This is a genomic window from Epilithonimonas caeni DSM 17710, assembly GCF_000426465.1.
GTDB lineage: Bacteria > Bacteroidota > Bacteroidia > Flavobacteriales > Weeksellaceae > Epilithonimonas > Epilithonimonas caeni.
Genome location: NZ_AUFK01000019.1, coordinates 1 through 57,671 on the forward strand (window position 1 = coordinate 1; position 57,671 = coordinate 57,671).

46 protein-coding genes (1 of these 46 running past the window's edge) are annotated in these 57,671 nt (G+C 37.7%); 20 read left to right on the plus strand and 26 right to left on the minus strand.

Annotated features, from left to right (window positions below; all coding sequences use genetic code 11):
* Positions 1–131 precede the first annotated feature (131 nt).
* The 3 genes from K319_RS0113180 to K319_RS0113195 form a co-directional block, all read right to left on the minus strand.
* Positions 132–5,333, minus strand: a complete 5,202-nt coding sequence (locus K319_RS0113180; protein WP_084403451.1) for a YDG domain-containing protein — start codon at positions 5,331–5,333, stop codon at positions 132–134.
* 371 nt (positions 5,334–5,704) lie between these two features.
* Positions 5,705–11,548 carry an InlB B-repeat-containing protein gene (locus K319_RS0113190; RefSeq protein ID WP_027384019.1) on the minus strand — a complete coding sequence of 1,948 codons (5,844 nt, stop codon included), beginning with the start codon at positions 11,546–11,548 and terminating at the stop codon, positions 5,705–5,707.
* Between the two features lie 302 nt (positions 11,549–11,850).
* Positions 11,851–12,630, minus strand: a complete 780-nt coding sequence (locus K319_RS0113195) for a hypothetical protein (protein ID WP_027384020.1) — start codon at positions 12,628–12,630, stop codon at positions 11,851–11,853.
* Positions 12,631–12,902: 272 nt separating this feature from the next.
* On the opposite strand from K319_RS0113195, the gene glgP reads away from it, so the two are divergent.
* The gene (gene glgP / locus K319_RS0113200; protein ID WP_027384021.1) at positions 12,903–14,555 is read left to right on the plus strand and encodes an alpha-glucan family phosphorylase; all 1,653 of its coding nucleotides are present in this window, start codon (positions 12,903–12,905) and stop codon (positions 14,553–14,555) included.
* A 194-nt stretch (positions 14,556–14,749) separates the two neighbouring features.
* On the opposite strand, the gene aceA is transcribed toward glgP, so the two are convergent.
* The gene (aceA, locus tag K319_RS0113210; protein WP_027384022.1) at positions 14,750–16,030 is read right to left on the minus strand and encodes an isocitrate lyase; all 1,281 of its coding nucleotides are present in this window, start codon (positions 16,028–16,030) and stop codon (positions 14,750–14,752) included.
* Positions 16,031–16,112: 82 nt separating this feature from the next.
* Positions 16,113–17,687, minus strand: coding sequence for a malate synthase A (aceB, locus tag K319_RS0113215; RefSeq protein WP_027384023.1), 1,575 nt, complete (start codon positions 17,685–17,687; stop codon positions 16,113–16,115).
* Between the two features lie 90 nt (positions 17,688–17,777).
* Between aceB and K319_RS0113220 the strand changes: the two genes are divergently transcribed.
* Together K319_RS0113220 and K319_RS0113225 are read left to right on the plus strand one after the other, a co-directional pair.
* Entirely contained in the window at positions 17,778–19,289 is a 1,512-nt protein-coding gene (locus K319_RS0113220; RefSeq protein WP_034671809.1) for a helix-turn-helix domain-containing protein, read from the plus strand.
* Positions 19,290–19,293: 4 nt separating this feature from the next.
* Positions 19,294–19,950: a ComF family protein gene (locus K319_RS0113225; protein ID WP_027384025.1), complete on the plus strand. Its 657-nt coding sequence runs from the start codon at positions 19,294–19,296 to the stop codon at positions 19,948–19,950.
* A gap of 71 nt (positions 19,951–20,021) precedes the next feature.
* Here the strand turns inward: K319_RS0113225 and upp are convergent, their stop codons facing one another.
* Positions 20,022–20,672: a uracil phosphoribosyltransferase gene (gene upp / locus K319_RS0113230; RefSeq protein ID WP_027384026.1), complete on the minus strand. Its 651-nt coding sequence runs from the start codon at positions 20,670–20,672 to the stop codon at positions 20,022–20,024.
* 99 nt (positions 20,673–20,771) lie between these two features.
* A complete protein-coding gene (gene der, locus K319_RS0113235; RefSeq protein WP_027384027.1) occupies positions 20,772–22,079 on the minus strand; it encodes a ribosome biogenesis GTPase Der in 1,308 nt (435 codons plus the stop codon).
* A gap of 316 nt (positions 22,080–22,395) precedes the next feature.
* Between der and K319_RS0113240 the strand changes: the two genes are divergently transcribed.
* From K319_RS0113240 to K319_RS20465, 6 genes are all read left to right on the plus strand, one after another.
* Entirely contained in the window at positions 22,396–22,857 is a 462-nt protein-coding gene (locus K319_RS0113240) for a heme-binding domain-containing protein (protein WP_027384028.1), read from the plus strand.
* Complete coding sequence (locus tag K319_RS0113245; RefSeq protein WP_027384029.1) at positions 22,854–23,273, plus strand: thiol-disulfide oxidoreductase DCC family protein; 420 nt, start codon at positions 22,854–22,856, stop codon at positions 23,271–23,273. The genes K319_RS0113240 and K319_RS0113245 overlap by 4 nt, the downstream gene beginning before the upstream one ends.
* A 121-nt stretch (positions 23,274–23,394) precedes the next feature.
* Complete coding sequence (locus K319_RS0113250; RefSeq protein WP_027384030.1) at positions 23,395–24,045, plus strand: DUF4290 domain-containing protein; 651 nt, start codon at positions 23,395–23,397, stop codon at positions 24,043–24,045.
* Entirely contained in the window at positions 24,045–25,352 is a 1,308-nt protein-coding gene (gene murA, locus K319_RS0113255; protein ID WP_027384031.1) for a UDP-N-acetylglucosamine 1-carboxyvinyltransferase, read from the plus strand. Before K319_RS0113250 ends, murA begins: the two co-directional genes overlap by 1 nt.
* Before the next feature lie 21 nt (positions 25,353–25,373).
* Positions 25,374–25,646 carry a hypothetical protein gene (locus tag K319_RS0113260; RefSeq protein ID WP_027384032.1) on the plus strand — a complete coding sequence of 91 codons (273 nt, stop codon included), beginning with the start codon at positions 25,374–25,376 and terminating at the stop codon, positions 25,644–25,646.
* Positions 25,647–25,667: 21 nt separating this feature from the next.
* Positions 25,668–26,186: a helix-turn-helix domain-containing protein gene (locus tag K319_RS20465; RefSeq protein ID WP_027384033.1), complete on the plus strand. Its 519-nt coding sequence runs from the start codon at positions 25,668–25,670 to the stop codon at positions 26,184–26,186.
* On the opposite strand, the gene K319_RS20470 is transcribed toward K319_RS20465, so the two are convergent.
* The 4 genes from K319_RS20470 to K319_RS0113285 form a co-directional block, all read right to left on the minus strand.
* A complete protein-coding gene (locus tag K319_RS20470) occupies positions 26,183–26,488 on the minus strand; it encodes an NIL domain-containing protein (protein ID WP_051230685.1) in 306 nt (101 codons plus the stop codon). The two genes, K319_RS20465 and K319_RS20470, sit on opposite strands and share 4 nt — an antisense overlap.
* A 24-nt stretch (positions 26,489–26,512) precedes the next feature.
* Positions 26,513–26,944: a DUF4395 domain-containing protein gene (locus tag K319_RS0113275; RefSeq protein ID WP_027384034.1), complete on the minus strand. Its 432-nt coding sequence runs from the start codon at positions 26,942–26,944 to the stop codon at positions 26,513–26,515.
* A gap of 259 nt (positions 26,945–27,203) precedes the next feature.
* Positions 27,204–27,848 (minus strand): YiiX/YebB-like N1pC/P60 family cysteine hydrolase, encoded by a 645-nt coding sequence (locus K319_RS0113280; RefSeq protein WP_235696109.1) that lies wholly within the window; start codon positions 27,846–27,848, stop codon positions 27,204–27,206.
* Entirely contained in the window at positions 27,826–28,281 is a 456-nt protein-coding gene (locus tag K319_RS0113285; protein WP_027384036.1) for a DUF1801 domain-containing protein, read from the minus strand. Before K319_RS0113285 ends, K319_RS0113280 begins: the two co-directional genes overlap by 23 nt.
* Before the next feature lie 82 nt (positions 28,282–28,363).
* Between K319_RS0113285 and K319_RS0113290 the strand changes: the two genes are divergently transcribed.
* From K319_RS0113290 to K319_RS0113325, 8 genes are all read left to right on the plus strand, one after another.
* Complete coding sequence (locus K319_RS0113290) at positions 28,364–29,572, plus strand: pyridoxal phosphate-dependent aminotransferase (RefSeq protein ID WP_027384037.1); 1,209 nt, start codon at positions 28,364–28,366, stop codon at positions 29,570–29,572.
* Positions 29,573–29,686: 114 nt separating this feature from the next.
* The gene (locus K319_RS0113295) at positions 29,687–30,130 is read left to right on the plus strand and encodes a hypothetical protein (RefSeq protein ID WP_027384038.1); all 444 of its coding nucleotides are present in this window, start codon (positions 29,687–29,689) and stop codon (positions 30,128–30,130) included.
* On the plus strand, positions 30,127–31,164 hold the full coding sequence (gene murB, locus K319_RS0113300; RefSeq protein WP_027384039.1) for a UDP-N-acetylmuramate dehydrogenase: 1,038 nt from the start codon (positions 30,127–30,129) through the stop codon (positions 31,162–31,164). The genes K319_RS0113295 and murB overlap by 4 nt, the downstream gene beginning before the upstream one ends.
* Positions 31,165–31,214: 50 nt before the next feature.
* Positions 31,215–31,766 (plus strand): hypothetical protein, encoded by a 552-nt coding sequence (locus tag K319_RS0113305; RefSeq protein ID WP_027384040.1) that lies wholly within the window; start codon positions 31,215–31,217, stop codon positions 31,764–31,766.
* 4 nt (positions 31,767–31,770) lie between these two features.
* A complete protein-coding gene (locus tag K319_RS0113310; RefSeq protein ID WP_027384041.1) occupies positions 31,771–32,475 on the plus strand; it encodes a DsbA family oxidoreductase in 705 nt (234 codons plus the stop codon).
* A gap of 192 nt (positions 32,476–32,667) precedes the next feature.
* Positions 32,668–33,471: a pyrroline-5-carboxylate reductase gene (gene proC, locus K319_RS0113315; RefSeq protein ID WP_027384042.1), complete on the plus strand. Its 804-nt coding sequence runs from the start codon at positions 32,668–32,670 to the stop codon at positions 33,469–33,471.
* A 9-nt stretch (positions 33,472–33,480) separates the two neighbouring features.
* Positions 33,481–34,236, plus strand: coding sequence for a DUF6882 domain-containing protein (locus tag K319_RS0113320; RefSeq protein WP_034671814.1), 756 nt, complete (start codon positions 33,481–33,483; stop codon positions 34,234–34,236).
* Between the two features lie 4 nt (positions 34,237–34,240).
* On the plus strand, positions 34,241–34,672 hold the full coding sequence (locus K319_RS0113325; protein ID WP_034671817.1) for a GNAT family N-acetyltransferase: 432 nt from the start codon (positions 34,241–34,243) through the stop codon (positions 34,670–34,672).
* A gap of 77 nt (positions 34,673–34,749) precedes the next feature.
* Here K319_RS0113325 and K319_RS0113330 read toward each other — a convergent pair whose 3' ends face one another.
* Genes K319_RS0113330 through K319_RS0113345 form a run of 4 tightly spaced genes read right to left on the minus strand, consistent with a single transcriptional unit; the run spans position 34,750 to position 38,624 of the window.
* Positions 34,750–35,181, minus strand: coding sequence for a VanZ family protein (locus tag K319_RS0113330; protein ID WP_034671819.1), 432 nt, complete (start codon positions 35,179–35,181; stop codon positions 34,750–34,752).
* Positions 35,182–35,209: 28 nt separating this feature from the next.
* Positions 35,210–36,193: a transglutaminase family protein gene (locus K319_RS0113335; RefSeq protein WP_027384046.1), complete on the minus strand. Its 984-nt coding sequence runs from the start codon at positions 36,191–36,193 to the stop codon at positions 35,210–35,212.
* Between the two features lie 27 nt (positions 36,194–36,220).
* On the minus strand, positions 36,221–37,141 hold the full coding sequence (locus tag K319_RS0113340; RefSeq protein WP_084403452.1) for an alpha-E domain-containing protein: 921 nt from the start codon (positions 37,139–37,141) through the stop codon (positions 36,221–36,223).
* 40 nt (positions 37,142–37,181) lie between these two features.
* Positions 37,182–38,624 carry a circularly permuted type 2 ATP-grasp protein gene (locus K319_RS0113345; protein ID WP_027384048.1) on the minus strand — a complete coding sequence of 481 codons (1,443 nt, stop codon included), beginning with the start codon at positions 38,622–38,624 and terminating at the stop codon, positions 37,182–37,184.
* A gap of 227 nt (positions 38,625–38,851) precedes the next feature.
* Here K319_RS0113345 and K319_RS0113350 point away from each other — a divergent pair, with 227 nt between their 5' ends.
* Positions 38,852–41,053: a RelA/SpoT family protein gene (locus K319_RS0113350; RefSeq protein ID WP_027384049.1), complete on the plus strand. Its 2,202-nt coding sequence runs from the start codon at positions 38,852–38,854 to the stop codon at positions 41,051–41,053.
* Positions 41,054–41,431: 378 nt separating this feature from the next.
* Here K319_RS0113350 and K319_RS0113365 read toward each other — a convergent pair whose 3' ends face one another.
* Complete coding sequence (locus tag K319_RS0113365) at positions 41,432–42,361, minus strand: YihY/virulence factor BrkB family protein (RefSeq protein ID WP_027384050.1); 930 nt, start codon at positions 42,359–42,361, stop codon at positions 41,432–41,434.
* A gap of 30 nt (positions 42,362–42,391) precedes the next feature.
* On the opposite strand from K319_RS0113365, the gene rlmH reads away from it, so the two are divergent.
* The gene (gene rlmH / locus K319_RS0113370) at positions 42,392–42,865 is read left to right on the plus strand and encodes a 23S rRNA (pseudouridine(1915)-N(3))-methyltransferase RlmH (protein ID WP_027384051.1); all 474 of its coding nucleotides are present in this window, start codon (positions 42,392–42,394) and stop codon (positions 42,863–42,865) included.
* 47 nt (positions 42,866–42,912) lie between these two features.
* On the opposite strand, the gene K319_RS0113375 is transcribed toward rlmH, so the two are convergent.
* From K319_RS0113375 to secD, 4 genes are all read right to left on the minus strand, one after another.
* Positions 42,913–43,467 carry a phosphatase PAP2 family protein gene (locus K319_RS0113375; protein ID WP_027384052.1) on the minus strand — a complete coding sequence of 185 codons (555 nt, stop codon included), beginning with the start codon at positions 43,465–43,467 and terminating at the stop codon, positions 42,913–42,915.
* Positions 43,468–43,470: 3 nt separating this feature from the next.
* Complete coding sequence (locus tag K319_RS0113380; protein ID WP_027384053.1) at positions 43,471–43,794, minus strand: Sec-independent protein translocase subunit TatA/TatB; 324 nt, start codon at positions 43,792–43,794, stop codon at positions 43,471–43,473.
* 80 nt (positions 43,795–43,874) lie between these two features.
* Complete coding sequence (locus K319_RS0113385; RefSeq protein ID WP_027384054.1) at positions 43,875–45,089, minus strand: TCR/Tet family MFS transporter; 1,215 nt, start codon at positions 45,087–45,089, stop codon at positions 43,875–43,877.
* 202 nt (positions 45,090–45,291) lie between these two features.
* Entirely contained in the window at positions 45,292–48,201 is a 2,910-nt protein-coding gene (gene secD, locus K319_RS0113390; RefSeq protein ID WP_027384055.1) for a protein translocase subunit SecD, read from the minus strand.
* A 224-nt stretch (positions 48,202–48,425) separates the two neighbouring features.
* Here secD and K319_RS0113400 point away from each other — a divergent pair, with 224 nt between their 5' ends.
* Entirely contained in the window at positions 48,426–49,784 is a 1,359-nt protein-coding gene (locus tag K319_RS0113400) for a PQQ-dependent sugar dehydrogenase (RefSeq protein WP_027384056.1), read from the plus strand.
* Between the two features lie 173 nt (positions 49,785–49,957).
* On the opposite strand, the gene bglX is transcribed toward K319_RS0113400, so the two are convergent.
* The 6 genes from bglX to K319_RS0113435 all read right to left on the minus strand — a co-directional run.
* The gene (bglX, locus tag K319_RS0113405) at positions 49,958–52,285 is read right to left on the minus strand and encodes a beta-glucosidase BglX (protein WP_027384057.1); all 2,328 of its coding nucleotides are present in this window, start codon (positions 52,283–52,285) and stop codon (positions 49,958–49,960) included.
* Between the two features lie 104 nt (positions 52,286–52,389).
* Positions 52,390–53,097, minus strand: coding sequence for a carboxylesterase family protein (locus tag K319_RS0113410; RefSeq protein ID WP_027384058.1), 708 nt, complete (start codon positions 53,095–53,097; stop codon positions 52,390–52,392).
* A gap of 327 nt (positions 53,098–53,424) precedes the next feature.
* Positions 53,425–54,810, minus strand: a complete 1,386-nt coding sequence (locus K319_RS0113420; protein WP_027384059.1) for a glucoamylase family protein — start codon at positions 54,808–54,810, stop codon at positions 53,425–53,427.
* A 22-nt stretch (positions 54,811–54,832) separates the two neighbouring features.
* A complete protein-coding gene (locus K319_RS0113425; protein ID WP_027384060.1) occupies positions 54,833–56,224 on the minus strand; it encodes a glucoamylase family protein in 1,392 nt (463 codons plus the stop codon).
* 89 nt (positions 56,225–56,313) lie between these two features.
* Positions 56,314–57,378, minus strand: a complete 1,065-nt coding sequence (locus K319_RS0113430; protein WP_027384061.1) for a LamG-like jellyroll fold domain-containing protein — start codon at positions 57,376–57,378, stop codon at positions 56,314–56,316.
* A gap of 18 nt (positions 57,379–57,396) precedes the next feature.
* Positions 57,397–57,671: the end of a RagB/SusD family nutrient uptake outer membrane protein gene (locus K319_RS0113435; protein ID WP_027384062.1), read on the minus strand. Its footprint extends 1,273 nt past the window's final position; 275 of the gene's 1,548 nt are visible here — the last part of the coding sequence; its start codon lies beyond the right edge, outside the window; the stop codon is at positions 57,397–57,399.

Sequence of the window (57,671 nt, forward strand, 5' to 3'; positions counted from 1 at the left end):
AAGTTAATTATTTGATTATCAGGTAATTGTAAAATTATTTTTTGCGCATATAAAAACAAAAAAGTCGGAAGAAAATCTTCCGACCATGACTACCATAAATGACGTCTTTTGCTGATTATTTAAAAATAATATTATTTTATTATTTTCTTAGTTTTTACATCTCCTGAATTCTCAGCTTTCAAAATATAAACTCCGTTAGAGAATGTAGAAACATCAATTCTTATCGTTGTTTCATTCGTACTCAATGTTTTCATTAATCTTCCAGCCGTATCATACAACTCTACTTTGCCTAACTTCTTAGAAGAAGTGATCACATAGCTGTTCCCATCTTTGTAAACATTGAAGCTGGATTTAGAAATAGCATCTGTAGCCAGAACAGCATCCTCTTTGTAAACAATCTCGAAACGTGTTTCATCTGTACCCTTCACTCCTTGGAAGATATAATCTCCTTGTGACAAATTCACTACTTTGTTAAGAAGTTTGTCTTTCAAATATATATTTTGAGAACCATCGAAGACACCTTCCCTATTTTTGATGGAAATCTTGTACTCTCCATCTTTAGAATAAACATTTCCTAGAGTCACTTTATCCTCTGCATTGAACTCTGCCTTACCTTGAATAGCCAGTTTTCTGCTTCCTAATGTAGAGTAGAACGCATCAGAACCGATCACAAACAATTCTCCATCATAGTCGATCTCAAATCCATTTGTTGCCTCCGGAACATAAGCCACCAATATTGTGTTACTAATATTAGCTGGCGAAGTAAAAGTCAACCAGAAACGATTCTTGTCTGCTTTTTTGCTGTTATAGAAAACAGCATTCGAATCATAACCTAACCTCATATCATTATTGAATTCTAAGGATTGGTCTTTACCTGCAACTTTTGATTTCACTATGAAACCTTGTCCAAGTTTTATGATTCCGTTCGGCACCTCAAAACCATTCCCTTGAGTAGGATCCGGATCTACAGCCGGTGTACCACCACTCAAATTATATATCGCATAATTATTTCCACTATAACCATTACCCGCCTGTTGAGTCACGGTAATATCATTATTGGTCCAGAAGTATGCTGTACCATAAATTTTAGAAGAGTTAGCAGCATACAACGCTTCAAAATCTATACTTGACGGATAAGGATTCCCAACAAGGTTATAACCTTTCTCGCATCCAGCTTCTACAGTACAAGAATTTTTAAGCTGCTGGGAGAATAGTTGCCCATTGTTAAGTTTACCCCCAAACAAAAATTCATTGGTAGCAGGATTCTCATTTCCAAATTTGTTCATACCCCGGATAGCATAACCACGTCCTGTTACAAAAGTAGAAGCGCTATTGAGCTCAATCTCGTTAGTGATTTTCGTTACAAAATAATCATTCGCCTCATTATAGACATAAAATCTGTTCCAAGGTGTACCAGTACCCGATTCACCACCTGCGTTATTGTATCCATCAGAGAAGTTATATAGGTTCTGTCCAGAAACTGGCGAACTCCAAAAAGTGTAACCTACCGTCGGCAATGTGGAGTTTCTCTTGGCAATCACAGAATAGTTAGTTGGGTTTGTATCTATACCATCGGCAGTCTGAATCAGGTTACCATCATTTTCTATAGTGATTTTATCATCCGCAGGAAGTACAATGCTTCCATGAACTATAATATCCTGCTGTGGCTGAATAGTGAGTGAACCCGTACTGGTAATGGTCAGATTATTAGTTTCAAAATTAGTGCTACCTGTGTAAGCTCCGACAATCTCCGCATCAAGTGTTTCGTCTGGACCGACATTGGCATTGCTCCAACTGGCACCATCCCAAACTATGGCATTTGTGGTTTTAACAGCTATCTCATTCGAATCTTCTGTCTCATTACCATTGTTAACTGCACGTACTATATAATAATATTGAGTATCTCGATCCAAATCATTAAAGTTTCGAGAGTAAGTCGCAGGCTGAGGGTCCTGAGCAGGTATCGTAAATAACGAACCGGATATTGGTGATTTGACTTGTTGCCTTCCTGTTAAAACCATATTAGACAACCTTGCACCTACACCAGAAGTACCATTAGGTGTAGTTCCAGTTGCAGATAAGGTTCTCATTCTGATCTTAACCTGCGAATTACCAGCATAACTTGACAAATCAATCGCAGGATCCATGATACTGGTCGTAGAGGTACCTTGTCTTGTTATAGGAGAAGACCACGTAGCACCATCATCAGTAGAAAAATCAAACGTTACAGCATTACCAGCACCGGCTCCACCAAAAGTACCGAGCGTCATATTTAATTCAGCGGTAGCATAATTTGATAAATCGATAGTAGGTGTAATTAAAACGGAAGTATTCATTATCATTTTCAGATAGGTTCCCGGTTGCCCTACATTTGTAGCTGACCATTCTGATGGTACAGAGGCACCAGCGTTATCGAACAATTCGGTATCTGTTGCAGCTGCGGTTTTCGTATAAACATCCAACTTGTAGCTATCTGCATTCGCAACCGCGTTCCAGTTAGCATTAAATCCTGTCCCCAAAATATTAGTTGCCGCTGTGGCAGTAGGAATAGTTGCCGTATTGAAATTGACTATAAGGTTGATACTTGCATCGTATGCATTATAGTTTGCAGTTGGATCCGCATGTGCAGTGATTCCAGTGGTTCCAACACCCGTTATAGTAACTGTGTTCCCTGAGATGGTTGCAACATCTGCATCGGGCGTATTGGTAACTGCGTACGTCACAGGTTGAGTACCCGTAGTGGTAACAGCGGTTGGTAGGTCGAACGGCGCATCGGTAGAAAGCTTAACGATATCACTTCCGAATCCAGTGAGTGCCTGATCAGCTTTGGCTATAGTAAATGCAAACGCTGTAGAGCTAGCCGTATTGTAGTTGGAACTTTCAGCTACTGTAGCTATAGCAGAATACGAACCAGCGTTGGTTGGCCTGGTTGCAGATGGACCGTACGTATCGCCTCCGTCTTCTGTACCAGAATAGGAATAAGTCGCGGTCCCAGCAGCAGAAGGTGTCACTGTAGAAGTTGCCGGCCCCTGAGCTAGACCGTTATATGTATAAGCATCGCTTCCTGTGACCACTACAGCAGGCGTCGCCTTTGTAATATCCGCAGTCAAGCCGGTCGGTTGCGTCAAAGTATAATAGCTTGCCTTAGTTCCCGTTAATGTGCTTGTAGAAGTTACCGGTTTGTCCTGACCCGCATTTGCATCATCAAAATTGGCAGTTAAATCAAGAGTTACATCATCACCGTTCACAAAACCGTTTGCACTACCAGTCAATACAGCTGTAGTATTACCGTCATAAACTTTATCTGAAACTACCGGATTAGAAATCGTCACCTCTTTTTGTGCTACCGTAATAACCAAAGTTGCCTCATCACCTGTTCCGCCTTCATTAGTAGCCGTCAGCGTAACATCATAATCACCTGGCGCAACAGTCGGAGTCCCTGTAATTTCATGAGTTGTAGAATTGTAGCTTAAACCCGCCGGCAATCCGGAAACACCGAATGATGTAGGATTATTGGAGGCCGTAACAGTATATGTTGCAGCTGTTAGTCCATAGGTCATGGACCATGTCAATGAACTAGTAATCTGAGGTACAGCTACAGATGTGATCTGAAAATTAAAGTCATCCGATACTGCACTCGCATAATTATTGTCAGCAGCTAATGTAGCAACCGCTTTATAGGTACCGACCGCAGTAGGTCTTGTTGTACTTTCAGGATAACTTGTAGCCCCCACTCCGGTATATTGGAAAGTTACTGCACCCGAAGAGCCCGTGTGGTCATAAGTTGTTGGTCCGTGCCCGCTTCCATTGTAAGTGTAGGAAGTATCTCCAGTTACTGTAATGGTAGAAGCAGCCCTATCAATTGTGAATGGCGTGGACGGAGAACTTTGTGACTCATAGTTTGTACTCTGCGCAACAGTAGCAACTACAGAATAAGAGCCTGCATTAGTAGGTCTGTCAGCAGAAGCCGAATAAGTATTTCCACCATTCTCAGTACCAGAGTAAAGATATGAAACCGCACCATTACTAGCGGATGGAACTACAGTTACCGCAGTAGGCCCCTGAGGTGTCCCGGGAATGTAAGTGTACGGAGAACCATTGACAATGGTAACACTTGTGGTATTAGCTCGGCCAATAGTAATAATGCCAGCAACTGGTGAAAAGCTATAATTAGTAGCACTAAGTGTTGTAACAACCGGCGTAATAGTAATCCCACTAGTTCCCGCATTGGTTGTAGTAGTATAAGTAGTATTGTAAGTAGGCGTGCCAGTTCCTCCCGCTAATTGCGAGATAGTAGTCGCAGTTTCACCATTAGCGAATCCGGACAATGTATAAGCGCCAGCTGAAGTAACCGAACTAACGGATGAACCATAGGCTACGGTTTGGTTATCAGCGGTAATGTTCAAAGCTTTTTTGCTGACGCTGTTGCCAGTAGCAGCAGTCTTAGCCAGAGCATCTGTTGCGCTAGAGCTGGTAAGAGTTGCCGCAGTCACGTTATTATAAGAACCGTTTACAGGGGCAGTGGCTGCAAGTCTTACAGACAATGTTCCGCTAACAGTACCACCCGATTGTGTGAAAGTGGCCGTCTGCCCCCAAGTAGTACCATTGCTGGAAACCTCAAAGTGATTGGCAGCTGTAGCTGTGATATTTGCTGTAAGAGCAGAACCAGATACGGATACTGTTCTCACCGTAGTTGAAGCTGTCCCATATGTAGATGTAAGGGCCCCGCTTAAAACACTGCTATTCCCAAGAGTTATAGCAGGACCTGTTGCGGCATAAGTAACAGAAATTGCTGTGATATAACACCTCGTAGTTGAGGAATTACCTTTATTGTAGTATTCGACATAACTTGTTGCATTCATTGTCCCGGAAGTAGGGATAACATTACTAGTAGTACCATCTGCAAAAGTTCCGGCCTCTGAGCCACCGTCAACAAGATAACCGGCAGGCCCATCACCGTCACCACTGGCTTTGGTAACAGTAACTCCTGTAATCTTGTAGCCTGTAGCTACACTTATTCTCATGGAACCCCCTTTTGTCGCGTTTTGATATAAACGCACACCTCCACTAGTAAAATAAGTAGGCGCAGTACCACTACTGTTCTGAGCAAATGAAACCGTAATGATGCTAGGAACCACAGTATAATTACCTGTTCCGGTAGCTGCACCATTTGTCAGTCCTAAGCTAGACATATTGTAGTTCACTGTAGTCTGAGCAAAGGAATATTGCATCAATAAAAGCAAAACAGGAAACATAATACTTTTTTGAGAAAGCTTCAAAAAAGTAAACCATCGCCTTACAAGAACGTAGTTAGTTAGTAATTTTATTTTCATAACAAATTATTTATCATATATAACTTTACAAAATTAATATATTAATACATATCGTGAAAGAAATAATTTTTATTTTTATCGATATTGCAATTAATTAGCAATTGGTTCACATTGTAATCAATGATTTGAAAAAAATATTTTACATAAGCAAACATATATGTGATATTTGCCCATTTTTGCCAATTATCACACATCATAAAAACCCGCACATAAACAATCCCTATCAAATAAACGCATCATTGAAAATGACCGGACATAAAATGTCTTGTTTCTCATCTGTTGCATTAGAGGACCAGCAATAGGTAAAATTATTAGCCAAGAAAAAAGCCTTTCGAAAGTCGAAAGGCTTACTTTTTAATAAATTGTATATTTTATTTTATGAATTTCTTTGTTTTCAAGTCTCCAGAGTTCTCAATCTTAAATATATAAACACCATTTGATAAAATTGTGGTGTCAAATCTTGCTTCCGTGCCATTCACAATTGCAGTCTTGACCAGTTTCCCGGAAGCATCATAAATCTCAACCTTTCCTAATTTCTTAGTTGATTTGATAACCTGCTCGTTATTATCCTTATAGACCATAAAATCAGATTTAAGGTCAGCACCAACACCAAGCACTTCTTCTGCCTTATAGACAATCTCGAAACGGGTGTGATCGGTACCTTTTATAGCTTGGAACATATAATCTCCATTGGTCAGATCGATAACTTTGTTAAGTAATTTATCTTTCAAATATATTTTCTGCCCATTATCAAAAACACCTTGTTTATCAGCAATCGATATCCTGTAAGTTCCATTTTGAGAATAGACATTTCCCAAAGCCACTTTATCTTCTCTATCAAAGGTAGACCTACCCTGTATCGCTAATTTTCTGCTCCCTAACAGAGAATAGAAAGAATCCGAACCTATTACAAACAACTCCCCGTCATAATCGATTTCAAAATCATTGGTTGCAGAAGGGATATAACCGACCAGCACTGTATTTGAAACACTAGAAGGAGATATCAATTTCAGCCAAAATCTATCATTATTAATGTTATTTTTATTATTAAAGAAATTGCCGTCATCCGTAGAACGCATGTCATTGGTAAAATCAAGAGGCTGATCTTTTCCCGCCAGTTTTGTTTTGATGATGAATCCCTGTCCTACTTTGATAATATTACTTGGAGCCAGGCCTGCAGAGCCAGATTGATTTGGATCTCCATCTATTTGAACCGCAGGAGAGCCGCCGGTAAGATTATAGACAGCATAATTATTACCAGAATAGCCAGCTCCCTGTTGTTGTGTAACCGTCATGTCGTTATTGGTCCAAAAATAGGCCGTTGCGTATATTTTAGAAGAATTGGCTGCATAAAGCTTATCAAAATCGATATTGGACGGATAAGGATTCCCTACGAGATTATAACCTTTCATATCATTGGTATACTTCAAAGAAGCAAACGATAATTCACCGTTATTTGGCACACCTGTAAATGCGAATTCATACGATACGGTTGGCATCGATGTACTGAAGTTATCCATACCACGAATAGCATACCCTCTCCCAGTTTCGAACACAGAAGAGTCATTCAACAAGAAAGCTCCTGTATTTTTAAACGTGTCTGTTGCTTCGTCATAAACCCAAAACCTATTCTTAGGCGTACCTCCTACCTGTCCTCCATTTGAGAACGCATAAAGATTCTGAGCGTTGACTGGCGAACTCCAATAGTTGTAACCCATTTTGGGAAGCCTGCCTTTTCTTGCAGACACAATATTTCCAATGTTAACTGCATCAGAATCCTGCATGAGCTGTGCATTAGTTCCAAAATTAAGTGCCCCACCATAGTTAGAAATCCCCTTATGGGCATACAGGACGTTAGAAGTCGTGTGATCTGCCGTTTCAGAAATAATTAAGCTTCCGGCGCTTACCGTTGTTAGGCCATTCACAATAATGTTTCCGGGAGCCGCCGTTTTCACCCCAGCTGTAGAAATTATCAAATTATGATAATCCAAACTATTGGTCACTATTTGATCGGCACCTGTATAGTCTATCGAAGAACCTGATTCTAAAGTAATTGTTGGATTATTGGTATTTTTAATAGCCGTAGTAGAAGCTCCGCTAAAGCCATTATCATTATTCACCTTGAACCTCGCTCCGTTTTTCACTATGAAGTTTCCATTTTCCTGGAAAGTCAGCCCTCCATTAGTTGTAGTTCCCGCAACCACATTACTTCCGGAAATAATAACGTTCGCATACTGAGGTGCTAAGCGAATTTGCGTGGCAGATGTTCCTGTAAATTCTATATTGGTTCCTGATGCCAGATTATAAGCCCCACTGATATCCGGTTTTACACCAGAACCTGCCAAACGAAAAGTCCCGGCAACCATTGTAAGACCAGTTGTAGAATTACCAAATGTATTATTGGAAACATCCAATATAGCATTACTCCCATCTATAGTAACCGTACCAGCGATGGCTGCAATGCTACCCGTAGTACTTTTTGTACCACTCCCTGTAAAGAGTAGATTTTGATAATCTGCCCTGGACGACACTGTTTGAGCACCATCTAGCGCATAATGAACCGTAGCACCCGCATTAATAGTAACGGGAACGGTAGGCACACTAGAATTACTACCGGTGAACCCTTGTGCATCCTTCGCAACAAATGTCCCATTTATTACAATTGCTGCTCCACTTCCCCCACTTGTAATCTGGTTCTCACCATTATTATCAAATACAGCATTCTCCCCAATGGTCATTACACCTCCCAAAGCCAGGCTGTTTCCTGCACTATTGAGTGAAAACTTAGAAGTTCCATTGATATTAACAGCTCCTGAGACTATTAAACTTCCCGTTCTGTTAGATACAACTTCTGCATTGTTAAAAGTAAGGCTTGCAGGATTCCCTATGGTTCCTGTTGGAAAAGGAGTAATTGTATTAGTATTGAACAAATAGTTGACACCCGCTATAAACTGTGCTGTTCCGTTATTAGAAGTGGAACCAGTTGCGCCAAACGACCTCAAGCTACCCGTAGTATTGGTCCCTCCAAATCCGTGAGCATTGGATGTACTTAACACAGCTCCATTTGCAGTAACAAATCTTGCAACATTATTTCCTATGATCGACTTATCGTCAAAGTCGAGGGTCCCTTTTACTGTAAAATAGGAAACAGGTCCTGTATTACTCCCCAATGTCAGATCGGTATTTAATTTTGCATAGTAGCCAGCATCTACTTCATAACTCGTGTAATCAGAATTCTCTCCCGAGTAGCTGATCTGGGATGGCATAGAAGAGGTACCTCTAAAAACAAAACCTCTTGCCTGTGATATTGAAGTTGTTTGATAAACACCATTTCCTGTGTGGGTCAGATTACCAGAAATCGCAATATAATTACTTGACACACTCCCAATACCAAAATCAACATCTATAGCATCTGTAGCAGTATTATTTGAACTGAAGTTTCTTCCAACATTAACTACACCAGGCCCTGTGGCCCCTCCTGTATTGGATTTCAAATTTAAAATGGCCGAAGTTCCGGCAATAACAAAATCTCTTCCAACAGAAAGTATTTGTGTCCCAACAGTTGAACTTGTACCAGCTACAACCTCTAAACTTCCCTGACCCTTGAGCAAAACATCATTTGTTACCGTGACATTAGCATTCCCGTTGCCAGTCGCCAGACGAAATGCACCAGTATTATCAACAACAAGGTCAGTTGCGACATTCAAGTTCAAAACCGTTCCAGACCCAACCCCATGCAAAGCACCGCCAGTTATATTAATTTTATTAATGTTTGCCGTCACAGAAAAACTAGAATTACCAAATGACACAAGATTACTTGTCAATGGCCCCACTGTCAGTGTTCCTCTTACCGTCATAGTTCCGGCAGCAGCAAACAAATTGAGATAACCCGTTTTCGTATTATTAAAGGTCAGGTTCCCAAAATCTTGTCCTATCCCGGAAACACCATTTATATTGGAAGTACCTGTATAGCCTATCACATTACAATTGGAAGAATCACTCCAAGTTGCAGTTGGTATTGTCCCGCCATTGGCATTATGATTATAGATAGAATCGTCTCCGAAAACAAGGGTACCACTGTTTGAGATGGCCGTTGTTGTTATTTGGTTCCAAGTTCCGTTCACAACATTGGTCCCTGAAATGGTAAATGCACTGTTGACCGTCAAAACACCGCCACTTTCTACAGTAATATCTTTCCCCGTTGCAGTTGCAGAGACCGTAATTGTACTGTTATCTGATATAGTGATTCCCGATGCCGTATTTGAAGGTACCAAAGTAGAGTTGATCCATGTTACATTGTCTGGTGAAGACAACCAGTTACTTGCCGTCGCCCATGTACCCGTCACCTCTTTACTTTTAAAATAATCAGACGCCTGCGTCACCAAGGCCACACTGAATGGATCCGATTCTATACTTGCGAATGAAGAGGAACCAGCCGTCAATTTCAGATTAGTTCCAGCCGCCGTATGTCTAAGCGTAGAAAAAGTAGCTAATCCAGACACGGCATTAGAGCTCACAGGAGCACCCGTCAAGTTCCCTGTAGATGTTACTGCGACTGCTGTTGTATAATCCCTGTCCCTATTTCCATAAGCATCATTTGCCGATACCGTGACCCCGGGAGACATATTGCTATTAACCGTGATATTGGTAGGCTGCTGTACGAAATCCAATTTGGTTGCAATGACCTCAACCGCATTATTACCGGCTCCAGATCCTACTACCGTTCCTGTACCCGCTTCAAATTGAGTAGACGTTGCGGAGCCTGCCGTTGTAAAATTACTTCTATCTACTTTGAAGACCAGATTCTGACCATCTATCGTTGTAGGCAAAGTTCCCCCAAGAGAGGTCTTCAACCAGACATTCAAGCTGTAGGTCTTATTACCATTATCCGCAATATATCCTAATGAGTTGACCGTGGCAGGAATACCAGAAAATGTTACGTTCGTGGCATTAACCGTTCCCACGATCGTATTGACGCCATCTGTAAGCACAGCTCCATCGATAGCCTGCGTCCAGTTGGCAATATCATTTCCTGTATTTTGAGGGATAACAATCTGACTGATCAAAGTTGGCAGACTATCATTGCCGTCCGTCGTATTATTATCATCCGTAACTGTAAAATCAAAGTTAAGCAAGGAATCCGTTTGTGTATTGATAAGAGATGAAAGCGTTGCCGGTTCCGTACCTGCTCCTGCGCTCACCCCGGAATAAGATGCTATCAGTTTCCACTCCGCATACAGAGCTGTATTGCCCGCAGGTATTGTAAAGTTTGCATTCTCGTTATAATGAGTTCCTGTCCCGCTGGCATTGGTATTCCATCCATTGAAGACATATCCTGTCTTTGCAAGGGCTCCAGTATTGGATGATAAATTGATGCTTGAGTTATAATTTCCGCTTTGTGCTGCCGGAACAGTTCCACTAGTGGATGCATTTGCATTGTAAGTTACATTATAGCTATTGACAGACCATTGCGCATAAAGCGTCATGTCTGCACTGAAGCTATACTGGGCACCATTGGCATAGGCTGTGCCAGATCCACTTGTGGTGGTATTCCATCCTGTGAAGCTATAACCGGTTCTCGTAAACGTATTGGATGTAAGATTGGTAGGGACAGATGCCGTTTGAGAACTCATGGTTCCCGAGCCTCCATTTGAGTTGAATGTAACAGTCTTACCGGCAGAATATTCTACTATAATGTTTGTAATGGTAGTGGTACCAGAAGTTGCACCATTAGTAAAATAAATTTTAAAAAAGGTATTACTACTCCCCGTAGGAGTCCAAACAATATTATTGCCACTCATTGTCCCCGCCGTCCCACTCGAAGCACCTGTCTGTTCACTGGTTCCTAAAAGTAGAAAAGCATTAGAAGCAACCAACGTTCCGGCATTACGGGTGATGGTAACTTTGGTAATACTACCCGGTATTGCAGAAGTATTTGAAAACTGGAAATTTGAAGCTACGGCGGATTGATTACCCCTAACTTGTATAGTATTAGGAATCCAATTATTAATCGACCAGTCAACGCCCGAAGCGGTAAAAGCCTTCGCGGTAGTTACATAACCGGTACCCGACGACCCTGTAGTTGCTGAATTGGGAACAATTGTCAAGGTCTGTCCTGATGCGACATTCCCAATCAACAATAAAAAGAAAAGAAAAAAAGCTTTTAAAGAACTAGCATAAAAGCACGAAATTTTTGTTAATAAATTTAGTTTCATCACATTTTGTTTTCATAAGCAAGCAAATATAAAATTATAAGAAGGATAAAATCCGAGGGTATAAAAAGTTAATATAAATGTAAAGAATGAGACTAAAAAACATTTGCATATAGGAAACATACTAATGAATTTGTTTTAAGAAAAAGCATATTTACCTAAATTTTACAAACACTTAACCTTGAATTCAAAAATAAATTATTAATAATTGAAAACAAAAAAAACGGCTCCGCTCAAAAACAAGACGAAACACAAATTCATTATTTAATTTTGAAATAATCTTCAGAGTCCCGGATCTAAAAGTCTCACTTGATCACGATCATTTGGCTATAGAGATTTTCCAAATGCAAGATCTTTGAGAACGGGCTCTTCACTTTTCTGAGCTCCTCTTTACCATTGATATAGCTGTATCTGGACGCAATGTTGTACATATTGGAGACCAGGATCAGCCAACATTCCTTGGCCTTGTGATTATACAGGGGGTATTTGGAATTCTTCTTTTCTATGACTTCCAGAATTTTATCGGAATGGAGCTCATCAAACAAAGACAGGTTGTATTCTAAAAACAAAAGAACGCCTTTATGATGAGGCGTTCTTCTTATAGATCTAACAATTTTAGTTCTCTTGTTATTGGTAATCGCTGACGAGATCTCTTTGATCAACTGTTCCGGCTGCTGGTAAAAGTCATCTTGGAAATAATCTATATTGAGATGATAGATGCCGTAGAGACTTTTATATTCGGACAACAGATGTTCCACCGTACGAAAGATATGATTAATATAACTTTCTTTTTTCTTAAGCTCAAAATGATTGATGATCTCCGAAACTTCTACCCCGATCCGCTTTCCTTTGTAATTGATAATAAAATCAGGACTTTCACCTGTCAAATTTTCAATCTCCATTTCAGGAAAATGGCTAAACAACGTATTAAGCAAAAGCAACTCGGTTTTTTTCTGATATTCTTCACGCTCGTGCAGGTTTGCCCTGCCAATGGAATCATACCATTTGACAAGGTCATCCGTCTTCTCATTTTTAGAAGCTACACAAATCTCCAGATTCTTATTAAGGTCCTCGCAAAAGATCATACCATTCCTTTTAGAAATTAAACCTGTTCTAAATTAGTAAATAATTGATTACAAAATAATTATATTAATTAAAATTAATAATAAAGAAAATATAAAGACCCAGATCAAAATGTTCAAGGAAACAAGAAAGCTTCGTAAGCAAGCAATAATGGCAAATGACAGGTTTTCCCTTTTAATTTCATGACTTTACACCACCCTGATCTATTGTACAAAAAACTAATTCTTATATTTGCAACCTTATAGACAAGACCTTAAAATATATAAAAAGAACTATGGATTTCAAAAACTTCAAGATGCCTTACAGCATCAATCCAAACTACTCAAAAAGAACCGCCTATTTCTCTATGGAATTCGCTATAGACCAAGCACTCAAGATCTACAGCGGTGGACTTGGCTTCTTGGCCGGATCACATATGAGAAGCGCCTATAACTTAAAACAAGACTTTGTAGGAATTGGGATCTTGTGGAAATATGGTTACTATGACCAAAGCAGAAACGCCGACCAAACTTTGAATCCCATCTGGACAAAGAAAATGTACAGCTTCCTGGAAGATACAGGCATCAAATTCCAGATCGAGATCCACAATGCTCCGGTTTGGGTAAAAGTTTGGTACCTGAATCCTGAAACTTTCAAGACCTGCCCAATGTTTTTTCTAAGTACGGATGTTCCGGAAAACGACCACCTTTCAAAGACAATTTCTCACAGATTATACGACGCCAACGAGTCCACAAAACTGGCTCAATACATCCTTCTTGGAAAAGGTGGAGCAAAATTGCTGGACGAAATGAACTTCGAAAGAGATATCTATCATCTGAATGAGGCGCATGGTTTACCTGCAGCTTTTTACTTATTAAGAAAATATGGCGGAGACCTTTCTAAAGTGAAAGAAAAATTAGTTTTTACAACACACACGCCAGAAGAAGCAGGAAATGAAAAACATAACATCCACCTTTGCCACGATATGTCATACTTCTGCGGATTGACAATCGATGAGGTCAAAAATATAGAAGGCGTGAATGACGACCGTTTCAACCACTCACTTTGCGCATTGAGAATGTCAAGAATCTCCAATGGTGTTTCTCAACTTCACGGTGTTGTTTCCAGAGAAATGTGGAGCAAATATCCGGGAATCTGTGAGATCAAATCAATAACAAACGCGCAGGAATTCAAATATTGGGCAGATAAACCACTATATGATGCTAAGGACGAAAGCGATGATACTCTTTTCGATTACAGAAAAAAACACCTCAAGAAAAGAACATTCAAGATCGTTGCTGACCAGACAGGAAAGATCTTCGACCCAAGTGTCTTGACAATCGTTTGGGCAAGACGTTTTGCCGGTTACAAAAGAGCCGACCTCCTTTTAGCCGACAAAGAGCGTTTCAGAAAAATGCTTGAAAACTCTAAATATCCTGTTCAGATCATCTGGGCAGGAAAACCTTATCCAATGGATTATGGTGCTATTTCTACTTTCAACAATCTGGTCGAGGAAAGTAAAAATCATAAGAACATGGCCGTTCTTACAGGTTACGAATTATCATTAAGTAAATCCCTGAAACAAGGTTCTGACATCTGGCTGAACAACCCAAGGGTTCCAAGAGAAGCATCTGGAACAAGCGGAATGACTGCTTCTATGAACGGTTCCGTAAACCTTTCCACCGATGATGGCTGGATCCCGGAATTTGCGAAAAACGGAGAGAACTCTTTCGTAGTTCCACAGGCTGATTACAAAAACTGGCCTCAAATTGAACAGGACAATTTTGACCTTAACAATCTATATGATGTTCTGGAAAATCAAATCATCCCAACTTATTATGAAAATCCAAGCCAATGGAGAAAGATCGTACAGACAGCAATGGATGATGTTAAATTCCAATTCGGAAGTGATAGAATGGCGGATGAATATTACAAGTTGCTTTACTAATTATCAATGATAAATTATAAATGATTTTAATTCAATCTCTCGATGGGCTTGCCCTGAAGGGGCAAAATATGAATAGCCATAGGTTTCACCTATGGAATTTAGAATCATAAAATTCAAAACCCTGATTTCTTTGAAATCAGGGTTTTTTGTTGACATATTTCGAAATTCAACAATTATAATATGGATTATGAGCTCTAATGAAATTGTGCTGTTTCTGTAGAATCCTTCATGGCCACAGTTGCAGATTTTCCGTTGGTAACGATCGTTTGGATCTCATCAAAATAACCTGTTCCAACAAACGACTGATGTTTCACCGCACGGAAACCTTTTGACTGAAGCGCAAATTCTCTCTCCTGCAACTCAGAATATCCCGCCATTCCTCTTTCTTTGTAAGCATAAGCTAACTCAAACATCGCTGTATTCAAAGCATGGAAACCAGCCAAAGTAATGAACTGGAATTTGTATCCCATTTTCGCCAGCTCTTCACGGAAGTTCTCCATTTCTTCAACGGTCAATTTTGCAGCCCAGTTAAAAGACGGAGAACAGTTGTAAGCCAGCATTTTGTTTGGAAACTTCGCGTGGATTCCTTCAGCAAAACGTCTTGCATAATCCAGATCCGGATTTGATGTCTCCATCCAGATCAGGTCAGCATAAGGAGCATAAGACAAACCTCTGTCAATCCCCTGCTCCACACCGTTATTCACAACATAAAATCCTTCCGAAGTTCTTTCTCCGGTCACGAATTTCTTATCCCTGTCATCGATATCAGAAGTCAGCAGGTCGGCAGCATCAGCATCAGTTCTCGCAACGATCACAGATGGGACACCACAAACATCCGCAGCTAATCTGGCCGCAATCAGTTTATTGATCGCTTCCTGGGTCGGAACCAGAACCTTTCCCCCAAGATGTCCGCATTTTTTAGCAGAAGACAATTGGTCTTCAAAATGAACACCTGCTGCGCCAGCTTCGATCATTTGTTTCATCAGTTCAAAGGCATTCAGGTTCCCGCCAAAGCCCGCTTCTGCATCAGCAACGATTGGAACGAGATATTCTTTTTCTCCACCTCCGTTGACCGATTGGATCTGGTCTGCTCTCAGCAAAGCATTATTAATTTTCTTAACCACAGACGGAACCGAATTCGCCGGATAAAGTGATTGGTCCGGATACATCTCTCCGGAAAGATTTGCATCTGCTGCAACTTGCCACCCCGAAAGATAAATAGCTTCCAATCCGGCATCCACTTCCTGCACAGCCTGATTTCCCGTCAAAGCGCCAAGCCCGGCAACCCAATCCTGGTTATTAAGTTTATCCCAAAGTTTTTGGGACATTTCAGTCGCAATTGTATAATCTAATTTGTAAGAACCTCTCAGTTTCAGCACATCTTCCGCTGTGTAAGGTCTCGTAACGCCAATCCATCGCGGATTCGTCAGCCAGTCTTTTTCCAAAGCCTGGATTTGTTCTTGTTTTGTTTTCATAATAATATTTGGTGATTTGGATTTAATTATTAATGATGATTGATAAATGATAATCGATTATAATCCATCATTTATCAATTATTTATATAAACGGATAGGCTTTCAAAGTGAGGAATTCCTCAAACTTATCACAGAATATCAATTCATTGAAAAGCTCTTTTGCGAGATTGAATCTTCCTTTGGTAAACCGCTCTTCCCCGACATATCTTTTGATTCTTGCAAGTTCCTCTTTTTCCCATTGGAGGACCAATTCTCTTGTTAAAGTTCTTTCATCATCCAGAACAACTTCGTGCTGAAGCCATTGCCAAACCTGCGTTCTGGAAATCTCAGCCGTTGCCGCGTCCTCCATTAAATTGTAGAGCGCAGCAGCCCCAACTCCCATTAACCAGGATTCGATATAGAGAATTCCGACGTTGATGTTTTTTCTGACACCATTTTCCGTAATTGTTCCAGAGGGAACTTCCAGCAATTCGGACTCCTTGATTTTGTGGTCAAACTTTTTATCGATCTGATTTTTCTTCGGCATATATTGGTCAAAAATCTCCTTCGCTACAGGCACCAAAGCAGGATGCGCTACCCAAGTTCCGTCGTGACCATTTCGAACTTCCCGTTCTTTATCATTTCTTACTTTCTCGAAAGCCAATTCATTAGCTTCATCATCATTTTTTACAGGAATCTGCGCTGCCATGCCACCCATTGCATGGACATTTCTTTTGTGACAAATCTCGATCACCCGTTTGGAATAAGCACTCATAAAAGGTGAGGTCATCGTGACCTGGTCTCTATCAGGAACTAAGAATTGGGCTTGATTCCTGAATTTTTTGATATAAGAAAATATATAATCCCAACGTCCACAGTTGAGCCCCGAACTGTGATTTTTCAGTTCAAAAAGAATCTCATCCAATTGAAAAGAAGCGGTAATTGTTTCAATCAAAACAGTCGCTTTGATTGTTCCTTGTGGAATTTCCAGATAATTCTGAGCAAAAATGAAAACATCATTCCACCAACGCGCTTCTTTATAATGCTCCAATTTTGGAAGATAGAAATAAGGCGCTGTTCCTTTTTCAATCAAAGTTTTAGCATTCCTGAAAAAGTAAATTCCAAAATCTATCAAAGAACCTGACGCGTTTTCGCCCTCTATTTCAATATTTTTTTCGGATAAGTGCAAACCTCTTGGGCGAACGATCAATGTTGCTATTTCATCATTTAGTTGATAAGATTTGCCTTGTTCATTAGTAAAATCAATGTTTCTATTAATCGCATCCGTTAGATTGATTTGACCCTGAATGCAATTTTCCCAAGTCGGAGAATTACTATCCTCAAAATCCGCCATAAAAGTATTAGCTCCTGAATTGAGCGCATTGATGATCATTTTTCTATCAACCGGACCTGTGATCTCCACTCTTCTATCCAGCAAGTCTTTTGGCGTTCCCGAGCAAGTCCATTCTCCATTCCGGATATGAATTGTTTCCGATGGAAAAGATGGCAGTTCACCCGAATCAAATCTCAATTGCGTCTTTTTTCTTTCTTCTAATAAATCAATCCTGGTATGATTGAAATTTCTGTGAAGTTTGATTAAAAACTCTGTTAGTTCATCGGTGAAAACCTCTTGAAATTTGGTTTCCGGAGAGATTCTAAGCTGGCTCATCGTTTCCATAATTAAAATATTTTGTGATTTGGTTTGACAAATATATAAAAAAGATTTTCACAAATAGCGAACGTTCGCTAAATTTTTATAAAAATTATTATGCGGATAATCGCTTTAATATTTATCTTTGATTCTATGATTGCAGAAAGCGACTATATACGCGTGGTTTTCGGACTAAAACTGAAACAACAGAGACAGAAAAAAAACTGGTCCCTGCAAGATCTTGCAACCAAAACCGGACTTTCCAAATCTTATCTCAATGAAATAGAAAATGGCAAAAAGTATCCGAAACACGACAAGATCATTCAGCTTTCGGAAGCTTTGAATTGTACTTTTGATGATCTGGTTTCGACCAAACTAGATAAAAGTCTGACACCAATCAATGATGTTCTGCAATCTGATTTTTTCAAGGAAATCCCATTAGATCTGTTCGGGATCAACAAGAACAACCTCATCAGTATCATTAGTGATGCACCGAAAAAAGTAACTGCTTTTATTAATGCATTAATTGAAATTTCTCAGAATTACAACCTAGGAAAAGAACGATTTTATTTTGCAGTGATGCGCTCTTTTCAGGAATTGTATGACAATTATTTCCCTGAAGTAGAAGAAAAAGCGATCCAGTTTGCGAATGAAAATCAACTGGAACTCAATAAAAACCTCAGAACAGAGGTTCTTGAAAATTTATTAAAGGAAAAATTCGGTTACATAATCCAACCAAAGGATTTTTCCGGCGATTATGCTTTGAACAAACTTCGTTCATTATATATTCCCGAAAAGAAATTATTGCTACTGAACGAGCGATTGGACTTTAATCAAAAAACCTTCATTCTCGCAAAAGAAATCGGCTTCAATGTATTGAAACTGAATCCAAGGCCAAACACTTATTCATGGCTGGACTTTGGAAGCTTTGAGGAAATTCTCAATAATTTTTATGCTTCTTATTTTGCAGGTTGTTTCCTGATCTCAAAAAAAGAACTGATTGAAAAAACATCAGATTTCTTTGATCAAAAACAATGGGAATCTCAGAATTTTGAAGCATTGATCAATCATTTTACAGATTCGCCGGAGACATTTTATTATCGATTAACCAATGTTTTGACATCGGAATTCGGGATTCGGGATTTGTTTTACTTGTGTTTTGTAAAAAAAGATGATTCTGATAAAATTCAGATTTTGAAAGAATTGCACCTTAATCATCAGCAAGCACCTCATTCCAACGCTACCAACGAACATTACTGCAGACGATGGATCGCTGTGAAAAATCTGCATCACCTTAAGGAAAATGAGACTTTGACCGATGCGCAAATATCACATTACAAAGACCAGGGCGTGAGTTATCTCGTGATTTCTACTTCACAAAAAAATCCTTTTTCTGACGGAAGCAACAGAAGTTACTGCTTGGGAATTTTGCTCAATAATCAAACCATCAAAAAACTGAATTTCGCAAAATCCTCTTCCTTGAAAACCATTGAAGTTGGAGTGACCTGTGAAAGTTGCAGCATTCAGAATTGTGAAGTGAGGCAAGCGCATCCAACGAGACTTGAAAAAGAACAATTCAACCTCGATATGAAAAAATCGATTGAGAAAATAAGAAAATCGTTAATTTAGGACAATGATTTTTGACTTTCTTTTCCCAAATCGTTGTCTGGATTGCAATCAGCTGATTGACAAAAAAGAAGTCGTTTGCGAATTGTGTCTGGACAAAGTTAATTTCTCCAATCATGAGTTTTTTGAAAATAATTCCCTGACGGAAAAAGCATCTTTGCTGATTCCTGTTGAAAACGCTTTTTCTTTATTATACTATGAAAAGGAAAGTCTGGCACAGAAAATCATTCACCAGCTCAAATACAACCACAGAGAAAAAATCGGGAAAGTCCTAGCCCAATGGACATACGAACGAATTAATTTCACCAATGGAAAACCAGATCTATTAGTTACCGTTCCGCTTCATTACAAAAAACTGAAACAGCGTGGTTACAATCAGCTACATCTTTTTGGAAATGAATTATCGAAGCATTACGATATTCCTGTTGATCACACTTTACTGAAAAGAATCAAACATTCCCGAGCGCAGGCGAAGAAAAACCAAAGTGAAAGACTGAAAACAAAAAATGCTTACCAATTGGCGGAAAACATCAATGACAAGCACATTCTTTTAATTGATGACGTTTATACTACCGGAAACACAATATCGAATATCACTTGGGAAATTCTAAATAATTCCAAGAATGTAAAAATCAGTATTCTTGTGATGGCCATGGACGTTTAATAGTTATGAATTATAAGTTATGAGTTTTTCAAATCATTCATAATTCATAACTTATAACTTATAACTCATAATTATCGTTGTAATTTTTCTCCGTAAGATAAATCACCTGCATCTCCTAAACCTGGCGTGATGTAACCCTTTGAGGTTAAACTTTCGTCCAAAGCACCAATCCAAACTTTCGCATCAGGATAAGCATTCTGAATCGTTTCAACACCTTGTCTGCTTGCAATTGCAGCAACAATATGAATAGAAGTTGGTTTTCCGTTGGTCAGCAGATCTTTGATGGCTTCGATCAAAGAAGCACCAGTCGCTAACATCGGGTCCGCAACGATCAATGGACGACCGTCTAATTTCGGGCAAGTCAAATAATCTTGTTTGATGGAGAAATAATCGTTGGCATCATGCTTTCTGTAAGCCGCAACGAAACCACAATCTGCCTTATCAAAATAATTCAAAATACCCTGAAACAAAGGAACTCCTGCTCTCAAAATCGTTGTGATTACAGGTTGCGTTTCTATTTCTTTTACTGTGATTTTATCAAGAGGCGTTGTGATCTCGACCTCTTTTTGGTCAAGGGTTTTACTGATTTCGAAAGCGGCAATTTCCCCGATCCTTTCCATATTTCTACGGAATTTCATTCGGTCTTGCTGTACTTCTACATTTCGAAGGTCATTGATCCATGAGTTGACAAGAGAAAAGTTTTCTGAAAGTATAGTTAACATAGTTTGTTATGATGATTACTAGATTCTAAATTTAATTATAAAATCATTAATTACTATAAAAAACCCTTTCAGAGTTTAAAACTCTGAAAGGGTCGGAAATTATTTTTGTCTGAAGTAAATTTCGATTGGAACACCTGTGAATCCAAAGTGTTTTCTCAACTGGTTTTCCGTGAAACGCTTGTACGGCTCTTTCACATATTGCGGAAGATTACAGAAGAACACAAATTGTGGCGACGGCGTTGGCAACTGCACACAATATTTGATTTTCACGTATTTCCCTTTGATCGCCGGTGGCGGCAATGCTTCGAAAACAGGAAGCATCACTTCATTCAGTTTAGAAGTTTTGATCTTTTTGGCCCTGTCATTATAAACTTCCATTGCAACCTCAACAGCTTTCAGTATCCTTTGTTTAGTCAAAGCGGAAACAAATAAGATCGGAATATCTGTAAACTGTCCGATTTTGTGTTTGATCGCTGCTTCAAAATCCCTCATCGTATTGGTATCTTTCTCGACCAAATCCCATTTGTTCACAAGAATCACGATTCCTTTTCTGTTTTTCTGGGCAAGACCAAATATATTCATATCCTGAGATTCCCAGCCCAAAGTCGCATCTACCATAATGATGACAACATCAGAAAACTCGATGGAACGGATAGAACGCATTACGGAATAGAATTCCAGATCTTCATTTACTTTCGATTTTCTTCTCATTCCTGCCGTATCAACCAGTACAAACTCGTGTCCGAATTTGTTGTATAAAGTCTGGATACTATCTCTAGTGGTTCCAGCGATATCTGTCACGATGTTTCTTTCAACATCAAGAAGTGCATTGGTCAAAGTTGACTTCCCTACATTCGGACGACCGGCAATTGTGATTTTTGGCAAACCTTCGAATGGGTCTTTGTAATCGGTTGTCGGGAAATCACTCACAACATCATCCAACAATTCTCCAGTTCCCGAACCTGTTGCAGAAGATAAAGTGTAATATTTTTCAACTCCTAATTGATAAAATTCGGTTGCAGGTAATTCTTCTTTTGAAGAATCTACTTTGTTCACTACCAGATAAAGCGGTTTGTTTGCTTTTCTTAAAAGTTCATAGATCTCTTGATCTGTATCGGTAAGACCTTCTTCCACATTTACCATAAAAATAATAGACGTGGCCTCGTCCACAGCCAACTGAACTTGTTTACGGATTTCCATTTCGAAAACGTCATCCGTTCCTACATCATAACCTCCTGTATCGATCACTGTGAAGTCTACGCCGTTCCAATCGGATTTACCATAATGACGGTCACGTGTAACTCCTGCAGTTGAATCTACAATAGCTTCTCTTCTTTCTAATAAACGGTTAAATAATGTGGATTTTCCTACGTTGGGACGTCCAACGATAGCGACAATGTTTGACATAAATTTGTTTAATAATAAGATTATTAATGGGTTACTCTTACTTTAAGAGCCCAAAATTTTTGCAAAGATACGGTTTTTGACTGAGAGTTGTTATTCAAAAACTTGAACACAAAGCCTACAAAGTTTTTATTTATTATTAAAAAATATTTTAAGGTTCGCAAAGGTACTTCGACAGCTCAGCATAAACTACAAACTCATCAAATATCTGAAACGTGTAGTTCTGGAATTACCCAACTTGTTTTCTTTTTACCTTTGCCTTGTTTCTGATTTTTACTTTTGGACGAGATTTTGTAATATTAATTTTAAAATCTGAACTATGAAAAAAATATTGACCATTCTTTTGGCAGCATTTATTTTTATTCAATTCTTTCCGATTGATAAAACGAATCCTGTGACCAATGACGGCATGGATTTCTTGAAAATCAAAAGAACACCGGAACCGATTGCGAAAATCATCCAAAACTCCTGTTATGATTGCCATTCCAACGAAACCAAATATCCTTTTTACAGCAACATCCAACCTTTTGCATGGTTATTGAAAAATCATATCGATGAAGGCAGAAAGGAATTGAATTTCTCTACCTTTGCAACATATGAACCGAAAAGGCAGGCGCACAAGTTAGACGAAGCGACGGAATATGTGGAGCAGAAGAAAATGCCTTTGGAGAGTTACCTTCTGGGACATCCGGATGCAAAATTATCTGATGAACAGAGAAAGGAATTGATACAGTATTTCAGGAAAATCCAGAAAGAAATTGAAACTTCAAATGCATTATGACCACAGAAATATCCGTTAGTTTGAAAGATAAATTCATTGTTTTCTATGACGGCGAATGTGGATTCTGCAATCATTGGGTACAGTGGATACTGGAACACGATAAGGATGATAAGTTCATGTTTTCGTCCCTGCAGTCTGAATTTGGACAGAAATTCTTAAATGAAAGAAATCTTCCGAATGAAATTTTTGACACTCTTTATCTTTGGAAACCTCAGAGTTTCTACCTGTCAAAATATCAGGCTATTTTGAAAATTGCTACAGAAGTTGGTGGAATCTATTCTTTGGCTGAGGTTGGGAGGATCATTCCGGATTTTGTTGGGAATCAGCTCTATAATTTGATTTCCAGAAACAGAAAAAAGCTAGCTGCGGATCAATGTTTTCTACCTAATCCTGAACAGAGAAAAAAATTTATTTAAAAATAAATATATAAAAGGCTTGAGGGGACTCAGCTAGAAGAACTACAAATTAACATAGAAAAACACAGACTCGATTTTGAATTCAAACTTTGAACTCTAAATGTTTTATATTTGCAACATTATGGAATATAATACCGACAGAACACAACTACTCATGCCCGAATACGGGCGCAACATACAGCAGCTTGTTGAACACTGCAAAACACTGCAAACCAAAGAAGAACGCAACGAAATGGCACTCGCCATCATTGAGTTCATGGGACAAAGAAATCCACATCTGCGTGATGAGGAAAACTATAAGCATAAACTTTGGGATCATTTGTTCATTCTTGCAGATCACAATTTGGATGTAGATTCTCCCTACCCTGTTCTTTCAGCTGAAGATCTTATTACAAAACCAAGGAAAATGGATTATCCGTCTTTGGAAAATGAATATAAATTCTATGGAAAAAGCATTCTTCAATTGATAGATACGGCCATCGCTCTGGAAGAAGGCGATGAAAAAGATGCTTTGATACAAGTGATCGCGAACAACATGAAAAAATCCTACAATGTTTACAACAAGGAACACGTGCAGGATGATGTGATCTTCCGACATCTGAAAGAACTTTCGAAAAACCGACTAGATCTCACCGGACTGGACTCTCTGGACAAAAGTAAGATCTATTACGCAAATAATCGAAATAATCACAACCGAAATAACAACAACCGTAACCAAAGCAACAATAACAGGAAAAACAATTTCCAAAACCATAAAAACAAGAGAAGATAATGAGCGGAGCTTTCGAAATAAGAGGAGGGAAGAGATTAAGCGGTGAGATCACACCACAAGGTGCGAAGAATGAGGCTTTGCAAATTCTTTGTGCTGTTCTTTTGACCGAGGACGAAGTGAGGATCACCAACATTCCTGACATCAAGGACGTTAATAAACTGATCGATATTCTTCAGGATTTCAATGTAAAGGTAACTAAAAACGGAAAAGGCGATTACACTTTCAAAGCAGATGAAGTTAATTTTGATTATATCAAATCTAAGGAATTCAAAAAAGACGGTGCGAAACTGAGAGGTTCCGTAATGATCCTGGGACCGATGCTGGCGAGATTCGGGGAAGCTTATTTACCAACGCCTGGCGGAGACAAGATCGGAAGAAGAAGGCTGGATACGCATTTCCAGGGTTTTGTGGAATTGGGTGCTGAATTTTCTTACGATGAGGAAGAAGCATTCTACTCTTTGACAGCAAAAGAACTGAATGGAAAATTCATTCTTTTGGAAGAAGCTTCTGTGACAGGAACGGCAAACATCGTAATGGCAGCCGTTTTGGCAAAAGGTAAAACCAGAATCTATAATGCTGCTTGTGAGCCTTACCTCCAGCAATTGTGTAAAATGCTGAACAGGATGGGTGCTAACATCTCTGGAATAGGTTCAAACTTATTGACGATTGAAGGTGTTGATAAGTTACACGGAACAGAGCATACGATGCTTCCAGACATGGTCGAAATTGGATCTTGGATCGGATTGGCAGCAATGACAAAATCCGAGATCACTATTAAAAATGTTAACTGGAATCAATTGGGTGTAATCCCAAATACTTTCAGAAAATTAGGGATTGAGCTTGAGCAGAGAGGCGATGACATCTACATTCCTTCTCAGGAAAACTATAAAGTACAGAAATTCATCGATGGTTCCATCTTGACAGTTTCAGATGCGCCTTGGCCGGGTTTCACTCCTGATTTGTTATCAATCATTTTGGTTGTTGCAACTCAGGCAAAAGGTTCTGTTTTGATCCATCAGAAGATGTTCGAAAGCAGACTATTCTTTGTAGACAAATTGATCGATATGGGCGCACAGATCATTCTTTGCGACCCACACAGAGCAACTGTAATTGGAATGAACCAGGAAACGCCACTTCGAGGGACAACCATGATCTCACCAGATATCCGAGCCGGAAATGCGCTCTTGATTGCCGCTCTCTCGGCGGAAGGAAAATCTGTGATCCAAAACATCGAGCAAATCGATAGAGGTTACGAAAACATCGACGAAAGATTGAGAGCCATTGGCGCTGACATCAGAAGAATATAAAAATTAAAAGCGTTCAGTTTTATGAGCGCTTTTTTTATATCCATTTTTCAAATTAAATGGGTTCTTGGCGGCATACATTATATTAAGTTTAATTTTTTCGCAAAACTCAAACGTGTCTTCGAGGAGAACTATTCTATGTTGGAAAAAAATGACCTCAGCTGGTACAGACAACTGATAATAGGTCTTTTCATAATCATAGTGGTTGACTCTCTTTGTACGGTCTATGAAATGTTCTTTCCAGAAATCCCATGGAATATCGGGACGATCATTGCCTTTTTGTTTGTTGGATTCTAATTATATCTGGGTTACAAAGGGATGTTCCAGTCCAGAATCCTTATGCCTGATTTTCTATTACAAAAAATCGAAAATGACAATGCCTTCAATAATGATCAACATAATAATGAGATTGGTCAACCACTTGAAAATCCGGAAAAAAATTCATCGATCAAACAATTGGATATTTTTTCAAAACAAGAGATAGATTCCATCAAAGAAAAGCTGAACAGAGTTCTGGAAGTTGATAAAATATTTCTAAATGATGAACTGAATCTCACTGATCTATCCGATAGTATTGGTATTTCCAACAAAAAGTTATCCGAACTTTTGAATCAACACCTCAATACCAATTTCTATAATTTGATCAATGATTACAGAATCGCAGAGGTCATCAAAAAATTTGAAGAAGGAGACACATCCAAATTCACGATAATGTCAATTGCGAACGACTGCGGTTTCCAATCCAAAGCCAGTTTTTACAGAATCTTCAAACAAAGAACGGGTGTATCTCCCTCCGAGTTTATTAAAAATAAAAAAATAAAAAAGGAAGCTGTTTAAGAAGCTTCCTTTTTTAGAACATCTATTCTGCTGTTTAGCAATCTGTATTCATTCAGATAGTTTTCTATCTTATTGATTTGGTCTTGTGTGATATTCAGGAGAAGTTTTACGTTTCCGAAGTTACTTCCATTCAGGTATTCGATATTGGCATTTACGATTTTGTAGCTCACATTATAATGATTGTAAATCGTATAAAGTAATATATCGAATCTGATCTTTCCATTCAGTTCTATCTCAAGGATTATTTCTCTCGTTGTTTTCGGAAGAAAATTGTTGCCGGTAGTTTCTTGTTTGTAGATCATAGTAGTATTTTGGTATTTGGTGTATTATTTAATTTTATTTTGAATTGGAACGACGATAAATTGATAAATGTAACAGCCCACACAGATCTTGAAAAAGCTTTCCAGACTCGCCAGAATAATTAATAAAGATCCTGTAATATAAGCCTCATCATAATGTCCATTTATCATTAATAAAAAAATCAGCAATGTGAAAACTGCTCCCAATGCTGCAGCAAATCTTTTAGGTGCTGCAAAAATGGATTTCTTTTTCAGTTTCAATATTTTCGCAGTCGATTTTGAAAAAAGAGCTAAAGGAGAAAATGATCGTCCTAAAGCTCTAATAATAAAATCAAAAACTAAGAGCAAAAGTAAAAACGGCCACTTAAAAAATAGAGATACAGTAGTCATAACAATCACTGAAAATGCTGTCAACCTTACGATATTCTCGTCTGTATAGTATTTATTAATCTGACTCATTGTTTAAAAATTTGAAATAAAAAAGCCTCATCGGTAAGATGAAGCTTTATATCATAGCTTTCTCACCGCACTCTTCAGTTCGTATTACACATCATTGCCATCTGTGAGAAAGTCTGTTTCATTATTTCTTATTTACATTGCAAATATAGAAATTATTTAATTCCCACCAAATAAGTATGAATTAAATTTACACAAATTCATTATTTGTTAACATTGGAGTATTCTGATTCTTTTTCTAGAGCATGAGAATTAAAGTAAATTACTCAATTTCTCCAACTTTGAATAATTTCTCCGAGGCTGCCAATCCATTCGGATTACAACCAGGTTCACCTTCTGGAACTTTTAGGTTTTTGTCTTGATAGAATTTTTCCCAGAACGCATTGATCTTTCCTGTTTTCGGGTCAACAAAAGTCATTGGCTCTAGCTTGAATATCTTATTATCTCGAAAAGCTCTTTCAACAAAATCTGAACAGTAATAAGATTGTTCATCCAGAATATAATTGAAATTATAAGGTTTTCCAACCAAAGTTTCAGCTTTCGAAACAGAATTTGGAATTGATGATTGGAATTCTGATTTTAAACGATAAACATCAATTTTTTGGCCGGATTTGATTTGTTCTTTTAAGAAATGATTCAGTTTTTGTTTTTGAGAACCGCCTTTTGGTGAGGCGTGAAGAACGTAAAGATGATGTTCTTCTTTTTTAACGATTCCAATATGGTCGTAAGATGTTTTTTTCTCTGTCTGTGTCACATTATTAATAGCTCCTGACAATCCGGATTCTACCGCAGGAACAAAAAGTAAATCACCGTTTTCCAAAATCGAAGTATTGTAGGTTTTGCAACTCGTTAAAAAAAACAGCGCAAAAATAAGGTAAACTAAATTACTTTCTATAATTCTTTTCATAGATCGCAATCCATTCATCCACAGATATTTTCTGACAAAGCTCACCCAACAGGTCATAAGTAATATCCTCTACTTTTTTGAATCTGATGCAAGATTTTCCCATATCCAATTTCTTTTTGGAATGATTGGGAAACTCTGATACAAACCAATCTAAAATCTTTTGGTCTGCATAGATTCCCGTATTGTAAAAAGCTATAAAATTCTTCTGCGAAGCTACACTTATGAAAGGCAAAGGTGTATTTTTTGTACAATGGTAACCCGCAGGATAGGTTTCCAGGGGCACAACCCAAGTGACCATTCCGTACTGCATGGTCTGTTGAAAACCTTTCGGGAGATTAACATCAACAGTCTCCAATAACTTTCTGAAGGCATCTCTTCTTTCCTCAGGAATCCGGGAAATATATTCTTCTATGGTATCAACAAAAATCTGCATTAGGGAAATTATTTAAATCAAAAATACTAATTTTTTTATTGAAAATTTAAAGCTTATTTTTGTATCCCAAAGTCAAATAACAATGCCGAAAATATCGCAAAGAGCGCAGCATATGCCTGCTTCTCCAGTTAGAAAATTAGTTCCTTATGCAACAATAGCAAAACAGAAGGGAATCAAAGTTTATCATCTCAACATTGGTCAGCCGGACATCGAAACTCCGGAAACTGCTTTGAATGCTGTAAAAAACATCGACCTCAAAGTTTTGGAATACGCTTTATCAGAAGGTAATATCGAGTACAGAAAAGCTTTGACAGACTATTATCACTCTCTTGGATTTACAGATCTAAACCCAGATAATTTCATCGTAACAAACGGAGGTTCAGAAGCTTTGAATTTCGCCATTTCTACACTTTGCGATGACGGAGACGAAATCATTATTCCGGAACCTTACTATGCTAATTATAACGGATTTGCCGGAACGTTCAATATTAATGTTGTAGCAGTTCCTTCAACGATCGATACAGGTTTTGCTTTGCCTTCAATTGAAGAATTTGAGAAAAAGATAACAGATAAAACCAGAGCAATCGTCGTTTGTAATCCCGGAAACCCAACAGGTTATCTTTATTCAAGAGAAGAACTACAAAAATTGGCTGAGATTGCAAAAAAACACGACATTGTGATTATTTCAGACGAAGTTTACAGAGAATATGTTTACGATGGAGAAGAGCAAATCTCAATGTTCGAATTTCCGGAAGTAGCAGATAATGTTATCGTTATCGATTCCGAATCTAAAAGATATTCTATGTGTGGCGCAAGAATCGGTTGTTTGATTACACGTTCTAAGAAGATTCACGATGCTGCGATTCTTTTTGCTCAGGCGAGGCTGAGCCCAGTCCTTTTGGGTCAGATCGCAGCAACTGCAGCTCATAAAAACGATGCGGAATATATCGCCAAAGTAAGAGAAGAATATACCAACCGAAGAAATCTTTTGGTAGAATTATTGAATGAAATTCCAGGCGTGATATGCCCGAAACCAAAAGGAGCTTTCTACTGCGGTGTAGAATTACCTGTTGATGATTCTGACAAATTTGCGCAATGGCTTTTGGAAAGTTATTCCAATAATAATGAGACTGTAATGGTTGCACCAATGGGAGGCTTTTACAGCAATCCGGAATTAGGAAAAAAACAAGTGAGAATTGCGTATGTTTTGAAGCAGGAAGACCTAAAAAGAAGTGTCGAGCTTTTGAAAGATGCGATAGAAAAATACAGAACCGAATTTGGTCTGAATTAATTTCAAACTCAGTTCTTAAAAAAACCACATAGAAAATAGTTTTAAAATCTATTAAAATTAATATTTCTATGTGGTTTTATCATTAAATTTACATCAATCATAAAATCAAAAACGATGAAAATATTAAAAACAGGACTAATTGCATCGGCTTTTGCAATGCTTTTGATTAGCTGTAAAACTGTCGCCCAGAATTCACAGATCGAATCTATAACATTCAGAAATACCTATGGACGAGGCGGCTTCACATCTATCACCGCAACAAAAGATTCGTTAACAGCTTCTTCAGCAGGCGGAAGGATGACAGATTACCCTAATTTCAATAAAAAAATCAATTCTAAAGATTGGGAAAAATTGGTTTCGGTTTTGGATATTTCTGTTTTAGACAAAACTCAAAATGGAGCCCGAAGAGGAGTTTACGATGGACATGATGAGATTTTCAGTATTGTTACAAAAGATAAGGAATATGAGATTTTCAACGCATCTGAAGATACACAGAACTATAAACAATTAGAAAAATTAAAAACCAATCTTAATAATCTGCTCTCCCAATATAAATAGTAATGCAGGAAAATTTTTCTTTAAAACCTTTCAACACATTCGGAGTGGAAGCTTCGGCTCGTTATTTTTCTGAAGTCACTTCTATTGAAGAATTAATAGAAACACTCAAATTCTCAAACACTCAGACTCTCCCTCTTCTGTTTATTGGCGGAGGAAGTAATATTCTGTTGACAAAAGATTTTGATGGATCAGCCATTCTCTTGAATTTGAAGGGAATTTCAGAAGAGATAATTGATGAGAATCATGTTCTGGTTACAGCAAAAGCTGGTGAAAACTGGCATCAATTGGTGATGTATTGTCTAGAGAAAAATTATGGCGGATTAGAGAATCTCTCGTTGATCCCGGGAAATGTCGGCACTTCTCCAATGCAGAACATCGGTGCTTACGGAACAGAAATAAAAGACGTTTTCGAAAGCTGTAAAGTTCTGAATCTCGAAAAACTAAAACAATGTCACACTGAGGCTCTCGAAGTGTTCAATCTCGAGAAATGTAGATTTGGATATAGGGATTCTATTTTTAAGCATGAAGGGAAAGGAAAATATGTAATTCTGGAAGTTACTTTCCGATTGACCAGAAAAGACCATACAATTGACGTAGAATACGGCGCGATCAAGTCTGAATTGGAAAACCTTGGAATCAAAAAACCTACTATTCAAGATGTTTCGAAAGCAGTGATCAACATCAGACAAAGTAAATTACCCGACCCGAAAGTGATTGGAAATGCCGGAAGTTTTTTCAAAAACCCTACAATTCCACTTTCGCAATTTGAAGCTTTAAAACTAAAATTTGAAAATATACAAGGCTATCCGAATGGAGATTTTGTGAAAGTTCCTGCAGGTTGGCTCATAGAACAAGCTGGATGGAAAGGCAGACAAATTGGAAATGTAGCTTCTCATAAGTTGCAGGCTTTGGTCATCATCAATGCAACCGGAAATGCAACCGGAAAAGAAATCTTTGATTTTTCTTCGGAGATCATCAATTCGGTAAATGAAAAATTCGGGATTGAACTGGAACGGGAAGTGAATATCATTTAGAAAAAAAATTTCGGATGATTGAATTTTAATAAACCAAAAATCAAACAAATATGGCAGATTTATCAGGAAAAGAATTCAAAAAACTCATCCGGAAGCATATTGACAAAGTCAATTTTGTAAAGGTCATTCTCAAAGACGATTCATCGATATTTGGATTTATTGTAAAATATTCTGATGAATTTTTGATGATCGAGGAAACTTATGATTTCTCATTAGCAGGAACCAAAATTGTCCCTTACGAAAGAGTAAAAAGTATTCGCCACAACAAATTTGATAAGGTTTCTAAAATGATTTTTTCAGAGGAAGGCCTGATTAAATTCAATCAAAAAATCATTGATAAAACTTCTTTAAAAGACTTTGAATCACTTTTCAGATCTATCAAAAAGCAAAATTTCCATTGCATCATAGAAAGCAGAGAAAAGAAAATCGGATATTTTTCGATTGGGGAAATCTTAGATATCAATGAAAAATCCGTCATCATTCAGAATTATGACACGACAGGAAAAATTTATAAAAAATCAGACAAAATCTCTTTTAAAAATATAGAGTTGATTAACTTTAATGATAATTATTCTAAGACGTTTAGAAAATATTTAAAATAAAAAAATGAAAGTAGATATTTGGAGCGACACACGTTGTCCGTTTTGTTTTATTGGAAAGAAAAATTTTGAAAAAGCACTTCAGAATTTTGCTCAAAATGATAAGATTGAAGTCAATTGGCATTCTTTCCAGCTAGACCCGAAAATGAAAACCGACCTCAGCAGAAATCATTATGAATATCTTTCCGATATCAAAGGACACTCTTTGCAAGAGACAATCAAAATGCACGAAAACCTGATTCAAATAGGAAAAAATGCAGGAATCGATTTCAATTTTGATGAAGTGAAAGTTTCTAACTCTTTCAAAAGTCAAATATTGGTTCAACTCGCAAAGGAAAAAGGTCAAGCTAACGAAATGGAAGAACTTCTGTTCGAAGCTTATTTCATCCTTGGAAAGAATATTGATGATGTTGAAGTTCTGTCTGAGATTGGAAAGAAATTAGGTTTCACAAAAGAAGAGATTCAGAATGCAGTTCAGTCTCTTGAATTAACAGAATTGGTAATCAATGATATCGAGGAAGCAGCGTCGCTTGGGATCAACAGTGTGCCGTTTTTTGTTTTTGATAGAAAATATGCAATTTCCGGAGCTCAACCAGCCCATTTATTTTCTGAAGTTTTGGAAAAAAGTTTGTCAGAGTTTTTAGAAAACAATTCAAAGATCAGCATTGTAAGCGAAGGTGATTCTTGCGATGTTGATGGAAATAATTGTTAAATAATTAATTTTTTTAAAAAACACAAAGACGCAAAAGTTAAATCACAAATATTATGTTTTAAGGCACAAAGTTTCATGCTGTAAAATTGAAAATTTTCAATTTTCCTTGTGTCTTATTTCATAATCAAAGAGAATTATTCCTTGCGCCTTTGTGTTTAACATAAATTCAATAATCAAAAACTAGAAATACAAATGAAAATTGCAGTTTTAGGCGCAGGAAATATGGGTTTGTCATTTTCAAGATCTTTTTTGAAATATGAATTGATAAAACCGCAAAATCTACACCTCATCACAAGAAACGAAAACAAAAAAGATAAAATAAAAACGTTGTTTCCAGAATCAGAAATCTCGTCATTTGATGAAATTCAAAATTTGGAAGCTGACCTTATTATCATTGCTGTGAAACCTCAGGATTTTGGGTTTGTAGCAGAAAACTTGCCTTTCAGTATTTCAGAAAAATCGATGGTTCTGTCAATAATGGCTGGCATTTCTATTGAGAAAATCCAAAAACTTCTGAACCACAAATCCGTCGTAAGAGCAATGCCCAACTCTCCTACTCTTCTCGGAATGGGAATCACAGGCTATACTGCAGCAGAAGGAATTTCTTTCTCAGAATTGATGAACGTTGAACGTTTACTAAATTCGACGGGACGTTCTGTTTACCTGGAGGATGAAAACCTTTTGAATGGTGTCACAGCGCTTTCAGGAAGCGGGCCAGCTTATTTCTATTACATCATTGATGCCATGATAAAAGCCGGGACCGAAATGGGAATCGATGAAAATCTTTCGAAGTTATTCGTAAAGCAGACCATGTTAGGCGCATATCATCTCATTAATAATTCGGATAAATCTTTGGAAGAATTGATAAAAGATGTCGCTTCAAAAGGCGGAACAACGGAAGCGGCTCTCAAAACCTTCGAGGAAAACGAGTTGAAATCAATCCTGAAAAAAGGAATCTTGGCGGCGGAAAACAGAGCGAAGGAACTGAATTCATAATCTTTGAAAATGACAGAATACAAGGAATTTTCAGAATCTGAATTAAACAAATTAATTCCAATTCAAAATGATTTTAAGGCAGAATTTAAAATTGATGATTTTGCCCATTGGTTTTATGACGCAGATGTAGAAATATTAAGACTTTACAATGATGATAATGATGAAGTCTTTTTCAAATACATTCCAATCGGAACATTTTCATTGACATCAAAAACTTGGATGTGGAGCTGGTTCAATAATTATTTGTCCGAGAAAAATAAAGTTGAAACTTTAAAAATTAAAAAATTCGGAGAAGAAAATAATTATGAAAAGCTAACAAATGGAACATTTCCAAGTGATGAATATGACGGATGGGAATTCCTTGCCATTGCTTTTGAAATTTTAAACGGAATTGGGACTTACAAAATCAACCTTGAAAACTTAGAATATTACGTTTTAATTACTGAACAAGTTTACGCAGACGGAAATTCAGAAGTAAAAAAATTGAAACAGAAAAAACTAGAATGTGGGAATCACGGTTATAGAAGACCTGCTTTTGTTTGCCAACATTTGGATTCTGAAACAAAAAGAGGATTTGTAGAATCTTTTGAAGCTACTCCAGATATGGATTTGGAAGACGAAGAACATTTTGAGGCTTGGTGTGATGAATGTGAAAAAATAAGAATTAAATACAATGGTTGGAATGAAGAATCTGAAAAATTTGTAAACATAAAAATGGTTTGCGAAAATTGTTATTTTGAAATGAAAGCTTTAAATAATTCGTAGGAAAATGTACAACAAAAACGACTTCTATATTTCTACTGATAAATCCAAAATGGACATAGAAACCATTCATCGTTATTTGTCGGAAGAATCTTATTGGGCAAAAGGCGTTCCTAGAGAAATTGTTGAAAAATCGGTTGCTAATTCTTTTTGTTTTGGCGTATTTTATCAGGATAAGCAAGTTGGATTTGCAAAAGTGATCACAGATTTTACGACGATTGCTTATTTGGGAGATGTGTTTATTTTAGATGAATTTCGTGGCCTTGGTTTATCAAAATCATTAATGGAAAACATTATGAATCATCCTGAATTACAGGGTTTGAGAAGATGGATTTTGCTAACGGCTGATGCTCACGAGCTTTATAAAAAATTTGGATGGAATAACATCAAGGAGCCTGCAAGATGGATGGAAGTTCATACTAAGAATCCTTATCAATAAAGATTACTTATAATTTTAATATAATTCATCTCGCTGATTTTGCAGATAGAGCAGATTTAATTTGAAAATCAGTTAAATCAAAAAAATCTGCGAGAATGAAACTTTTTGTCAAACAACTGATAAATACAAAAACCAATCGCAACGCCAGCAGTATTCAGAATAACATCGTCAATATCAAAAACACCCAGTCTTGTGAAATACTGAAGACTTTCTATCAAAATAATTGCGAAAAGAAAGTCCAGAATCAGAAGCCAAAAGTTGTTGAGTTTCGGAAAGACAATTCCTAAAAATCCAAATGGTACAAACATCAATATATTACCGAAAATATTAACGACGATCGTCTTCCAAAGAATGGTTTCTTTTATGAAACCCACAGTTGAAAACATCGGAATCAACCTTACAATGTTAATATCATACTGGCTTCTCCCAAATCCGAAAAACATCAGATAAAGTAAAAACAAAGTGTAAAACGGAATCAATATTTTATATAATTTCTTCAAAAAATCCATACAGAAAATTCGATTCCAAATATACAAACTATTGTTGCTGCTGTTGTTGCTGTTGCATTTCCAAAAACATTCGGTAAGAATTACTTTGAGGTAAAATCTCTTCAATCGATGGATTATTTTCTCTGATGTACATTGGAACTTTAGGAACATCAGTTAGATTTTTGGTCTTATCGGTCGTAATAATTACAGAAACGCCCAATTTGTGGCTGGATGTTCCTTTATATGTCCCTTTCACGGGAGTACAATCTTTGAAATCTCTTCCCACCGCAATCTTGATATGCCGGTCGCTTACCCAGCAATTATTCGTCGGGTCGTTTCCAAGCCAGCCGTAACCCGGAATAAAAACTTCTACCCAGGCGTGCGTTGCACCTTCACCTCTCAATTCCTGATTGCTCGGACTGATATATCCGCTGACGTATCTCGAAGGCACACCCAACATTCTCAGCATTCCCAAAAGCAAATGTGCAAAATCCTGACAAACACCGGCTTTCAGTTCCCAAATCTCATCTATCTCCGTTTCAAAATCCGTGATTCCTTGTCGGTATGTAAAATTTTCATAAATGTAAGTTGACAAAGCCGTTGTCGTTTCCATCACAGACAAATCTGAAGTTGCTACAGATCTTATAGTGGACAGAATCTCTGCCTTATTTTTAATATTTTCCTGTCTTACAAAATCGATGTAAGGAAACTGATTTGCCTGTTCTTTTACAATCTGCCATTGCTCTTCGACATTCAGATTGATGACCGGCAATTCTATTGGAAACGTTTCTACAACCAATTCGACTTTGATCTCCAAAAAATGATGCGGTTCCACAATTGTGAAAACGCCAATTCTGTTGGTAAAATAATCATAATAATAATCGATATTGGAATTCGGAAACAGAGATATTTTCTGTTCGATAACTTCTTGGAAATCATTGGTCATTGGCGACAAAATAATCTGGTTAGCACTGTCTGTAACCGCAGAAGAATACTCGTATCTCGTAATGTGTAAAATATTGAAAACTGGCATAAAATTAATAATGCTATTTTGCTTCTGTTAAACAACCAAACCAAAAAACTGGTGGTTAAAAATATTTGAAATTTCGTAAATATCACTTTCTATTCTGGCAAGAAAAAGCATCTTTTCCTCGCGTGTTCTGGGATGTCTTGTAAACTGGACATTCGCAATACATTTCCCGATGAAAAAACCGACTGTTTCATCACTTTCGCCCTGTTCTCCGGAATTGAGCTGTTTTGCAAATTTGTCTAATTCATTCAGAGAATAAGTGATCGAATTGGGAAAAAGCGGTTCGTAGATCATTTGATAAAAAATCCTTTCCTTTTCCATCGTTCCGAGATTATGCCGAAGATAAAAATCATAACCACTTACCGAACTCAGAAAATACCGCCAGTTGGAGTAATCGTTATCCAAAAGGTCTTCGCCGTAGAGAATCCATTGTTTTCGGATCAGATTGATACAATTCAGAACTCTTTCAATATATTTTCCAAGCTCCAGAAAACAGTAACCTTCATCTCTCGCCACATAATTGTCGATAACACCATAATAAACCATCGATTGCTTCACCAAAACATCAAAAACACTGATCGGGTCACCATATCTGGATTGGCTGAACAGGAAATGGTCCTTCATCTGATGATGAAAATCGTTGAGACATTGCCAGACATCTTTATTGATGTGGTCTTGTGCACTTCTGGCATTTTCTCTCGCCCGGAAGATATTACTGGCAATGGACAGATCATTATTGATATCAAAAAGCGCCTTGGAAATCAGATTTCCAAAACTGTAATCATCATTATCGATCTCGATTTGATTTTCTTCGCAAAAATTTTCCCAACTTTCCACAGAAGCGCCATCCTGATAAGCAATATATCTCGTATGAAAAACTTTGAGCTGAAAATTTGTTCGCTCCATATAACGGCTCATCCAAAATATATTTTCTGCAACTCTACTTAGCATTTATTTTTTAATTGATTAATTGTTAATGATGAAAGTTGAATTAATCTACAACCCATGTATCTTTGGAACCGCCACCTTGAGAGGAATTTACGACAATTGAACCTTCTTTCAGCGCTACTCTCGTCAGCCCGCCAGGAACAATATCAATTCCATCCGGACCGTATAAAGCGAAAGGTCTCAGATCTACCCTTCTTGGTTGCAAAACGCCGTTGATATAACAAGGTGCAGTAGAAAGTTTTATGATTGGTTGAGCGATGTAACTTCTAGGATTCAGGTTGATCTGCTTCGTGAATTCAGCAATTTCTTCATCGGTTGCCTTGTCACCGATCAGCATTCCGTAACCACCACTTTCATTGGTTTTTTTGACCACCATTTTATGCATATTTTCGATGGTGTATTTCCGTTCGTCAAGGTTTTCCATCCGGTAAGTCGGAACACTTTTCAGAATCGGTTCTTCTCCCAGATAATACCGGATCATATCCGGAACGTATGAATAGATAGCCTTATCATCTGCAACACCGTTCCCCATTGCATTGACGATAATGACACTTCCTTTTCTGTAAGCATGATATAGTCCCGGAACACCCAAAACACTGTCCTGACGAAAAACCAGCGGATCGATGAACTCATCATCCACTCTTCTGTAAATGACATCTACTTTTTTGAGTCCTTTCGTCGTTTTCATATAAACCTGATGATTTTGAACCACCAGATCACGACCTTCCACCAATTCGATCCCCATCAATCTGGCCAAAGTTGTATGCTCAAAATAAGCGGAATTGAAAATGCCCGGCGTCAGTAAAACCACATTAGGTTTTGCACTGATCTGGCGACCGAATGACAATAGATTTTTTATTAAAAGATCAGGATAGATATTAACTTGTTTAACCTTTATATTAGGCAAAATATTAGGAAAAAGCCGGTAACTCATTTTCCTGTTTTCCAACATATAACTCACTCCGGAAGGCGTTCTGAGATTATCTTCCAAAACATAATAGCTCCCGTCATGATCTCGGACAAGGTCGATTCCGCTAATGTGTGTATAAATATCAAAAGGCACATCTACGTTTATCATTTCGCGAAGATAATTGGGACACGTATAAACCAAAGACGAAGGCAAAACTTCATCTTTTATAATGAATTGCTGATGATAGACATCTTTTAGAAAAATATTGAGCGCCTTTAGTCTTTGTTTTATTCCTTTCTGTATAAACTCCCATTCCGAAGACTGAATAATCCTTGGAACCACATCAAAAGGGAAAATTTTTTCGATGCCTTCACCGTCATTATAAACCGTGAAAGTGATGCCTTGTGTCATAAAGAGTTTCTTTGCAAGGTCATTTTTCTGATCCATTTCAGAAACATCAAACTTGGAAAAACCAGTCACAAAATCCTGATAATGATCTCTCACCGCATTATTGGACATCATCTCATCATAAATATCATCTATTTTTGGATAACCACTCAAAAAATCATCATTCATAGCTATATTTTATGTTTTTAAAACACTAATATATAAAATTAATAGGGGTTATTATATTTTTTATTCAAAATAAATTATCAACACCCCATTTCAAAAGACATTTAAATTAAATAAAATCAATTTCTATATTTTAATTAGAAATTCATAACAGAATCCTTTAACTACAATATTCCCCTTGACTTTTTTTGTAATTTTTAGTATATTCGTTACTCATTTGCACGAAATAGATGATTTACGACCTAGAGAAAGAAAACAAGGAAATCCTTGCCCGATATAAAGACCTCATTACCAATACATACCGTACTCTGGACGAGGAACAGAACAAGCTTATCAGAAAAGCCTTTGATATTGCTTTGGACGCTCACAAAGACCAGCGTAGAAAAACCGGCGAACCGTACATCTATCATCCGATAGAAGTCGCTAAAATTGTGGCAAATGAAGTTGGCCTGGGTGCAACGAGTATCGCCTGTGCCTTACTCCATGATGTCATCGAGGATTCCGAATATACCTACGAAGACCTCAATAAGATATTCGGAAAAACGATTGCTGATATCGTCAGCGGATTGACGAAAATCTCTGTAATGAACCAGCAGAACATCTCTGTCCAGTCTGAAAATTACAGAAAACTTTTACTTACGCTGTCCGAAGACTTCCGGGTAATTCTCATCAAAATAGCAGACCGGCTGCACAATATGAGAACCCTGGAAAGCATGCATCCCGTAAAGCAGAAAAAGATCGCTGCAGAAACTGCGTATATCTATGCGCCGTTAGCTCATAGATTTGGACTTTACTCTATCAAATCAGAACTAGAGGACCTATCATTAAAATATAACAATCCTGAGGTCTACAATGAGATCCTAAGCAAATTAGAAACAGCAAAGGAAGTCCGTGAAAAATATGTGGAGGAGTTCACAAAAGAAGTTTCCGAACAGCTGAAAGAAGAAAATCTCAACTTTACGATCAAAGGACGCGCAAAAGCCATCAGTTCGATTTATAGAAAAATGCAGAAGCAGAACGTGACCTTTGAAGAAGTCTACGACAACTATGCGATCAGGATCATCTATAAGTCCGACCCTAGAAACGAAAAATTCTTAGCCTGGAAGATCTACTCCATCGTAACAGATCTTTATCAAAGTAATCCTTCCCGAATGCGTGACTGGATCTCCCAGCCAAGGTCAACTGGTTATGAAAGTCTCCATTTGACCGTAATGGGACCTGATAAAAAATGGATAGAAGTGCAGATCCGCTCTGAAAGGATGAACGAGATTGCAGAAAAAGGAGTTGCGGCCCATTACAAATACAAAGAAGGCTACAGGAAAAACACGGATGACCAGAGATTCGAAAACTGGGTTTCCGAGATCAGGGACGTTCTCGAGCAACAACAAAACCTTTCCACATCCGAGCTTCTTGACAATATTAAATTAAATCTTTATTCCAAAGAGGTTTTTGTTTTTACTCCAAAAGGAGAAATCAAAATTCTTCCGACCGGAGCTACGGCTTTGGATTTTGCCTTTTCTGTACACTCAGACCTGGGAACAAAATGCCTGGGAGCAAAGATCAACGGGAAATTGGTTCCGATAAGTTATGTTCTTCAGAATGGGGACCAGATAGACATTCTTTCCTCTCAGAATCAAAAACCGAAAGCTGACTGGCTGGATTTTGTGGTGACTTCCAAAGCCAAGTCAAAGATCAAGAACATCCTTAATTCCGAAAAAAACCAGAATACCGCGGAAGGGAAAGAGATTCTCCAAAGAAAAATGCGTCATGCAAAACTGAATTTCTCCGACGAAGAGATCAACGGATTACAAAAATTCTTGAATTTAAAAACCTCTCAGGATCTTTTCCTTGGTTTTCAAAATGGTACTTTCGACATTGGTGATATTAAACGATATTCTGACAAAAAGAGTATCCTCAGCAATATATTCAATCGTTTCAGAAAATCATCCTCCAAGGAAGAATATGTTGAAAAGGTCGACTCTAATCTGGATATGATCGTATTCGGAAAAGATGAGGAGAAACTGAATTATTCTTTTGCTAAATGCTGTACAGTGATTCCTGGCGATAAAATTTTCGGATTCATTACCATTTCTGATGGGATCAAAGTCCATAGCGAAAGCTGCCCAAATGCGATCAACCTAAGAGCTAATTATGACTACAGGGTTTTGCAGGCAAAATGGGTCAATGCGGAGAGCTTTAAAAACAGGATCAAAATCGAGATCGAAGGTCTGGACAGAATGGGAATGATCAACGACATCACGGCAGTTATCAGCGGTTCTATGAATATGGATATGAAGAGTATGAGCATTGCTTCAAATGATGGTATTTTTACAGGAAGTATCGCTCTCGAGGTTAAAAATAAAAGCCAATTGGAAGAAACTTTCAAACAGCTAAAAGCAATAAAGGGTGTTTCTAAAGTGAAGCGAACATAATGCAAATTATCAAAATACCTTCAACATTTTTTTCACACTAGAGAGGCAATTCCATCAAATTGAGAATAAGAAAATTGCCAATCAGTATTTTGACCGCTTCAATTTTATCCGGAATTATAGGCTTTGTAATTTTAAATTTCAATAAAAAACCTTCCAATATTAATTGAAAGGTTTTTAAATATCAATCTCTTTTGGAAGCATTTTTCTTTTCCCTTTTAGCTTCTTTCTTTTCTTTTGCTGTTTTCAGTGGTTCTTTTTTCACTGCTTTTTTAGCATCTTGACCTTTTGCCATATTTTTATATTTTAGTGTTTTGTTTTTAGTATTGTAAATATAATGATTTTAATAAATGCTATTGGGATAAAACACCTTAACAAAAACTAATTAATTGTTATCATCTCATCTCGTACCAACTTTTCCAGCTTTACTTTTTTAATGGCAAGATTAAGTTCATTTCCCATCAGTACAAGAAAAACATTGACATTGATCCAAACCATTACCAAAATAATGGAACCAATGGAACCATAAAGAACGTTATATCTTGCAATGTTCGCCACATAAATGGCAAAGAAGTAAGTCAATGTAACAAATAGAACTGTTGTCAAAACCGCTCCTGGGAAAGCTTCTCTAAGTCTTGTGATTTTTAGACAGCCAACCCAATAGAAAAGTGTCAACAAAATAAGATAGAACAACGGAAAAGAAATAAATCCAATGATTTTTGTGAGATTCTTCGTAAACCAGCCAATGTCATAAGTCGGTGTGAAAAGTTTGAGAACAACTTCACTGTAATAAATTCCGAAAATCGAAAGAAAAACCAATGTCAGAAAGCAAATTGTAACCAACATCGCCAAAGCGTATTCTTTTACGAAACCCCTTTTAAGTTCCGTATTCCGGTTAAATCCATTGATGAATGTAAAACAACCGTTAGTTGCAAACACAAAAGATAGCAAGATCGTTAAAGTACTTATCGACTTCATATTTGGAAGAAGATTAGTTTGTATATAACCCGTGACATCACTTTGCATATGAGACGGAAAAATACGAGGCATCAGAACTTCAAAGATATAAAACTGAAGCTTATCGTAGTGAGGCATATAAGGTAAAACCGACAACAAGAAAAGAATCATCGGAAAAAGACTAAGAAAAAAACTCCACGAAATACTGGCAGCCTGCCTTCCCAAAGGATTTTTGAAAATAGCATCAGAATATATCGTGAACATCTTCCAGAGAGAAATTCCCAAAACTGGTATATGGATCCCGTCGAAAAAGTTTTTGATTTTGAGGAAAAAACGCTGTATTTTTTTTGCCATTCATTTATCTTTGCCTCACAAATATAGTAAATGCGTATTAATTTGATCTGTATCGGCAAAACAGATGATAAAGAAATTGTTTCCCTTATCAAATATTATCTGCCCAGAATCCCCAAACACTGGAACTTTGAACTGATAGAGATCCCGGATGTTAAAAATGCCAAAAATCTAAGTTCTGACCAACTGAAAAAAGAGGAAGCAAAATTATTTCACAACCAGATCGATTCTTCTGACCTGGTAATTCTTTTGGACGAAAGAGGGAAGCAATTCACAAGCCGGGAATTCTCTGAGAAAATCGATTTCTGGATGGGAAGTTCCGTGAAAAAAATTAATATTTTGATTGGTGGTGCTTATGGTTTTTCTGATGAGATCTATCAACGCGCCAACGAAAAAATGTCTTTGTCAAAAATGACTTTTACACATCAGATGATCCGGTTATTTTTTGTGGAGCAGATCTACAGAGCAGCTACAATTTTGCAAGGAAAGCCTTATCATAATGATTAGATGTCAGATGTTGGATGTTAGCAAAATTAATTTCTAATTTCTAATTTCTAATTTCTATTAACAACTTTCTTCGTAAGATTCGCTAAAACGCCACCTAAAAGAAAGCCAACTCCTGCACCAAAAGCAATATCCCCCGGATAATGAACGCCAATATAAATCCTGCTATAAGACACTATAAATGCCCAGACAACTAAGATGTACGGCAGGTATCTGTAGTTTTTCCCAATCAATATCGTAAGAAAACTAACCAGGAAAAAAGAGCTGGAAGCGTGTGCAGAATAGAAACCATATTTTCCGCCACAGATCACCAATCGCATTTTTCCCATTAGTAATGGCTCATGGCAAGGTCTCAATCTTTCCACACCATGTTTGAAAACACTTGCCAATTGGTCAGAGATTGTGATTCCGATGGCGATGAAAATGAGGACAAAAATTAGTTTTTTAGTAGGAACAGCTTTATAAACAAGATAAAGTAAAATCACATAAAACGGTATCCAAAACCATTTTCCCGTAACCAAAAGCCAAAACGGGTCGAACGTGGAACTTCCCAAACCATTGAGAAATAATAGAAGTTGTTGATCCAGGGAAATTACTTCATTCATAGATTATCGGCTTACGGGACCTTCGTGGGAATCGTCCTCTGACAGGTCTATTTTAGGTGTTTCTTGTTTTAGAAAAGAATCATTTTTCTTCTCTGCCAAAGGATTGAATTCCTGTGCAGATTGTTTCACTTTTTCAATCTCTTTTTTGATCTCGGAAACAGGGTTATCCGCCTCCTTCATGATTTCGGTTTTGATATCATCTACCGCGCCGCGCATCTTACGAACACCTTCTCCAAGACCTCTTGCAATCTCGGGTAATTTATCGGGGCCGAACAAAACAACGATCGCCAGAGCAATCATCAGCATTTCTCCAATACTCAATTCCATTTGACAAAATTAAGAAAGATTATAAACCTAGCAGACATTTAGTTATCATAATTTTATCATAAAAAGAAAAATTATCTATTTTATTTCTTCCCTTTAAAATTGATATAAACAAAATAGATACTCGCCATAAACAGCAAGAATGCCAAGAAAAATGGCGCTCCCGGAAACTGGAATGGCGCTTCTTTGTGCGTAAAATAGTAAAACAAATTCGTCATCAATGGTGGCCCAATGATAGAAGTGGCACTCATCAAACTCGTTAATGCCCCCTGTAATTCCCCTTGCTCATTGGACGGAATATTTTTAGTAATGATCGATTGTAAAGCAGGCCCGCAAATACCCCCTAAGCAATACGGAATGGTAAATACCAGCATCATCCAGCCTTCCGTTGCGAAAGCATATAGCAACATCCCAAATGAGTACAACAGCAATCCATAGAAAATACTTTTTTTATCACCTATTTTCGGGTTGATCCACCTGATCAGTAATCCCTGAACCAGTCCAACCATCAAGCCTACAACACCAAGAGAAATACCAACCATTCTCTCATCCCAATTGAATCTGTACATCGTATAGAAACTCCAGTTACTTTGTACGGCGTGCCCGCCGATATAGATCAAGATCAGGGAAATAACCAATCCCGAAATCTCAGGATGCTTTCTCAGTAATTTTAAAGAACCAATTGGGTTGGCACGTTTCCAATCAAATTCCCTACGGTTGTCTTTATCCAGACTTTCGGGCAAGATGAAATATCCGTAAATGAAATTAACCATACACAAAACCGCCGCTGCATAAAACGGAACTCTGGAACCATAATGCCCCAGAACACCTCCCAAAACAGGCCCGATAATAAAACCTAATCCGAAAGCAGCACCTATCAATCCAAAATTCTTTGCCCGGTCCTTATCTGTCGAGATATCTGCGATATATGCGCTTGCTGTTGTAACACTGGCTCCGGTAATTCCTGCGATGATCCTACCTATAAACAGCCACCAGATATTGGGTGATAAAGCCAGGAAAATATAATCTACAGAGAATCCAAAAAGTGATAATAGAATAATTGGTCTTCGCCCATATTTATCACTGAGGTTTCCAACCATTGGGGAAAAAACAAATTGAATAAAAGCATAAGCAAAACTAAGCCAGCCACCATATTTTGCGGCCTCGCTGACATCTGCATGGATCAGTTCCTCTATCAGTTTCGGAACCACAGGGATGATGATGCCCCAGCCCGTAATATCTATCAATAATGTGATAAATATAAAACCAATAGCAGCAGATTTTTGATTTGTTTTCATAACGGTTGCGAAGATAAGAATTTTTTCATTTCATTGGTCGCACAGAAGTAGACCTGGCCAGCTATGCCTATGACGACACATTACAGCCTGTAATATCCAATACACTTAGCTTTGAACTTTACTGTAACCATTCTTAAAACTAAAACCATAAACAAAAAGCTCCCAATTTCTTGAGAGCTTTTGATTATATATTTTAAGAAAATTATTTCACTATTTCAGCATTGCTGATCGAAGATTTCCCTGTCACCTTATCTTCCTTTTTCTTTCCCTTCAGGAAGTCATAAGCCGTAGCAGATGCAATGAAAATAGATGAATAAGTACCGAATCCAATACCAATCAATAAACAGAACATAAATCCTCTCAAGTTATCCCCACCGAAGATGAAGATCGCAAGGATCACCAAAATCGTAGTGAAAGACGTGTTGAACGTTCTACCGATCGTACTGGATATTGAATCATCGAATAATCCCGCTAAAGTCAATGCCTTCTTCTCACGCAGGTATTCTCTAATTCTATCAAAGATAATCACCGTATCATTGATGGAATATCCAATCACTGTAAGAATCGCCGCAATGAAATCCTGATTGATCTCCATATTGAAAGGCATTACTTTGTAGAATAATGAGTAAACCCCAAGGATAACCACAGTATCATGGAATAGACCTGCAACCGCTCCAAGCGAGAACTGCCACTTGTCAAATCTTACCAGGATATAGATAAAGATACCAATCAATGATGCAGCTACAGCCAACATCCCGTGGGTCTTGATATCATCTGCAACTGTAGGTCCTACTTTCGTAGAGGAAACAATCCCTGCATGCCCTTTATCTGCAGACTTGAATTCTGCCAAAGTCATACCGGCTGGTAATTCAGATCTAAGTCCTTCGTAAATTTTTTGCTCCACAGTCTGATCGGCTTGCAGAGACTCGTCATCAATCAAATAATCTGTTGTGATCTTCAACTGAGAAGAGTTACCAAAAGTTTTAGCTTCTACAATGTTGTTTTGACCATCTGCGGTTACCATCAATTTACCAATACTGCTCTCAATTTTTTCAGCATCTACAGGTTTTTCAAATCTCACCACATAGTTACGTCCACCTGTAAAATCAATACCATATTTGAATCCGTTGATTGCGATAGATGCAATTGCGATCACCATTAATATACCTGATATAATGTATGACCATTTTCTTTTTCCAATGAAATCAAGCCAAGTATTTCTGAAAAGATTTTTAGTTGGTGCCGTCCAGACAGAAAGAGATTTCCCTTTTTCAAGTCTGCTGAAGATCATCACTCTCGATAACAATACCGAAGTAAATAATGTCATTACCAATCCGATCATCAACGTTACTGCAAAACCTTTGATAGGTCCAGTTCCGAAGACATAAAGGATCAATGCTGTGATGAAAGTAGTTGCATGACCATCGATGATCGCAGAGATCGCGTGCTTGAAACCATCTTTATAAGCTTCCATAATTCCTTTTCCAAGGAACAATTCTTCTTTCGTTCTTTCGTAGATGATAACATTTGCATCCACTGCCAATGCCATTGACAATACAATACCTGCAATACCAGGAAGCGTCAATGTTGCATCTATAGAATCCATGATTCCGAAGATGTAGAATAAGTTGATAGTCATTGCAATAACTGCATAGACTCCTGCTCCACCATAATAGAAAATGATGTAAACAATGATAATAGCAAATGCAATAAGGAATGACATAATACCATCGTTGATAGACTCAGCTCCAAGAGATGGGCCTACAACATCTGCTTGTACAATTTTGGCACCTGCCGGCAATTTACCGGCTCCAAGAACATCTACAAGGTCTTTAGCTTCTTCTTGGGTAAAGTTTCCGGAGATCTGAGTTCTACCGTTAGGAATCACATCATTTACAGAAGGCGCTGTATAAACTCTATTATCTAAAGTTACAGCCACCACTTTACCTTTGTTTTTCTCTGTCATTGCCTTCCAATCACGAGCACCCTGAGAATCCATCTGCATATCTACAACGATACGACCCAATTGGTCATAATTGATATTTGCAGATTCTACAGCACCGTCCACTGGTGCTTTCTGAGTGATATTTCCACGGATAGCGTACAATACAAGACTGTTAGAAGTATTATTCTCAGGCTTGTAACCCCACATGAACTGGGTATATTTCAAATTAACAGGTCTTGCTTTGATAGCAGCATCACTATTAAGTAATTTATTTACGACAGCTGTATCCGATAATTTAACATTAGCAACAGCATTTCCAGGCGTAGAATTCAATTGAATCAAGTTCATTAAATTCGTTGTTTTTGGAACGCCTATAGAATCTCCCTTAGCCTTGACCAACTGGTCTAGTTGAGAAAAATATGGTACAACCTCTTGTGCTAGCTGAACTTCCCAAAACTGAAGCTTGGCGGAAGTTGCCAACATCTTTTTAACTCTGTCGATATCTTTGATACCAGGCATTTCCACTAATATTCTTCCAGTTCCGGGAACTCTCTGAACGTTTGGTTGCGTGACACCCATTTTGTCGATACGTGTTCTAAGAACTTCATATGCCGTACCTACAGATGCATCGATTTTCTTTCTTACAATATTTTTAACCTGATCATCCGGCGTGTTGAATTTGATCTCGGAAAGATTCGTATTCCCGAAGATCTCAGGATCTGCAAGTTTCAGGTTCGTTCCTTTTTCCTGATTAACAGCATCGAACTGCGTGAAGAAATCCTCGATGTATTGTTTACTTGAGTTTTTCTGTGCTTTGTCTGTTCTGTTAAGCGCTTCTATTAAAGTAGCATTTGTAGAGTAATTACTAAGATCATTTACCAGATCTCTCTGATTGATCTCCAATAATACGTTGATACCACCTTTAAGATCCAATCCGAGTTTCATTTCTTTCTGTTTTGCAGACGCATAATCCAGTTTTGTAAAACCTAGATTAAGCGTGTCTTTAGAAAGTCTTGCAATCTCAGCTTGATATTTCACTGGATTTTCTCCTGCAATTGCTTTTGCTTCTTTTTCTATTTTATTGGCATAGAAAGAAGGCAGAAGCTCATTAAGGCAAATCAATCCAAGAACGATGGCAACTAATGTAACGAGTCCTTTTCCTTGCATTTTCTTACGATATATATAAATTAAGTCGGCAAATATAATGATTTATCATGGAAATAAGAATTTGAAAATGAGAAATCTGCATTATACTTTTTATATTGAATCCAAATGTGATTATTCAGCAAAAAAATGAGATAAAATTTCGGTTTATTAAGAATTAAATAATTTACCATCTGCTCAGGCATTAAATTTGGTAACTTTATTAAAAATCTATAAAATAATAAGTTATGAAAAAATTACTATTCATTCTCTCGTTTGCTTTGGCTTCGGGACTATCTGCACAGCAAATCATATTAGAAGAGTTTGCAACAGCTTCAAATCCTGTTGAAATAATTGCTTCTCCCACAAACGACAACAGACTTTTTGTAGTTCAGCAGTCCGGAACTATCAGAATACTGAATACCGATGGAACTTTTGAAACCAATAATTTTCTGAACATTACGGACAGGGTCAACTTCAGTGGGGAAATGGGGTTACTAGGCTTGGCTTTTCATCCGCAATTTGCAACCAACCGTTATTTTTATGTTTATTACAACAGAGCCGGTAGAACTATAACCGTTTCCAGATTCACTGCCAATTCTGCTGATCCAAATACGGCAGATCCAACGACAGAAAAAGTCATGCTATCTATTGAGAAACCTTTTACCAATCATAATGGAGGGAGCATTCATTTCGGAGCGGATGGTTATCTTTGGATCTCAACAGGAGATGGAGGAAGCGGCGGCGACCCTAATAACAACGGACAAAACAAAAACTCGCTTTTAGGAAAACTTTTGAGAATTGATGTTAATTCCGAAAATGCTTACAATATTCCTCCTGACAATCCTTTCGTTGGAACAGACGGAGCTGATGAAATTTGGTCTTACGGATTAAGGAATGGCTGGAAATATTCTTTTGACAAAACAACCAATAATATTTGGATTGCTGATGTTGGCCAGAATTTGATTGAAGAAATAAACAGAGTTCCCACAACTTCAGCGGGAATCAACTACGGATGGCGATGCTATGAAGGAAATAATGCATACAACACCGCCGGTTGTGCCAATGCTTCAACAATGACCTTTCCTGTTGTAGACTATGACCATTCCGGCGGAAAATGCTCCATTACCGGCGGTTATGTTTACAGAGGCAATCTTTATCCTGACCTGGTAGGGAAATACATTTTTGCAGATTACTGTTCAACTCAAATCGGGATTCTTGACAACACAACCATTACGTGGACATCAGCTTTTTCCGGAAACAATTTTACAACGTTTGGCGAAGACAATCAGAAACAGCTTTATATTGCGGCCTCAAATGGAAAAATATTTAAAGTGAAATCAAATATTTTGGCAGTCTCTGATGCTGACAAAAATCCAATTCAAGTTTCTCCAATTCCGGCAAAAGATTTCATTTTTATTAAAAACATCAATGATAAAAATCTGACAGCAGAAGTTTTGGATCTATCGGGAAGAGAAATCCTAAATACCAATGTTGCTGAGAATGATAAAAGTATTGATGTTTCTACTTTGAAATCTGGAAATTATATCTTGGTACTGAAAAAAGATGATGTTAAAATAATGAGTCAAAAAATTATTAAGGAATAGGAATATTAAAAGTCTTCGAGAACCTCTGACTGACACTTTTTGAATTTTCGAGAGCTGCTCAGACCAACAAGCCTTTGCCTATCATACTGAGAATATCGAGGCATCTTATAATAAAAGCCTTTCAGAAGTAAATTCCGAAAGGCTTTTTTATTATTAATTAATTGAAACAAATTTTATTTTGTCCAAGTGATCCTGGTCGTTTTCACATCGTGAGAGTTGGTTCCGATCATGATATCGAAATCTCCTGCTTCCCAATCGAATTTCAATTGACTGTTATAAAATTTCAAATCTTCAGGAGAAATCTTGAAAGTCACTTTTTTACTTTCTCCCGCTTTCAGATAAACTTTTTGGAAACCTTTCAATTCCTTAACTGGTCTTGTAATGCTTCCAACAAGGTCTCTGATATAAAGCTGAACTACTTCTGCTCCATCATATTTTCCATTATTAGTAAGCGTAACCGTAGCTTCAATCGAAGTATCTCCTGCCGGTTTTGTATTTGAAACAGAAACATCAGAATAATTGAAATTAGTATAGCTCAACCCATATCCGAACGGATAAAGCGGCGTGTTACATTCATCCAAGTAATTGGAACGGAATTTCTCAAAAGTACATTTTTCTGTATTTTCCGTGCTTAATGGGCGACCTGTATTTTTAGCATTATAGTATATTGGAACCTGGCCTACACTTCTTGGGAAAGTCATTGGCAACTTTGCTGAAGGATTTACCTTTCCGTAAAGAACATCGGAAATAGCATATCCGGCCATACTTCCCGGAAACCAGACATTCAGGATGCTGTCTGCCAGTTCAGATTCTTCCGTTAAAACCAATGGACGACCCGTGAATAGAACTAATACAATCGGTTTCCCGGTTTTCTTAAGTTCCCTCAACAATTCTTTCTGAGTTTCCGGAATTCCGATATCAGTTCTGGAACTGGATTCCCCACTCATTTCCGCACTTTCTCCAATTGCTAATAAAATGACATCAGCTTTGCTTGCGATTTCAAGTGCTTCTTTCCTGATCTGGTCCGCAGGGCGGTTATCTCTGTCAGTATTTTTTCCAAACATAGCGGCTTTTTCTTCCATTGCTGCAGATTCATAAACGTTGCTTCCTTTTGCAAAAAGGAAATTAACGTCTTTACCAACAGTTTCCTTAAGACCTCTTAATAATGAAATAGAATTCGCATGTTTTGCAGCGACACTCCAAGTCCCGGGCATGTTCACAGAATTATCGGCCAACGGTCCAATTACAGCAACAGTTCCCGATTTTTTAAGCGGAAGGATTTGTTTGTCGTTTTTCATCAAAACCATAGAGTTTGCAGAAATAGTTCTTGCTGCCTCCAAATGTTTCGGGCTGAAAACTTCTTTCTGGGCTCTTTTGGAATCTGTATATCTGTAAGGATCATCAAAAAGACCAAGGTCATATTTAGCTTCCAGGATCCTTCTTGTAGCATCTGTCACAGTTTTTTCAGAAACTTTTCCTTCGGAAACTGATTTTTTCAAAGTTGTCAGGAAACCTTCGCCAACCATATCCATATCAATTCCTGCGTTCATTGCCAAAGCAGAAACCTGTTGCAGATCTCCCATCCCGTGATCGACCATTTCGTTGATCCCTGTGTAATCTGTCACTACAAAACCTTTGAACTTCCATTGATCCCTAAGAACATCCGTCATCAACCATTTATTTCCAGTTGCAGGAACGCCGTCAACTTCATTAAAAGAAGCCATTACAGAGCCTACACCCGCTTCCACAGCAGCTTTATAAGGTGGAAAATAATTATTGAACATCGATATATGACTCATATCAACCGTGTTATAATCTCGTCCACCTTCCGGAGCTCCGTAGAGCGCAAAGTGTTTCAGACAAGCCAACATCGTATTATTTTTCGAAAGGTCATTTCCCTGATAACCAAAAACCATTGCTTTTGCGATCTCACTTCCCAGATATGGATCCTCGCCAGAACCTTCGGAAACTCTACCCCATCTTGGATCTCTTGAGATGTCTGTCATCGGGGAGAAGGTCCAGTTGATGCCATCTGCCGTAGATTCCTGAGCTGCGATCTGGGCTGATCTCTGGATCAAATTCACATCCCAGGAAGAGGCCAATCCTAATGGAATAGGAAAAGATGTCTCGTAACCGTGGATCACATCCATCCCGAAGATCATCGGAATCTTCAATCGGCTTTTTTCTACTGCCACTTTCTGCACATCACGGATCTTATCAACACCTTTGATGTTAAACAATCCGCCAACCAAGCCCTGCTCAATCTTTTTCCCAATATCAGAACTTTGGGCCTGGCCTGTAGTAAAATCGCCTGCACCGGGAAGATTAAGCTGTCCGATCTTTTCATCCAAGGTCATTTTTGAGATCAAATTATCGATGAACGCTTTTTTCTTAGATTGGTATTTTTCGGTTTGATAAGACTGAACCGGTCTGGTTATAAGTTCCTGTGCCAAAAAATAGGGCGAAAGTGCCAAAGCAGCAAGGATCACAAACTTTTTCATATGTAGTATTTATTTTTTATTAATTGTCATATGGAATCGCCTATCATCTATACTTTATCTTTTTTTCAAAATTCTTAAAGGCGATTTCATTATATATATTATTTTTATTGATTCTTTTTGAATGCTAGCATCCACTCGTATAACTTAGGGTCTGAGTAGGTAGAATCCCAAGAATTATGATTGTCATTTAGGAAAATAACCAATTCTGCTTTTGGGTTGATCGGATGCAATTTTTGATAGAAGTTGAAAGCATTTTCCGGAAGAACAACATCGTCCATTCCGCCGTGAAAAATTTTCAGGTTCATATCTTTGTAATTGTGAATATTTGCCCACATTACCCGATCTGTTGGAGCGCAGACAGATACGACTGCGGCAAACATTTCCGGATGCTCTCCTGCCAATTTCAAAGTTCCCCAGCCTCCCATCGATAGTCCTGTAAGATAGATCCTGTCTTTGTCGATTTTATATTTCTCAGAAATCTCTTTGATCAGAAAATAAACCGTATCTGTATCCCACCAAGTATTTGCGGGACATTGAGGTGCCAAAATCGCAACAGGTCCTTTGATTAAATCTTTATGTTGGAGAACACCGTTAAGTTTTACTTTTTCCAAATCATTTCCTCTTTCGCCAGAACCGTGAAGAAAAACGATCAATGGAAGTTTTGTTTTGGGATTTTCTGGAATATCCAGAAGGTAAGAAAGTTTTTTCTGAATCTTCACTTCCTTATTAAACTCGGACCTGATCTCCTGAGCGTTGGAAAATGTTGTAAATCCTAAAAGTAAAAGAGGAAGATATTTTAGTTTTAAGGTCATAATAAGTAGATAAAAGAAAATAGAATAAAGATAAAAGACTTACAATCAATTTGTTTTGTTATTGAAAGCAAATACATTAATCCATTTTTACCATTATTCGTTTTGTTACACATACTTTGCTACCAAAGATACAAAATGTTAATTTGTATGTCTAAGCTTTATAATTATGCTGAATCCCATAGCCCCGATTGTAGTGGAAATCCTTTTGCTTTTTTTTCACATATGAAAAAGCAAAAGATTGCAACGGAAAGCGGGATCAAGCTCTAAAAATATTTATTGAATCAAAATGAGACAATAAATATTCCGCCCTAAAGATAATACTTTTTGCTAATCTATCTTATGCTTTTCTGATTTGAACCCGATTTTTTTCAAACCGGCTCTTATATCCGGCGCATTCATAAACAAATTCCATAATAAACCAGAACGATAATTCTCTATCATTGGCGCAATGGTTCCTTGATCGATTGCCAAATATCGGGGTGTGAACCAATCGTTGAAATTGATAGAAGTAGCATCGTAAGGCCCGGCCTGTCCTATGAAATTTGGTTTTTCTTCGTATAAAAATCTGAGGAATGCCATGGACTCCTTCGGGGTATAAGGCATGGAACTAAGTGCTGCAGTTGGTACAATAACGCCCAAATCCTCTTTCATAGGCTGATGTGCAGCGTAACCCGTAGAACCATCTTTGTTTCTGGTATAACCTGCGGTAAGTCCCCAATATTTTTCAGAATAACCTTTGAATTTCAGTGGGTTTTCTAAGCAATATTTGTAGTCTATCAACACCTGATTTCTGTTCAGGTCCCAATAATTCTTCACATATTTGTCCGACAATTGCCTTGGATCCAATCCCAGATAGGAATACTGACTCCAAAATAATGGTCCACCATATTCTTCGGCATAATTGTGTTTTACATAAAGCGGAAGACCATACTTTGTGCGGTCCGTTGTATAGGTTCCGTTGCGGGTCCAACCTTTGTTGTAAGTATCATAATCTATGGAATGATCAGGAGACGAGGCAGCCATGACATAAGTGATGAGACACTCGTTATAGCCTTCTAACGGAAAGTTCATTTCCCAGCCGTAAGTCGGTGACCAATGCCAGTAAAGAACTTTTTGCCCGCCTTTTGTGTACCAATTCCATTCTACGCCCTTCCAAAGCTTGTCCATTTTTGCAGCCAAAGCTTTTTCTTCCTCATTTCCATTTTTGAAATACTCGCGGACACAGATCATTCCCTGAGCAAGAAAGGCTGTCTCAACCAAATCTCCGCCGTTATCTTTTTTGCCAAATGGAACAACTTTTCCCGTTTCACCATTGATCCAATGCGACCAGGCACCGTGAAAACGGTCTGCTTTTTCCAGAAAATCTGCGATATGCGTCAATCTCTTAACAGCTTCCTGACGAGGAATGAATTTTCTATCCACGCCCACCAGAATGGTCATCAATCCAAATCCCGAACCTCCTGTTGTAATAACATGTTTGTCATTGTCCGGATAAATATTGTCTTCATGATATCGTTCTCTTCCCAAGAATGAGTTTGGTTCTGCAAAATCCCAGAAATATTTGAGTGCATCGCTTTGAACTTTATCCATTAGCTGGTTGTCGGTCAGTTCTAATCTTTGTTTTTCAGAAGTTTTATTTTCAGTCAGTTGTTTGCTTGTGCAAGATGTAAGTAATGCTAAGGAAACGATTGATAGTGATATTATTTTGTTCATTTAATCTAATTTTTAAAATGAATTAAAATCCATACATTGTTGAATGGAAACCTAGTTTAATCAACCCTTGTCTCACATCCGGAGCATTCATAAATAATTTCCACAAGAATTGAGATTGATGATTCTCAATCATTGGAGCAATCGTTCCTTGGTCAATTGCCAAATATCTCGGCGTAACCCAATTGTATTGAATAGAATAGGCATCATATGGTCCAGCTATACCAACATGCTTAGAATAATTTTCATTGTAAAGAAATCTCAAGAAATTCATACTTTCCGTAGGTGTATATGGCATATTAGAAATGGCTGCCGTTGGAGAAATAATTCCTAAATCATTATTAGGCTGGTGTGCAGAATACCCTGTAGTTCCATCTTGATTTCTGGAATAACTTGCTGTAAGTCCCCAACTTTTTGAGTTATAACCTTGCCATCCTTTTGGATTGCTTACACAATATTGAAACATCACTTTCGCATGGTTTGTTGTTGCATCACCATAATTGACATATTCGTCTGACAAACCTCTGGGATCCAATCCTAAGAATGAATAATGTGACCAGAACATTGGTCCGACCGTCCCAGTAGCTCCATTGTGATTTACAACTAAGGGAATCCCGAACTGAGAACCAGACGTTTTAATAGCTCCGTTTCTTGCCCATCCATTTTGATAAACCGATTTTTCAATTGAATAATCAGGAGAAGCAGCTGCAAGAATATATGTAATTAAAGTTTCATCAAAACCTTGCAGTTTCATATTCATTTGGAAATCATAATTTGGAGACCAATGCCAATAAAGCGTATTTTCTCCCTTTGTGTACCATTTCCATTCGATTCCTTTCCAGAGGTCGTCTGCTTTTTGTGCCAATGCTAATTCTGAAGCGTTAGTAGAATTTTTAAAATACTCTCTTACACAGATCAAACCTTGTGCAAGAAATGCTGTTTCTACCAGATCTCCTCCATTATCCATTGTACTGAAAGAAAGTACATTTCCGTTTGTCCCATTGATCCAATGTGGCCATGCTCCATGAAAACGGTTGGCTGTTTGTAAAAAATCAAGAGCGGTTGTTAATCTCGAAACTGCATCAGCTTGTGAGACATAACCATTCTTGATTCCTACTAAAATTGTCATTAAACCAAATCCTGACCCACCTGTTGTCACTGTATTAGCATCGTCACTTGGATTATCTGTATGATATCTTTCTCTTGCGAGCTTGGAATTAGACTGTGCAAAATCCCAGAAATATTTTAGGGCATCTTTTTTCACCATTTCTGTGATTTGGGAATCTGTATAGACTGTCGCAGGATTCTGAGGTATTCCGACTGATGAATCATTAACATCCCAATCGCTTGAACTTGAACAATTATATGATAATAAAATAGTTGCGGACAAGGCGGCTATTTTAAAAAAATCTTTCATAATCATCTTTTTCATTTTTTATGAAAAACACTTTATGGGTTTCCATAAAGTGTTTTTTATTAATTTTCTATAATACTAAGTTAAGTATTTTATTGCATTATCGTTTGAATCTCTGTCGGAGTTAATGCTTTGTTGAAAAATCTAAATTCATCAATGCCACTAGTATCAGAGAAATGATCCCAATAGGCAAATGTAGGACCTCCAGAACCAATAACTACATTCTTACAATTATTGAAGCTAATTGGTGATGATAAAGTGGATGTACTTTGAAGCACACCATTTAAATAGGTTTTAGATTCTGATTCAGAAATAGTTACCGTAATATGAACCCAACCAGTAGCGGATCCCAAATCAAAAACATTATATGAATCGCTCGATCCGATACCTACATTTAATTTTATTGATTTATTTGCCCCTTCTCTAAACAAACGGAATCCTTTTTTTCTCCCATCATCATTGTTCGTTTCATCAGGATCTCCAACGACTACAATACCTGCTCTCTCTTGCGTTGGATCAACTTTATACCAAAATGCTATACTTAGCTCTTTTGCTCCAAACAAATTATCAATTGGATAACTCAAATAAGAATCTTTTACACCTTGATACGCAGATCCAGAATGACCTCCAGAAAATGTAAGTGGAGATCCTACAACTGTAGGATTATTAGTACTAATGAGATCCGTAAATATATTTCCAGAAGAGAAAGGCATATAAAGAGTTTCTGCATCGAGAAGTTTATTGTATTTATCAATATTAAATGTAAATGATTTAGTTGCAGTTTTGCCAGTAAGATCTTTAGCATTAACCATGAAGGTATGGCTTCCCAAACCAAGATTATTATAGCTAAAACTACTATTCAAATTTCTATAATCAATAAATTCATTATAACTAGCTAGTTTAACTCCATCTAAAAATAATTCTACATTCCCAATTTCAATATCATCAGAAACTTTATATTGAAAGTTCATATTTGATCCAGAAGCAGTTGATGGTATAAATATATTTCCCGTAGGACTTAAAATCTCTACAGTTGGAGCCAATTTATCCTCTCCAGTAGCAATTTGACTGATGTCATCAATATATCCTTCCGAACAAGCTGTCGACAAAGCCAATAAAGCTATAGAAGCAAAGGTTAATTTTATTATATTTTTCATTTTATATGTCTATTTTAATTACTCTAATGACTGTATTTTTTCTATCTGGGCCAATGGATATGGTAAAAATTGCTTGTCCATAGTAAATGTTTTACCATCATAGCTTAATGCGGCAGTATTACCTAATCTTACCATGTCAAAGTAACGGATTCCCCATTCCATACCTAATTCAGCATATTTTTCGTCCATAACCTGATCTGCGGTAACAGAAGCTAAATCCCCTAATCCAGCTCTACTTCTTACTATATTTACCGCATTAACAGCTGTTCCCGCAGTTGGACTTGCACCTCTAG

Excerpts from the sequence above, each read along its gene's own strand:
- K319_RS0113180 (WP_084403451.1), bottom strand. The coding sequence starts at position 5,333 with ATGAAAATAAAATTACTAACTAACTACGTTCTTGTAAGGCGATGGTTT.
- K319_RS0113190 (WP_027384019.1), bottom strand. The coding sequence starts at position 11,548 with ATGAAACTAAATTTATTAACAAAAATTTCGTGCTTTTATGCTAGTTCT.
- K319_RS0113195 (WP_027384020.1), bottom strand. The coding sequence starts at position 12,630 with ATGATCTTTTGCGAGGACCTTAATAAGAATCTGGAGATTTGTGTAGCT.
- glgP (WP_027384021.1), top strand. The coding sequence starts at position 12,903 with ATGGATTTCAAAAACTTCAAGATGCCTTACAGCATCAATCCAAACTAC.
- aceA (WP_027384022.1), bottom strand. The coding sequence starts at position 16,030 with ATGAAAACAAAACAAGAACAAATCCAGGCTTTGGAAAAAGACTGGCTG.
- aceB (WP_027384023.1), bottom strand. The coding sequence starts at position 17,687 with ATGGAAACGATGAGCCAGCTTAGAATCTCTCCGGAAACCAAATTTCAA.
- K319_RS0113220 (WP_034671809.1), top strand. The coding sequence starts at position 17,778 with ATGCGGATAATCGCTTTAATATTTATCTTTGATTCTATGATTGCAGAA.
- K319_RS0113225 (WP_027384025.1), top strand. The coding sequence starts at position 19,294 with ATGATTTTTGACTTTCTTTTCCCAAATCGTTGTCTGGATTGCAATCAG.
- upp (WP_027384026.1), bottom strand. The coding sequence starts at position 20,672 with ATGTTAACTATACTTTCAGAAAACTTTTCTCTTGTCAACTCATGGATC.
- der (WP_027384027.1), bottom strand. The coding sequence starts at position 22,079 with ATGTCAAACATTGTCGCTATCGTTGGACGTCCCAACGTAGGAAAATCC.
- K319_RS0113240 (WP_027384028.1), top strand. The coding sequence starts at position 22,396 with ATGAAAAAAATATTGACCATTCTTTTGGCAGCATTTATTTTTATTCAA.
- K319_RS0113245 (WP_027384029.1), top strand. The coding sequence starts at position 22,854 with ATGACCACAGAAATATCCGTTAGTTTGAAAGATAAATTCATTGTTTTC.
- K319_RS0113250 (WP_027384030.1), top strand. The coding sequence starts at position 23,395 with ATGGAATATAATACCGACAGAACACAACTACTCATGCCCGAATACGGG.
- murA (WP_027384031.1), top strand. The coding sequence starts at position 24,045 with ATGAGCGGAGCTTTCGAAATAAGAGGAGGGAAGAGATTAAGCGGTGAG.
- K319_RS0113260 (WP_027384032.1), top strand. The coding sequence starts at position 25,374 with ATGAGCGCTTTTTTTATATCCATTTTTCAAATTAAATGGGTTCTTGGC.
- K319_RS20465 (WP_027384033.1), top strand. The coding sequence starts at position 25,668 with ATGTTCCAGTCCAGAATCCTTATGCCTGATTTTCTATTACAAAAAATC.
- K319_RS20470 (WP_051230685.1), bottom strand. The coding sequence starts at position 26,488 with ATGATCTACAAACAAGAAACTACCGGCAACAATTTTCTTCCGAAAACA.
- K319_RS0113275 (WP_027384034.1), bottom strand. The coding sequence starts at position 26,944 with ATGAGTCAGATTAATAAATACTATACAGACGAGAATATCGTAAGGTTG.
- K319_RS0113280 (WP_235696109.1), bottom strand. The coding sequence starts at position 27,848 with ATGAAAAGAATTATAGAAAGTAATTTAGTTTACCTTATTTTTGCGCTG.
- K319_RS0113285 (WP_027384036.1), bottom strand. The coding sequence starts at position 28,281 with ATGCAGATTTTTGTTGATACCATAGAAGAATATATTTCCCGGATTCCT.
- K319_RS0113290 (WP_027384037.1), top strand. The coding sequence starts at position 28,364 with ATGCCGAAAATATCGCAAAGAGCGCAGCATATGCCTGCTTCTCCAGTT.
- K319_RS0113295 (WP_027384038.1), top strand. The coding sequence starts at position 29,687 with ATGAAAATATTAAAAACAGGACTAATTGCATCGGCTTTTGCAATGCTT.
- K319_RS0113305 (WP_027384040.1), top strand. The coding sequence starts at position 31,215 with ATGGCAGATTTATCAGGAAAAGAATTCAAAAAACTCATCCGGAAGCAT.
- K319_RS0113310 (WP_027384041.1), top strand. The coding sequence starts at position 31,771 with ATGAAAGTAGATATTTGGAGCGACACACGTTGTCCGTTTTGTTTTATT.
- proC (WP_027384042.1), top strand. The coding sequence starts at position 32,668 with ATGAAAATTGCAGTTTTAGGCGCAGGAAATATGGGTTTGTCATTTTCA.
- K319_RS0113320 (WP_034671814.1), top strand. The coding sequence starts at position 33,481 with ATGACAGAATACAAGGAATTTTCAGAATCTGAATTAAACAAATTAATT.
- K319_RS0113325 (WP_034671817.1), top strand. The coding sequence starts at position 34,241 with ATGTACAACAAAAACGACTTCTATATTTCTACTGATAAATCCAAAATG.
- K319_RS0113330 (WP_034671819.1), bottom strand. The coding sequence starts at position 35,181 with ATGGATTTTTTGAAGAAATTATATAAAATATTGATTCCGTTTTACACT.
- K319_RS0113335 (WP_027384046.1), bottom strand. The coding sequence starts at position 36,193 with ATGCCAGTTTTCAATATTTTACACATTACGAGATACGAGTATTCTTCT.
- K319_RS0113340 (WP_084403452.1), bottom strand. The coding sequence starts at position 37,141 with ATGCTAAGTAGAGTTGCAGAAAATATATTTTGGATGAGCCGTTATATG.
- K319_RS0113345 (WP_027384048.1), bottom strand. The coding sequence starts at position 38,624 with ATGAATGATGATTTTTTGAGTGGTTATCCAAAAATAGATGATATTTAT.
- K319_RS0113350 (WP_027384049.1), top strand. The coding sequence starts at position 38,852 with ATGATTTACGACCTAGAGAAAGAAAACAAGGAAATCCTTGCCCGATAT.
- K319_RS0113365 (WP_027384050.1), bottom strand. The coding sequence starts at position 42,361 with ATGGCAAAAAAAATACAGCGTTTTTTCCTCAAAATCAAAAACTTTTTC.
- rlmH (WP_027384051.1), top strand. The coding sequence starts at position 42,392 with ATGCGTATTAATTTGATCTGTATCGGCAAAACAGATGATAAAGAAATT.
- K319_RS0113375 (WP_027384052.1), bottom strand. The coding sequence starts at position 43,467 with ATGAATGAAGTAATTTCCCTGGATCAACAACTTCTATTATTTCTCAAT.
- K319_RS0113380 (WP_027384053.1), bottom strand. The coding sequence starts at position 43,794 with ATGGAATTGAGTATTGGAGAAATGCTGATGATTGCTCTGGCGATCGTT.
- K319_RS0113385 (WP_027384054.1), bottom strand. The coding sequence starts at position 45,089 with ATGAAAACAAATCAAAAATCTGCTGCTATTGGTTTTATATTTATCACA.
- secD (WP_027384055.1), bottom strand. The coding sequence starts at position 48,201 with ATGCAAGGAAAAGGACTCGTTACATTAGTTGCCATCGTTCTTGGATTG.
- K319_RS0113400 (WP_027384056.1), top strand. The coding sequence starts at position 48,426 with ATGAAAAAATTACTATTCATTCTCTCGTTTGCTTTGGCTTCGGGACTA.
- bglX (WP_027384057.1), bottom strand. The coding sequence starts at position 52,285 with ATGAAAAAGTTTGTGATCCTTGCTGCTTTGGCACTTTCGCCCTATTTT.
- K319_RS0113410 (WP_027384058.1), bottom strand. The coding sequence starts at position 53,097 with ATGACCTTAAAACTAAAATATCTTCCTCTTTTACTTTTAGGATTTACA.
- K319_RS0113420 (WP_027384059.1), bottom strand. The coding sequence starts at position 54,810 with ATGAACAAAATAATATCACTATCAATCGTTTCCTTAGCATTACTTACA.
- K319_RS0113425 (WP_027384060.1), bottom strand. The coding sequence starts at position 56,224 with ATGAAAGATTTTTTTAAAATAGCCGCCTTGTCCGCAACTATTTTATTA.
- K319_RS0113430 (WP_027384061.1), bottom strand. The coding sequence starts at position 57,378 with ATGAAAAATATAATAAAATTAACCTTTGCTTCTATAGCTTTATTGGCT.